The organism is Haloplanus aerogenes (assembly GCF_003856835.1).
Lineage (GTDB): Archaea > Halobacteriota > Halobacteria > Halobacteriales > Haloferacaceae > Haloplanus > Haloplanus aerogenes.
Genome location: NZ_CP034146.1, coordinates 1 through 41138, shown reverse-complemented (window position 1 = coordinate 41138; position 41138 = coordinate 1). Strand labels below are relative to the sequence as shown.

The window sequence follows — 41138 nt, the reverse complement described above, 5'->3', positions numbered from 1 at the left end:
ACCTCCACGTAGTCTATACGATTGTATAAATTTTTCTCGGCAATCGAAACGTCCTGCTCCCACTCTCACGTCTTGAACGGTGCTAAAAGGAGGACTCCAATATTCTATAGGATTAGCTATAGTCTATAGAGCACCAGTGTCTGACGTAGTTTTAAGCCTACAGGCTTCACTATAGGAGATACTATAGGGAAACCACGATGAGCGATACACTGCGCGCCGCCGCGTTCCTCGACAAAGGCGGCACCGGGAAGACGACGACCGTCGCCCACCTCGGCGTCGCCCTCGAGGAGCTGGGCCACGAGGTCCTGCTCGTAGATCTCGCCGGGAAGCAGGGCGATCTCGCGAAGCACTTCGGCGTCTGGGGGGACTACCAGGCGCGGATCGAGGCCGACGAGGCATGGCCGAATATCAGCACTGTCTTCGACGACGCCTGGGGCACGATCGCCGAGAAGCTGGGCGATGACACTCTTGCTGATCTCGTTGTTCCGACTGCTGAGGGACCGGACCTTATCCCGGCCCATCCCGGCCTCGACACCCTCGACGCCGAACTCGGGAATATCGACGATGCCCGCGAGCGCTACAGTCGTCTCGAACAGTTCCTCGACGAGTACGTCGACCCGCTCGGCTATGACGTCGTCTTGGTCGACCTCCCGGGAATGACGAATAACGTCGCCTACAACGGACTGTGGGCCGCCCGTCACGTCATCACGCCCGTCGAGATGGGACCGTTCGAGGCCGAGCAGGCTGATGCCCTCCGTCGCGACCTCGGGAAGATTGCCGACAATTTCGCGGTCGACATCGAGCTCACGCTCGTGCTCCCGAACAAGGTCGATACCCGAACGAATCTCGCCGAGGAGTACCTGGACGCGTTCGAGTCGGAGTATCCGGACGCCATCGCGCCCGACTACGTCCCGTATTCACAGGACATCCGGAACGCTGCGGAACACGGCCAGACTGCGTTTGCGCTCCAGGAGCCGTCGACGACGGCTCGCCGGGCTCGGGAGGCGTATCTCGACGCTGCTGAAACGCTTGTTTCCCGTCTTGGAGGTGATCACGGTGGCTGAAGATGACGACGACCTTGCGGCGCTTCGCGAACAGACGTCCCACGGTGACCGGATCGAAGAAGCGGCTGCCGAAGACGCGAGGCGCGATCTCGTCGAGAACATCCTCGATGAGTTGGAGGCTATCGACGCCGGCGACAAACAGAAGACCATCAGCGTGTGGGATGGACATCTCGCGGCGTTCATTCGTGCACTTGAGGAGAATCCTGATCGCTTGGAGGAGGTCGGCCACGCGCTTCAGCGCCAGCTAGATATCGAGGAGGGCGATGTCGACCGGAGTGAGATCCTTCGCCTTGCACTCCGTCTCGGGTTCCAGGAGGCAGCTCCCAAAGAATTCGAGGCAGTTCGGGAGGCGGCCCGCGAACAGGCGACCAAGGGCCTCTAAGCTATAGCTTTCCCTATAGAGAAACCTGTAGCATCCCCTCGCTATTCCGTATAGCGACATATGATATATTGGGTCGATTGTAATCACCGTGAGCGGTTTGGCGTAGACCTATAGCTATCTCTAATATAATTCCTATAGGAATTAGTATAGCTGCTGTCCGTCCCAACTGCTCCCCTCACGTGGAGTATCGAATGCCTATCATTGAGATCGATGCCAGCGCCAGGCGATGGACAGTGCCCCGACTGCCGTTACTCCGGATACGATGGTTGAGAGGCTGAGAAAGCCAAAAAGATCGGGCGCGATGAACCGGAGTCCGAAGGCGAGGTCTCTGAGGAACGCGTAGTCCATCACGAATAGGAGGGCTGCGTATCCAGCTGCCTGGAGCACTTGGACAGGCCGAATGATATCGAAGTAGGCGAGAATGCTGAGCCCAGCGACGGCTCCGCCGATGGCCATCGTCAGCACTCGCGTTCCATGGACAAAAGCAGCGGCTTTGTTATAACGAAAATCGCCGACAGCCTTCCGGAATAGACTCAGGAGCCTCACGTACAGTCACTCGATTTCAACTGATCGCCCGTCGGTTTTGGGGCTGGATACCATCTTCTACTTGTTCTACTGAAATTTTGATTTGATGATCTGGTCGATATTGCGCCGGCGTTCTCGGAGGTGTTGACCACGGTCGTCGTGTGAGTATCGGCATCCTCGACGAGCGACTCGATATCTGGATCGTCCGGCGAAGCTCTTCGAATTTGATCGAGCGACTTTCTTACGACACGACGGGTCTCTTCGTCGGTGGTTCCCTGGATCAACTCGACTCCGGACGTGACCTCCGACGGCGATCCGTAGTTGTAAGGGTTCTGACCGACGCTTTGCCGAATGCGGTCGTTGGTTTCAACCTGCCCGTCGAAGCTGTTCGCCTGGTGGAGCGTGTGTCCGTGGTCGAACGCATAGACCCGCTTTTCCCCTTCATGGTCGACTGTCCGGAAATGTTCCGCCTTGTCGTCGGTGTTCATTACCCACTCTTCGAACACACAGAGCTGTGGAACTTTGTCGCCGTTCGCGAGCTGGCTGTGGTCGTCGACGGCGATCCCGGTTTCCCCCTCGAGGTGCGGACTCACCAGGCCAAGGCCGTACTCGGGATGCTCGACGGGATACTGCGGGAGGACAGGCAAGTCGAGATGTCGACCGAGATTCGCACAGACGAGGTCGCAGAGAAAGTCGAGGTCGCGCTTGTCGAAGTCGGGGCGAATCCCCTTGAAGAAGAGATCCGTCGTGGTCAGCCGTAGCATCCGGTCGGCCTTGGAGTGGCTGACGCTGTCGGGAGTCGTGGTGTCACGAACAAAACTCGAGTCGAGCAGTTCCTCGAACTCGGTTTTCGGGGCGCTCCAACTGGGGGTATCAGTCGTTTGGGACATAGAGAGTTCTCCGTCAGATCAGGTGGTAGCGGTAGGCTTTGTGGCGGAACACGACCTTGCCGTAATCGTCGCGTTTCGTCACCTCATCGGAACCGACGATCGCGTCGATGGCGTCGTTGAGCCGCTCGCGCTGGGTGTCGCGGTTGCCGCTACGGAGGTAGTGCTCGACGTCCTCGGGATCGATGTCGGCGTCGTCAGCGACTACCTCTCGTACTGTAGCCCCGCGACCGTCGGCGGTCAGCGGCAGTTCGTCCTCGTCGTCTGGGTCGTCATCGTGAATGTGTTCGATGAGGGACTCACGGTCGACGCGTACCGTCTCCTCGACCTCGTCGAAGATGATCTCGTCGCGCCGCTCGCTGATCGGGACGTATTTCGAGCCGGGTGGGAAGTGCCCCACGATCACCGGGATGTCACGGAGGTTGTCGAGGCACGTCCGGAGTTTGTACTCCAGATGAACGTCGCGTTCCTCGAGAAGTTCCGCGATCTCGTCCTCTTTCAGCGCTGTTTCCTCGGTAGTGATACCCTCCTCGTAGAGAGTTCGCGCGACGGTCATTTGGTCGTCGACGCTGGGCTGATCGCCGTTCTCCTCGCGGATGATGCTAAAGTCGTGACTCATTCACAGGAGTGGTCTGAAGGAATGCCTCGAGCCCGGAAGGGACGTAGCTATCGTGTTTGTCGAGGTAAATCAAAGCCTCCTCGACGCTGGATAAGCAGACGTCTGGGCCCTCGTCTACTACACGAACCGGTGCGCCTGGATCGGAGGCCATCCGTTCGATTTCTCGCTTGACCTGCTCAGCCTCGCCAACTGGAAACCAGTCAGCGACTGTTTCGGGTGAGACGGGATCGCCCGCGAAGCAGCGTCGGTAGAGGAGTTTGTGGATGACCTTGGTATGTTTCTGCCGGACGGTCACACGAGACCATACAGCACACGAGTATATAAGTGTGTTGGACAATCCAACAACGATGTCCTCCGCCCAAACGGATATATGCTATCGGAATACAAGGTTGGGTTGTGATGCCTACGGAGATCAAACGAGATGGGCCAGAAAACGACGACGCATACTCCGATGACGCCCCTCTCACCCACGTGTTCGGTGAGTCAGGCAAGGTGAAGATCCTCTCGGCGCTATTGAGCGAGCGCGATCATGATTTAACTATCAGCGACATCCACAAGATCAGTGGAGTGGCCCGGAGTACGGTCTACGAGAACATTGGGGAGCTACAGGAGATGGGTCTCGTCGTCAAGACTAGAGAGAGGGGCGGTAGTCAAATGTACCAGATCAACACCGATAACGAAATCGTCGACCACATTAGTAAGGTCGAGGAATTGGCGTTCGAGAGACTTCTCGAGTTGGAACGGTAACGGGACAGTATCGTCCAAGCCGGGTTGAACTCCGGCTCCTTTTCAGGCTGATTGCGGTATCACGAGCAGAGAAGACTACGATGCCCGTGACAGCACGAGGACTCAAGCTTGGAAGTGACCAATGTCAACGATCTTGATCCAGACTGTATCGCCTTTCTCTAGTTCATATTCTTCCGACCTTACAGACAGTCATATCGTTCGGAAGTGATCGTACTCTCGGAGCGTCGTCTGGAGGGAGGCATGCCGCAGCCGATTCCGGACAAAGTAGATATCGAACTTATCGTCGTCGCGCTCGTGCAGGAGCCGGTAGGCGAGACTGTGGCGGAGGACATGAGGATGGACGTCCTGAGGGTCACCGCGTCCGAAGTCCCCATTCTCGTATTTGTAGGGACGCACATCAGCTTCGACCGCAGCGCGTTTAACGAGATTCCGGACTGACCGGGTCGTGATCTGCTCTTTCTGGCGACTCGGGAATAGATAGGGACTCTCCTTCCATCGATTGTCGAGGTAACTGTTCAGGGAGCGCTGTGTACCTAACGTCCCGTCGACGTCGAGCTCGAGATGGTGGGATCGTGGCCAATCAGAGCGGCCGTTGTGACTCGATTTCTGGATCTCTTTCGGGAGATAGAGTTCCCCCTGGTCACGCAGGTACATCTCGACCGTCAGCTGCGTGAGCTCCTCGTTGCGGAGCCCGGTATCTGCGAGCAACGTGATGATGGCCTCGTTCCGCTGTCGGAGGTACTTGGCCCCGGTGTCGATCGCCACATCGCGCATCGCGTCGACCTGGTCGGGCGTGAGCCAGACATCGGCCTGTTCGTTCGACTGAGTTTCCGAATTCGTCTCGGTGGACATCGGTTTATATACAGTTACCCTCGAGAACCTGTGCCAGCCACTTTGAGTTTCCGACTCCATTAACAAAGTCGGAAACTGATTAGCTATCGCTCAATCTTCGTCTCAATCTACCAGGAAAAGTACGGCGCAGCAGGGGATTTGACACAGCTACCCCAGAAGACTGGACGCTGTCTTTCCAATCGTCACGACTAACCCGATGATGAAGGCGCCGACCACGATGACCGGAAGCAGGTTGATGTAACCGCTTGGATCGATGCCAAGCAGTGCTAGAATCACCGCTCCGAAAACAGCGATGATGACGATCGACGCGAAGATCTCGTATCCGAGTTCATCTCCCATTGTTTACACCTTTATGCGTTGATGAGGTTCATCGCCCGTTCAGACAGTTCGTACTGGTAGGGGTTCCGGATGAACCGGATGTCGTCGTACTCTCGATCCTTCTCGACGGCCGAATCGAAGTCGATGGCGGTCACCGCTGTTCCGAGTTTGTCGATTCGGTCCAAGACGTCTCCAGACCGGAGTTCGTCCTCGACGTCCTCGGGATCGACCTCAAAGGCGTCCGCTAATGTGTCTCGGAGAACTCGAGTGTCGTCCGGTCTTCCACCATCTGCTACGGCTGCTGTATCGTCGCTATCGTCGGATGGATCGTCTGCCTGCATATCCGCAATCACACGTTCGATCTCCTCGACGACGAGTCTCTCCAGGTCTTCGCCGTTGACGATTTCATCGCGACGGTCGTGAATGATGAGTGTCTCCGGTCCCTCAACCCACCGATTGACTAGGTCGAGGTCGTGTAGGTGGCGAAGACACGTACTCACGTTGTGGTCTAGATACCCGTCGAAGAGATCTTCGAGCGCTGAGCGGGTCCTCGATGCGTCGGTGTCCGGCACTAAGCCATCCCGATACATACAGCGGCTGAGCTTGATCACGTCCTCCGTACTGTCCGCATTTGGCGTGCCATCACGGATTTCCTCCGCGAGGTCTGGGATTATCATATGGTCGGGTGTTCTGGTGGTTGGGCTCAGTAGCACCCAAACCCAGGCGTCCATCTACCACCATAAGTGATACATAGACCGGCCCCTGACCTTGGTCTGGGCACTACTAACCAGCCCATTTGGTCGTCCCCTGGCTGGTATCCGGTTCCACTCAACCGAGTCTGCTTGGTCGGCTGCCTCGGTTGGGGGAATCCTCAGCTGGGGGAGCTGGCCTTTCTGAATGCGTAGCTGGGACGAGCCACGCGCGTAGCGTTGTTCAGAGCATCTTACTGCCATATGGGGCCGAGTTTCCCAAAAGCCTTTTGCGGTGATATGAGAACTATTCTGAATACGGAAGGGAATCGCGTACGTTATGTCCAGCTCACGGGGCCCATCACGATCTGTTACACTTGCCCAGGTCCGTGGAGCGATGCGCGGACTCCAAGACGCGAATGAACTCCCAGCCACCCCCCGTGAAATCACTGAGGCTCTAGACAAGGATACGACCCCCACGACGGTCCGCAAACGTCTCAAAGAATTACGAGACCAGGGGGAGGTCACAAAACGGGAGTCCGGTCCAGGCTATGTCTGGGATCTCGCTCCTGAAGAACTCGATGCGGATGCGGATCTTACCAATCAAATTTCCGGAGTACTGCAGTCGGCTGAGTTAGATGATGTTCCGACAGAGCAAGCACGATGGGTCGCTGAAGCATTACCAGTGTCCGATTTCTCTGATGAAAAGAAGACGGAAATCGTTGAGGCAGCTGATCCAGGCTTACTGTCGGATGAGAAGATTGAGGAAATCCTTGAATCAGCAGATCCACAAACCATCTCGGAAAATAAAGTAACACAAATCATCGAATCCGCTGAGATAGATGCCGAAGATTTCCCCGACGAAACTGCAGAGGAGATAGCCCGCGAACGCTTTGGATACATACAATCTTTCTGGGCCGACTCTTATCGGCTCGGAATCCATCTGTTGGCGATTGCAGGCGGGTCAACTGTTTTTGGGTTCATTATGCTCCTCACCGCTTTCCAGCTCGGCCCTTACAATTTCCCGAGCGTCGCTGGTGTCTCGCTGCCAACAGTGGTTATTGAATCTCAAATCGTCGGTGCCATTTTATTCTTAATCGGTCTGCTGTTTTTTGGATTTGGGCTCTTTTATACACTCACTGGGATTCTGGGTCTCAGATATTCCTCCGTCGACGATCCTCGACCCTGGAGCGAGTATATCAGAGGTGCTCTCAAAAAATTCCTAGGTTGAATATACTCCCTATTTTGGCGATTTTGCGGGTATGTGTTTCCAATACCCGATTTCATACTCGGAATTCTCTCCGCTAGTAATGGGGGCAGTTCCGATTATGATCGAGTGTGAGACTTCTCCGCCCCCAGAGAGTACAAGTTCTATGCGGTCCTGTCACTCACTAATGTCGCCCCCCAAGTATCGACGCTCTACAGAACTGTGTGACCGTTCGGACAAGACGAGACATCTTGGCGATCCAGAGGGAGGTCGTACCGATGCTCAGTGACCACATTCCCGGTTGGGAGACCGTTCCTGAGGCGCTTCGCGAACGCGAGCAGTGGGTCTGCTGGCGGGCAGATGACGCTGATGACTCATCGGAGGGGGTTTTCCTCACACCAATCGATCCGGCCACTGGCGAGCGCGCAACCTTTGATGATGAAATGACCTGGGGCAGTTTTGAGGATGCATACACCGCGGCAACGGCTTCCGAGATGGATGTCAACGGACTCGCTTTCTACCCGACTCGTGAGGACCCATTCACTGGCGTCGTACTCGGCAGCTGTCGCGACCCAAAGACGGGCGATCTCGATGACTGGGCCCAGACGGTGATTGAGACGCTTGATTCCTACACCGAAGTTGTATCTGGCGGCCAAAGCATTCGGATTATCGTTGCGGGGCAGCCCCCGAGTTGGACCTCCGGGCCGATCAAAATCTGTGATGCGGAGTTCCATATCCCAATCACAGGCGAGCAGTTGTCGTCGACAGCGGCGACGATTACCGAGCGGACGGCGGCACTCCGGGCCGTCTACAAGGCGTGGAAAGGAGCTACTGATCCAGCCGAGACTGCGGCCACGTTGTCTGCCGTCGATGTTCAGGAATTCGGTGGGTTGCCATCAGAGCCCGGTGTCGACGTTGATTTGAGTGATACCACCGTCATCGAACGGGCACAGTACGGGCCCGCTAGTGACGTCTTCCGGCGCCTGTGGAGCGGCAGTAGTGCAGGGTATGCGAGTCAAACAGAGGCTGACGTCGCGTTCTGTAGCCAACTCGCGTATTGGACCGGTGGCGATGGCGAGCAAATAGAACGGCTGGTTCGACAATCGGATCGATATCGGTCCAGGTGGGTGCGTCTTGTTTCGGAGGATGTGCTGTATGACGAGCGAACTATCGAACAGGCACTTGAGTTGATCGACGATTACTACGACCCCAGAGCCGCGAATTGACAGCCTCGGACTCCAGTAACGTCTTGTACCAGCCAACTCGCAATTGAACTGAATGCGTAACGAGACGTTCTATAAATTCCGCTATCCCCTCGTTTTGGCGCTACTGATCCTGCCTGTCTCTGCGTACTGTTTGAATATGGATCTCTCAGCCGTCGGGACGTCCATCTTCTCCACCTTGGCAGGAATTCAGGCTTCGATTTTCGCGATCGTCTTTTCGGTGGTGATCTTAGGCGTTCAGCTGTCTACCTCACAGTATTCTCCCCGTCTTCCCGACCTCTTCCGTTCGGACACGATTTATCTACGAACAGTCGGGGTATTTGCTGTCTCGATCGGCATCAGCCTCTTAGGATTGTTCGCGTACGGGTATGTAGACGGCTTCTGGATAGAGCTGTGGATGTATTTTTCTGGACTTCTGGCGATTGTCGCGTTTGTTTCGCTCTTCGACTTCGTCGACCGTACTCTAGAACAGAGTACTCCTGAGGGAATTCTAGATCGACTGGAGGACGATCTGACTGCTTCTCAAATTATCGACCAGGCAGAGGCGTCGAGTGATGATCATCGTGAACCGGACCCGTTCCTTGTCGTATTGTCCGTCATTAATTCACAGATCAACGAACGAGATGCTGCCGCCGTCTATCTGGGGTTAGATATCATCAGCCGACGGGTGACCGAACTCTTAGCAGAGTGTTCTGTAGAGATGCTTGAAGAGGACACACCTGTCGGTGACTCACTGGAAGACCTCTGTACGAATCGACTCACCAGCACTGGTGAGACTGCTGTTGCGACGGAATTAGAGGAGGGTGCGACCGAGGTAGTGAGTACCTTGGAGACAATCGGGCAGGCTGGCGTTGACGAATCGCTGGATCGACCTGTTCTCCTCCCTGTGCAAGGACTCTCGGATCTCGTCCTCGATTTGGATTACGACGGTATCGATGAACGAGTGCGGGGAGAGGCGATCGAATCGTCGAAGGATGTGTTACAAAACGCTGCTGAGGCTGGTCTGTGGAAGGGAACGGGTAAGGCGACGCGCTACTTGGGCTGGCAGCTGGCGAACTCGGTTCACGTCCGAGACGAGAATCAAAACTACGATCGAAGGTACACAAGCGCGATCATCAACTACTTCCCCGGGATTTTGCGGGAACTCGTGGACTCGACAGCCGATGCGATTGATGACGACACTACAAACTGGAGTTCTCCCTATCCAGGACTTGCCCACGATTCGTATTCGGAAGCTCGAGCTCTCCAAGCGGTCTATATTTCGGTTGCCGAGCTCACGGGTGCATTTCTCCGCTATGAATTGAAGACAGGTGTGAATTTCCCCGACTGGGGGCATGTCGGTTACGGCTGGGTGAAGGCCGTCTCGGAGCTTTCTGATAGTGAGTTGGACTCATTCAAACAGCTGTGGATTGGTACGACACTCTATCTCGAGTACTTGTCGAACGAAACGCCAGATGGCGTTATGGAGGAGTTTAATCCGATGTTGCGTCGTGAGGTCTCGGACGACGAGATCATCGCCGTTATTGAACAACTCTTAGCAGAGGAGATTGACCCGACTCAGTGGCTGAATTTCAGACAGACGGTTGACCCGGTTGAGATGCCCCAGACAGGGTATCGATACGCATTTGACATCGATACAGATGAGTCATTCGAGGACTGGCTTAGTCATCGGCAGGACGTCTTAGCAGCCGGTATTGGAGGTGGATTTGTCGGTCAATCCGAGTTCGCGGAGATGATCCAGGAGGAAGTCGAATCAGCTGAGCAGGATACAGCCGAGGACGAAGATTCAGGATAAGTCGGTTCACTTCCTCTGTTTCGCTGGTGGCCAGACGCTCATATCGGCGAAGTGGCTCGGAGAGAAATTATATAGAACCAGACAGAACTCGCAAGTAACCTCTGTAAATTTCTCTTCTTCTCAGGCTGAGCGGTTACGCAGGTATTTCAGGTTGATTCTATAGGTTCAGCGTATCGAGCTACCTTTGATTCGATGGCTCTCACCTCCGTAAATCTCCGCGATTATCATGGGGAGTGAGGGTAGGTTACACTGTGAGAGAGGTGTCTAGGTGAGGTATGTCTGATTGGTGAGAGATCTCAGGAGTGGGTGGTGGATGTCGATGTCGTGAGGTGGGCGCGAGCGGCGTCGTCGTAGTGGCGGCCGTACCAGCCGGTGATCGTGTCGATCCGGTCGATGCCGGGACAGTGGTAGTCGGCGTCGGTGTGGCTCTGGTCGAGGTAGCGGTTGCCGACTTGGAGGCTGTAGTTCTCCGGCGTGTCGAACGGCGCGTTCGCGATCTTGCAGTCGACGTCTCCGGCCTCGTGGAGGCGGTTCAGCGTCTCGAAAGCAGTTTCTCGATTCTCGAAGATCCAGAGATGCTGTCGCTCCGGTTGTTCGGCGAAGGTCGCGAACTTTGAACGGGGCATCGCCCGGTCATGGTGGTCAGTCAGCACTTCGGCTTCCCAGGTGGTACCGTCGAGTGCTGTACTCCGAACATCCGGCTGGGCCTGCCCCTGTTCGCCGGGATATTGCTTGACGGAGCGTCCCTGCTGGCGCCAGACTGCGGAGACGACGGCCACGCCGGTACGGTGGAGGAGTGACTCGTCCCAGTCGCCGACGAGGCCGGTGTCGGGCTCGAGCTGGTGCTGTGGGAGCTCGTCGTCATCAAACAGGCCGGCGAAGAGCGTGTCCATCGCGGTTCGCGCGCTCCGGGTCGGTGTCCACCGAACCTTACGCCGGAGGATGTACTGCTCCGTGAGCCACGGCTGTGACTCCTCGCTCTGGCCGTGGCGTCGGTCGTCGACGAGCGTCGGCGACGTCGCGGGGGCTTGCAGGTCGGTGAACGCAGCTTCGTATCGTTGCTCCCACTCCGCGTCGGAACAGCCGACGAGCGTCTGGAGGTCCGGTGGACGGTGCCACCCGATGTGATAGCGCTGGTTGTCTCGCTCCAGCACGGTGCCGTTGTACCACTGCGCGATCGCCCAGAGAATATCGAGCGACGGCGGGGACCAGTCCTCGAGGATGTCGTCAGCTCGCGTTCGAGCTTCTGGCGGTGCGTGAACCATCGACCATCGCCTCTCCTAATCTTTCGAGTGCTGTGGTCTTCAAATTCCGTCCTACTCGTGAGGCGAGCCAGGCCTGTACACCGGTCGTGACTGACATCGAGTCTTCGCTGGTTCCGCCTCTCAGATGGATCGCCGGCGACAAAGCTTCGGAAACAGTGGAGGGGGGTAGATCATTAACCAACAGGCTCTGCTTTCGATTCAGATTGTTGGTTAACCCCTGTGCGTGTCTACTACCGAGTTCGGACTGTGAAGGAGTTTTCTTTCAGGATATCGAGAGGATTGCGTGTAGTACTGTCTCTCTTGTACTGAAACCCCGTCGGGCAATTTTGAGTGGGCTCAACGTCCCGAATTCGCGGGAATCGGGGGTTTCTTTCGATGTGGTCCGGGAGAGCGCGGCCATCCAGCGAGGCATTCTTGACACAGAGTCGTTCGTGGCTCTCATCGGTACTCCCCGAATTTGCTCTGTTTACCCCGTGGTCGAGCAATTTTAGCGAAATAGTGGTGAGGCGGCAGCTCGTCGAGGTATTTTCTATCGACTCAAATCGGCCCGACGGGATTCTTCTGCGATTTGAGTGCGTTATTCCGCCTTGCAAATCGCGGGTTTCGTCCAAAGAAAGGGGCGATATGCAATGTGCGAAGGCCGCCGGCTCTCTCCGGCCGAGGGGCCATCTGTGGAGTCCTGACTTCCAAGATGTATCAGTTTGAGAGAACAGTCTCGTGTACTGAGTCACCGAGGTAATTGTCGTCCTAACGACCTGCTCGGGGTATCGGGATCGGGTCCTCGACAGCGCTGTCTGTGAGTTCGTCTCGTGGGGCCCCGATGTTGATGACGGCGGCGCGCATCCCGTGGGATATGGACTGTCCTGCGTGCGGTGGCCCGGTCTCGCACGAGGTCGGGCCGGACCGACCGCCGTCGACGTCACTGTCCGACGCAGTGCTCGATGCTGCTGAAGACGAGCGGCTCGACGTCGTCCGGACGTGCTGGGACTGTGGGTGGCAGGAGGAGCGCCGGCTCCGCGTGGAGGCAATCGAGACGACCGCCGGCGATGCTGACGCGATCGAGCGACCCCCCCCCTTCTAAAAGAGATTACCGATGAACTCGCAGCCATCGAGGCGCTCGGAACGCTGGAGGACACGCTCGCGGAGGTTCGTCGACAGCGACGGCTGGAGCCAGCGGCGGAAGACACGAACGAGAACGCGACGGAGTGAGTATGATGACCGACGCTGAGCCCCTCTATGACGTTCGTGAGCGCACCGGGAACCCCGAGCATCCATCGGTTGCTGACGTCGTCGACCTTGTTCTCGAGCGATCAGAGAACCCACGGGTGGACCACCAAGACGCCCACCTGGACGAAGCGATGGCGACTGTCGTCGACAGATATGGCTCGGAGACTATTCGGACCGTTATCCATCGGATTCTCGTTGAGGAGTATCCGTTTCGAACTGCTACGGCGGACCTCGACGTCGACAACGTCGACGGCGTCCGAATCGGGACGGCGGCCGGCCAATTCCTTGCAGAGCTGAACGCGCGACAGGACGATTGAGATTGAGTCCTGCCGCAGCGTCCGGGGGATGCTTCTGACAGTGCCGACGGTAGCGTTGGTTGTTAGCTAATCCTATAGTGATTCCTATAGCAACGAATATGGCCATCTACCGCGATATCCCCTGTCTTCGTCCTACAACAGGTATGGGGCATAGGGCCCGAAGGCGATGAGCAGTCCACTCAGAACGTGGGGCCACTCGTTCGACAGCTTCCAATTCTCGATCAGCAGATGCAGGTACCACATACCGACCACGAGCAGGAGGCCGGTCGTCTGGACGACGACGAACGGAAAAGGCTCGACCAGCTGGGGGATGACGACGTCAATTAGGAGGCCAGCGCCGACACCGACGCCGAGAATAATCAGGAGCGCCCGTTCCTTGCTCTGGAGTGTCTGCCGGCTTCGAAACGAGATGTCGCTCGTACTGTAGGCGAAGTGCGTAATCATCCCGGCGGCAACCCCCTTCAGTGCCATCACCAGCAACTGTCGTAGCTGCGTAAATCCGTCAAGCGACGCCAGAAGTTGGTCCAGGGCCCGAACATCGACGAGCGCAACGAGGACGACGATGGAGCCAATCCCGAGCGGCCAGACGTGTTCGGGGTCGATGTACTCACTGTCCGCAGCCCACGACATAATCGCATCATACAGGTCAGACATTCGGGTGCCGATAGCCAGCCCGCAATTGTAAAGCATCATCGTCGAAAGCCCTCGGCCGCTCGACGTCCCGCGACCGCCCCTGCGCGCCTCGTCCCTGCGGTGCTTGCGGGGTCGGGGGACGACCGAGGCGGCCGCGCCCTTTCTGAGTCCGCCAGGTAGCGGCCTGCTTCCTCATCGACGACATCGGCTGTCCGGTGTGTCTCGAACGGCTCGCGCCGCGCGCCGCTGCCGCCCTCCGCGTCGCTCGCGACCGACCATTCCGGGCATGCGGGCGCTCTCCGCACCGCCCGCGCCCGTTCCGGGCTAAAGTGAATGTGCCCTCGACGCCAGCGGGAAAGCGCGGGGGGTTGCGCGGCGTGGCTGCTCACCCCCCGCGCTTTCTCCGCTGGTCGCTCGCTCCGGGCGGGTCGGCGCGCGGCGCTGGTTGAGTCCCTCCGTGCGGGCGCGCTCTCGCTCGCGCCCAGGAGGGCGCTCGCGAAGGCGCGAGCGAGAGCGCGCAGACGGCTCTGTCGGTCGTGACGTCGAGGAAACCCCGTGCTGGAACACGGGGAGTCGGGCGCTGTGGTGAGCGCCTTCAGGTCTGACTAAGACCAATGTTGAGTAACAACGCGAGCGAAAAGACGGTTTCGGACGGACAGAGTACGACCACCGAAGAACGCGGTCACGAGCTGACGGTCGAACACGAGCCGTCGGGGCGATCAACCTGTCCGGAGTGTGAGGGCCAGGTGATCACCGAAGACGAGCAGTCGTTCTGCACGGATTGCGGGCTGATCGTCGCCGACGAGTGGGTCGACCTGAGCCCGACGCTGAACGACTTGGGCCTGGTCGGAGACGCTGACCAGAGCATCGAGACGGTGGACCCGCTGCGGACGGACAAGGGCCTGCACACGAAGATCGGGAGGAACACCGACGGTCGGGGTAATCCCCTGAGCAACGAGCAGTGGGAGAAGATCCAGCGCCTCCGGAAGTGGCACAAGCGGATGCAGTTCGGCGAGAAGCGCAAGCGGACGAAGCGGCTCAACGAGGGGCTGCGGGACGTCGAGATGATCGGCGGCAACCTGAGCTTGCCGGACCACGTCGTCAAGATGGCGGCACAGTTCCTCCGGAGCGCCTCAGAAGCGCGGCTGCCGGGCGGGCGGATGGCCTGGGAGGCACTCGCCGGCGGCGCCGTCCTCCTGGCTGCGCGAGCCTCATCGGTCGACCGGGACGAGATCGATGTCGCGGTCGCGACACACACCAAGGCGCCCCACGAGCGGGTGTGCGCTGCGGCGCGGAAGATACGGTGCGAATGTGGGTTCGAGGCGCCACTCATCAGGCCCAACGCCGTGATGGCGGTCGTCGACGCGCTTGATGACGACGCCATCCCTGGGGCGCGAGCCGTGCGGACGTGGCGGCTGGCCCAACACCTGATGAAACTCGGCGATCAGGTGCCGGTCGGGCCGGGGACGCCACGGTGCACCGTCGCGGCGTCCGCGCTGTACGCGGCGGATCGGCTGCTCTCGCGCAAGCACCTCACCCAAGAGCAGGTCGCCGCGGCGGCGAGCACGATCGTGCCGACGTCCCGAAATCGGATCGCGCGGTACAGTCGGGAGCTCGTCGACGCCTACGAAGCCAAACACGGCACCGACGACCCGGGTGTCGGCCTCGAGGCGGAACGGGACACCCTGCGCTGAGCGGGACACTCCCCCGTTTTATTGGCGACCTCCGCCCGTGGACGCCCCTCCACCCCACCCACCGCTCCGTGCTCGCTCCCTCCGGTCGCTGCGCGCGCAGCCACAACCTCACTAACACCAGAATGTAGTCTCGTTCACGTCGGTGGAGACGGTGTGTGGTTTGTCGCGTCCAAGAGGGCCGGAGTGAGAGACGAATGAACTCTGTTCCATCGTACACGGTCGATAGAGAGACCGCAGCGACCCTCCGAGAATGGTTGTTCGAGAAAGCCGTCGAGAAACACGGCGAGTCCGAGATCTCCGAGCCACTCGCCGAACTGGCGGCCGCCATCGACGGCGTGCTCTACGAGCAGGCAGAAGCCGTCGAACTCGGTGCGTGGGCACAGACGGATCCTCTGGGGCACCGAGACACATCACACGTCGACGGGAGCTCAGTCGAGGAGCCCCGATCAGATGACGCACGCGAGCCAGCCGAGTCTGCTGCTCTCGATATGGGTATCAGCAAGTCAGATCACATCTACGACACGCTTCCCGATTCGGCCGGGCAGCTCAATCACGAGCAGTCCACGACGAACCGGGAGCAACCGCCGACAGCAACGCCTCACGGCAAGACGACACCGGCAGCGAACTCCCGGATACGACGGCAACAGCACCGTCCGTCAGTTCGGTATCATACCGCGTACGAGTGTTCCGTGTGTCGGAACGTTCGTGAGTTAGAAACCTCGCTCCGAGTCTGTGCGTTCGTCGATGAGTGTCCCAGCTGCGGAGCGGTCGCTCGCTTTACTGCAGGCGGGATTCCCACGCCGCTCAGAAAGGACTGATCGCAACGCGTCGGTTACAGATCGCGCGGCTGGACCGTCTTCCGGTCGTTCGCCTCAGCTCGTCGTGCGGCGTCGTCGAGCAGTTCGGCGACTTCGTCGTCCAGCGCCTCGTAGAAGTCTGCGGAGACGTTGTTGTCGTCGAGTGCGTCCTTCACGGCCGATTTGACAATCAGGTCTGCCATACACCCCAGTTCAGCCATCGCTCACATAAACGTAGATATTCTCCCTCGGATTGTCGTCGCTCTTCGGGGATTACGAAGAACAAGAGGCTGAATACGGCCCGTATCTTACCAAACATCAGAGGGGATACTGCGCGGTGGTGTTTGGTAAGGTTTCTCGAAAGTTCGAATGGCTATCCTCGTGAAGACGGTCGTTTACGGCGGGCGAAGATCGCGCCATCGGACATCAACTTCCGTGTTATCCTCCAGCTGGACGCGGTACAGCATCGTATCTCGAACGTCGCCCGTGACCTCGCCGGCGTCGTCTTCCAGGATCGCAGTGATCTCGCCCCGACAGCCGTGAAGCCGGTCATGGTCTGGATCCGTCTCGTCAGGGATATCAATACGAACGGCATCACCAATCTCGAATCGTCGAGTCATCCGCTTTGGTATCTATTCTCTGGTGAGCAGTCAGATAGAGATGTGGATTTTCTGCTACCGTCTCCTCGACGTCGACACTAGCGATGACCGATTGATGCAAATATATCAAGTCACATATGGTAAACAACTCTCTACGAACCCACTACAAGAGTAATTTTTATAGCGTTGCCATTCAATGTGTACAGATACAATGTCATCCAGCGCATCTAACGGCGGCACGCACACGCACCACATCCGATCGAACCTCGACGGTCTCGAGGACCTCTTCACCTTCCTGGTGGCGGTTCCCGAGGCTCTCGAAGACCAAAACGCGCGCATCGAGGGACTCGACGAACGGATCGAGGAAGGCCTCGAAACGGTCGAGGGCCTCGAGCGTGCGTACGAGTCGCTCCTCGCGAACCTCCAGGAGGCAGAGGCGGAACTCGACGAGCAGCAGGCAGAGGTCAAAGCACTCCGAGAGGAGGTCGACGGCCTTCGCGACGACCTCGACGCTCTCCGAGGTCTGTATTCGGACCGTGTTCTCGACAAGGAGGACGCGCACGTCAACGCCCAGAAACGGGACGCCACCGACATCGTCAACGTCGGTGACACCCGGACGGTCGTCGTCGACGACACCGACTACGACGACCCGCGCGACCCGAAGGCGGTCGCCCATATCGAAGGGCTCGTGACATTCGTGCCCGCGCCCGAGAAGGACCTAAGCGAGGGCGACGAGGTCGAGATTCGCATCTCCGACGTCGGCGAGAACCACGCCCAGGCCGTCCGCCTCGAGGGGTAACTGGGCCGCTCAACAGCCGGCACGTGCCGCCGTAGCCGCTGGCTGACCTACGACCACACCAACCATCTATGCCATCACCGGCCACACTCCTCACACCACGTGAGGGACGAACCCAAACCGACATCCTCGGCGAGTTAGCCCGTGCGCAATTCGACGAGGGGGAGCAGCTCCGCCAGCGGGAACTGGTGGACCGACTCCCGCACAGCAAGGGTGCCGTATCGAACAACGTCGGGAAACTCGCCGATACCGGTCTCGTCGTACAAGAGGACCACCGCTACCGCATCGACGAGGTCGCACTGCTGGACCTGTACCGCGAGCACGTCGATATGTACCTTGCCCGCGAGCGCGCAGACGGGCCGTTCGACGACGAACTCGACGCGGTCAACGACCAGCGCACCGAAACCAAGCGACAGCTCCCCGATCTCTTCGCGGAGAACGAGCTGCTGGTTTCGGTGCTCGCCACGGCGTTCATCGACTCGACGGGAGCTAGCCACCTCCGGACGGTCCCCGACGTGTGCCATCATGCCGATGAACTCGTCCAACACGCGGCCGCCCGCATCGTGACGAGCGAGACGTTCAGCGAGGATGCCATTCACAACGCTGACGTCCGGACACTCCTCCGGCTCGCCGTCGTCCTCGATCGGACCCGCAACGGGCTTGCTCGGCTGGCTGCCCGCGAGGATGTCCTCGCGGAGTACATGCCAGGCAACCCGCCCGCACAGATCATGCTAACCGCCCTCAACGAAGATTCCACACAATGAGTTCCGACACCACCCCGACCCTCGACGATCTGGATCGCTACCTGTTCAAGTGCGCCGACATCATCCGCAACACGGTCGACAAGACCGACTACAAGGATTACATCCTGCCGTTGGTCTTCTACAAGACCATCAGTGACACCTACCAGGACAACTACGAGGAGCTCCTCGAGGAGTACGACGACCCCGAGATCGCGAGTGACGAGGCGTTCCACGACTTCGTCGTCCCCGAGGAGTACCGCTGGGAGGAACTGCGCAAGCAGAACGAGCGCGTCGACGAGTTCATCAACGACGCGTTCAGCGCGCTCGAGCGCGAAAACGAACCGACCCTCGACGGCGTCTTCCGTGCGGACTTCCGTCGCGCAGACGCGCTCACTGACACCAAGCTCGCGAACCTCGTCGAGCACCTGAGCACCTACAACCTCAGTACCCACCGCGTCCCGCCGGACCTGCTCGGGGAGGCGTACATGGACCTCGTTCGGCACTTCGCCGACGAAGAAGGTCGCGACGGTGGGGAGTTCTTCACGCCGCCACACATTACCGACCTGATGGTGCGGCTGCTCGGGCCGTACACGGACGGCGCCGAGATCCACGACCCCACGGCCGGCTCGGGCGGGATGCTCGTCCGTGCGGCCCGCTACGCCGCCGAGGATCCCGACAGCGGCGACCCCGACGGGTTCCGACTGACGGGGCAGGAGGTGAACCCCGACATCGCCGCCATCGCTCGGATGAACCTGTTCATCAACGGGTTCAGCGAAGACGGCGAAATCCGACGTGAGGACTCCCTCAGCAGTCCGCAGTTCACCGAGGACGGCCGGCTGGAGACGTTCGACTACGTCCTTGCGAACTTCCCGTTCTCGGCAGACTGGGACAAGGACGGCCTCCGAGACGACAAGTACGGTCGCTTCAGCTGGGCTGAGGACGGCAAGCTCCCGCGAGCCGACCGTGGTGACTACGCGTTCATCATGCACATGATCGCCCAGCTCGACGAAACCGGACGTGCCGCCATCGTCATCCCCCACGGCGTGCTGTTCCGTCGACACGAGTCGAAATTCCGCAAGCCGATGCTCTCGCCCGACGGGGACGGGATTCCCGGCGTCGATCACGAGATCGTTGAGGCCGTCATCGGGCTCCCGTCGAATCTCTTCCAGAACAACTCCATCCCGTCGGCCATCCTCGTGTTGAACAAGGACAAGCCCGTCGAGCGGCAGGGACAGGTGCTGTTCCTCCACGCCGGCGACAACTACGTCGAGCAGTTCTACCGGGAGCTCAGCAACCAGAGCGAGCTCACCGAGCAGGGACTCGATCACATCGTCGAGAACTTCCGATCCTGGGACACCGAGGAGCGGGTGAGCCGCGTCGTCGACGTCGAGGAGATCGCTGCCAACGACTACAACCTCAACATCGCGCTCTACGTCGACACGACCGAGCCACGGGAGGAGATCGACGTCGCCGAGGAGTTGGCGGCGCTTCACGACCTCAGAGCGGAGCGTGACGACCTCGAGGCGCGGATGGACCAGCACATGGAGGTGCTCGGCTATGAGTGATCAGTACGACCTCGAGCAGTTCGCGAGCGCCGACAGCGGCGACGAGCGCCGCTCCGAGGAGGAGGAACCAACGGAATCCAGCCCGGAGGACCACGGGACCGCTCGCTTCCCCTCGCTCCCGACCGACTGGGAGATCAAGCGTCTCGACGAGGTCGCGACGGTGCAGGGTGGGAGTACTCCATCGACGGACAAAGACGAGTACTGGGGCGGCGACATCCCGTGGGCGACGCCGACGGATCTGACGGAGCTGCAGGGCAACACCATCAGTGACACCGAGGACAAGATCACGGAGGCCGGGCTCGAATCCACGTCGACGCACGTGCTGCCGCCGTACTCGGTCCTCCTGACGTCGCGTGCGTCAATCGGGAAGTGTGCGGTCAACACCGTCCCGATGGCGACGAATCAGGGCTTCCAGAGTCTCATCCCCGGGGAAGAGGTGAACACCTGGTACCTCTACTACGTCATCACCGAGATGGCCCCGTACCTGGAGAGTCTTGGGGCGGGGAGCACCTTCTCAGAGATCAGCAAGCGGGAAGTCCAGCGTGTGCAGATTCCCGTGCCGCCGATGGAGGAGCAGCTGCGGATTGCGGGGATCCTCTACGACACAGATCAAGGTATTTTCAACACACAGAGCATGCTCGATGAGCAAGAAGTCATCCGGAAAGGGGTCGTTCGCGAAGTCCTGACCGAAGGAACCCGTGAACACCAAGACTTCAGGGATCCTCTACGACACAGATCAAGGTATTTTCAACACACAGAGCATGCTCGATGAGCAAGAAGTCATCCGGAAAGGGGTCGTTCGCGAAGTCCTGACCGAAGGAACCCGTGAACACCAAGACTTCACCGAAAAGCAGTTTGGATCTATCCCCTCTGATTGGCCGGTTGTTCGGTTAGGAGAGGTTCTAACGGACTCAAGGTATGGAACTGATGAAAAGTCCCACAGCGACGGTGAGGGATATCCCACTTTGAGGATCCCCAACGTCGTTCAACGTCGGATTACAGAAGACGATATAAAATATACAGAGTTGAGCGACTCTGCTGTTGAGAAATTAGCGCTTCAAGAAGGTGATCTCCTCATCGTGCGTACCAACGGTAACCCCGACTACGCAGGGCGCTGTGCCGTATTTGAGGAACGAGACGAGACGTACGTGTTCGCATCGTACCTGATTCGTCTCCGGTTCGATGAGGACCGTGTCCATCCCAAATATGTCCGAGAGTTTCTCAACTCTAGCTTAGGCCGTGTAGAAATGAATGGGTGGATTCGAACCTCTGCAGGCAACTACAACCTGAGTATCGGGGGTATTGAAAAAATAGAGATTCCACTACCACCTTTAGAAGAGCAACGCGAGATCGTCGAGATAGTGGAAACTCTCGATGAAAATCAAGAGAGTACCCGTGAATATAAAAATCGGATTTCGAACCTGAAAGAAGGCATTTCACGGCGCTTGGTCTCAGGAGACGTTCGGATACATAGCGAAGTAGACATCCCTGATGAGGTGCGTGTCGATGTCTAAGTTACCGAGCGAGGCTGGCTACCAACACGATGTCCTCGGGTGGCTCGAGGAACTCGGTTGGGAAGTTTATGGTCTCGACGGTGAGTACGGGGGCTCTCGCTTGGATCGCGAGTACAACCGTACTGACAAGCGGGAAGTCATCTACTGGGACCTCCTGAGCGAGTGGCTCGTCGAGAGTGAGATCAACCCCGAGATCACCGAAGACAACGTCGACGAAGTGCTGAACTCTCTCCAGCGGGATCTCAACCATGACACGCTCGTCACCGGGAACCGAGACTTCCACGAAGTGCTCACGACGGGCAAGAAGTTCACGCTCCGCGCCGAGGGGTTCGTCACCGACCGCGACGAGGACGGCGACGTCGACGTCATCTACGTCGACCTCATCGACTTCGAGAACCTGGAGAACAATCGGTTCGTCGCGGCCGACGAGTTCCAGGTCGACGGGCCGAACGGGCGGATCCGTCCCGACGTGAATCTGTTCGTGAACGGCATCCCCCTCGTGACGATGGAGCTGAAATCCATCGCGGAGGACAACGACTTCTACGACGCGATCCGGGACCTGCGGAACTACGAGGAGAAGCGGTCGCGGCTGTTCGTCCCCGGTCTGTTCAACGTCGCCGCCGACCAAGGCGAGTATCGCTACGCCGCCGTCGGCGCGCCGCAGCGGCTCTATATGCCCTGGCGGAACGCCCCCGAGCAGTACGCCGTCGAGGACAACGAACCGAAGCAGGCCATCCGGGCGATGTGCAACCGCGAGACGTTGCTCAACCTGCTGAAAAACTACGTCTTCCACGAGCGCCAGCCCGGTGGCGACGCCCGGATCATCCCCCGGTACATGCAGTACTACGCCGTCGAGGAGATCTTCGATCTCATCCGGACGACGGACCACAAGCGAGGACTGATCTGGCACACGCAGGGGAGCGGCAAGTCGTTCACGATGCTGTTTGCCGCCCGGAACCTGATCCAAGGGGCGACGCTCGGCGATCGTGCCCCGGTCCTCGACAACCCGCAGGTTCTCGTCGTCGTCGACACGGACGACCTCGAGTCCCAGATGGAAAACCAACTGAACGCGCTGAATTTTGACCGGTTCGACGTCGCCCGGTCGGGTGCGCACCTCCAGCGCCTCCTCGAGGAGGGCCGGAGTACGCTGGTGCTGACGACGATCCAGAAGTTCGGGAACGTCGACAGCGACGTCCAGGGCAACGACGAGACAGTCATCATGTCCGACGAGGCCCACCGCTACATGGAGAAGGACCTCGGGACGAAGCTCAACGCCGCCCTTCCGAACGCGTATCACTTCGGCTTCACCGGCACGCCGGTCCGTGAAGGCGACCGCGATACCTTCCGCAACTACGAGATTCCCGACAGCGAGGACCCCTACCTCCACCGCTACTCGATCAAGGACGGGATCGACGACGGGCTGATCCTTCCCGTCCACTTCGACATCCACGAGATCGAGTGGGATATCGACAGGGCAGCCCTCAACCAGGCGTTCGACGCCGAGTTCGACCATCTGGACCTCGACGAGAAACGCGAACTCATCCAGGAGTACGTCACCCAGACCGAAATCGCTGAACTCCGGTCGCGGGTGTCGGCCGTCACCCGCTCCATCGACGAGCACTACCGCGGCGTGGAGGAGAACGGCTGGAAGGGGATGGTGGTGACGCCGAGCCGGAAAGCAGCAGCGCTGTACGGCGAGGAACTGCTGAAGTACCGGGATCCGGAGGAGGTCGAGGTTCTCTACACGTCGAACGATCCCGGCGCCGGCGACGAGTCCGGCCCCGGTGACAAGAAGCTCATCAGCCAGTTCCACACCACCCCCGAGGAACGGAGCGACATCATTCGTCGGTTCAAAGACCCCGACGAGAACCCGAAACTCGTCGTGGTCTGTGATATGCTGCTGACGGGGTTCGATGCGCCGGCTGTGAAGGCTATGTACCTCGATCGGAACCTGAAAAATCACAAGCTGCTCCAGGCCATCGCCCGGACGAACCGGCCGGCCGAGCAGAAGAACAACGGCCTCATCGTGGACTATCAGGGCGTCTTCCGGAACCTAGACGAGGCCTTCGAGTACGACGACGAGGAAGTCAAGGAGATGGCCGCGCAGCCGCGCGACGAACTCTTCGAGAAACTCGAGCGGAAGATCGACGACCTGCTCGGTCTGTTCGAGGGGATCGAGCGCGACGACAGCCAGGAAACCCTGCTGGAGTGTCTCTCTCGCGTCAGCTCCCATCCCGAGAAACGGGATTTCAAGCAGGGGTTCCGTGAGGTGCGTGATCTCTACGAAACGCTCGAACCCGACCCCGACCTCGAAAAGAAGGGGATCCGCGACGACTACCGGTGGCTCCTGACGATCTACATCGCCTTCCGCCGGAACAACAACCGGGACGAGTCGCCGGAGGACGAATTCCGTGCCCAGACCCAGAAGATCCTCCAGGAGAACGTCGACGTCACCGACATCAAACGCGAGTTCCCGATCTACGAGCTCAACGGCGAGGACCTCGAAGCGATGCTTGACCTCCCCTCGATGGGGGCAAAAGCCAACGCAATCGAGCACGCGACCCAGGCGCATCTCCAGCCGCGTGTCGACAGCAATCCGCAGTACGAGGAGTTCGGAAAGCGGGTCGAGCGGATCATCACCCAGCGACAGAACGGGTCGATCACGGATCCCGAGGCAGTCGAACGACTCACCGAAGTGAGCAACGAGATCCTCGAGTTCGAAGAAGAGCTGTCCGAGCAGGGGCTCAGCGATGCCAGCTATGCCATCTACCTGACGCTGGACGAAGAGTACGGCGACGTCATCGCCGACGAAGAAACGGCCAAAGACGTCGCACAGGACCTCTGGGAAGGCTTCGAAGAGGAGATACAGACCGACTTCGAGGGCTGGGAAACGCGCGACAGCACCCGGAAGGCCATTCGGAAGATGATCATTCAGCGGTTGATCAAGAAGCACGGGCTCAGTTCCCTCGCGAAGGACGACGAGTTCCTTGAGGAGACGATCGGATATCTCATCGAGAATGCGGAGTAACGATGCCTGCTATCCACGTCTTCGACGAAACCATTCAGTACGACGTCATCGAGAGCGACGACGCCACAGAGCCGCGGATCGACGTCGACATCCACGGCGTGCGGATCATTCTTCCTGCAGGATCGGAGATCGAAGCCGAGACCGTCGCCGACGAGAATGCTCAGTGGATCTTGGACAAGTGGCGTGAATACGAGACCCATCGACAGCGCGCCCCAGCGCGGTCGTTCGAAGAGGGTGAGGCATTCCCGTATCTCGGTGACGAGCGCCGGCTCTCGATTGAGACAGCTGATCGAGCTCGAATAACGCCAACGACCTTTGTGCTCCCGGCGACAGCGGTCGACGAACGAGGCATCAAAGACGTTCTCGAGGAGCTGTATCGGCGCGAGGCACGGGAGTACTTCCAAGCTCGTATCGACCACTACGCCGCCGAGATGGATGTCGACCCCGGACGTCTTGAACTCCGAAATCAGCGAACGCGGTGGGCTAGCTGTTCTGTCCAGCGCACACTGAGTTTCAATTGGCGCTTAGTGATGGCTCCACCCGACGTGATCGACTACGTCGTCATTCACGAACTTGCTCATCTTCGCGAGCGGAACCATACCCGTCGCTTCTGGCAGCTGGTTCGACAGTACGACCCGGACTACGAGCAACACGTCGAGTGGCTCAAAGAGAACAGTGTTCGGCTGATTTTCACCGAAGAGGACCTCTAGCCGGGGGATTTAGTCAGATGGTCAATGGCCTCCTGAGCGGTACGCTTACTCATCGTTCCGCCGATGATGATCTTCCCGCTGGAGAAAATGAGAAGCGTCACCTCGAAGGCTGGAGGTTTGTAGATGAGTGCCGGGAACTGTTCCGGTTCGTATTCGGTGTGTTCGAGCCCGAGTTCGATCATTAGCCGTTCCAAATCAATAGACCGGTCCAGATTCTCCATGAAGACGGCCGTTCGTTGTTCGAACGAGTACTCGGGAACCTCTAGGCCGATCTCAGCAAACACCTCCTGAAGTCGGGCCTCCGCTTTCTCCAGAGCCGCTTGATTCTCGGCACCGCGAATCTGGAAGCTTCCACTGCGGTAGAACAGATAGGCAACACCCTCCGGCTCTAAGCGAACCGTGATCATTCCGGAGTCGCTGTAGCTCGGGTTTACATCGTACTCAACTGCCTCCTGTAGAGCGTCGACGAACACATCGAGATCCAGCTCGCGACCGAGCGAGCCCGATCCCATCGTACTAACTATCTCCATCAGTCAGGTTGTCACCTACTTCTCCTACCGACTGCTTATGTATTGTTGAATCACGAGGTAGCCCCTGAGGACAGAAACGGCGCAGCCGTGACTCTTTCTTACCTAACATTAGTCGCTGTCTTGGATACAACTGTTTGGTAAGACAGTCAGTGAAGAGCCGATCCACATCGCATTTCGAGAGGGGCCATTCAGACGACGGCTTGAATCCGCCCTCGGAGATCGTCGACCGCTTCGGAGACGGCCTCCAGATCGGTAAGTCCAGTACAAAGCAACTTTCCGCTCGCGAAGACGAGGATCACGTGGTCCGCTCCACGATACATCAGCGCTGGGAACTGCTCCGGCTCGTACTCGACGGCATCCATCCCCAGCTCGAGGGTAAGCAGTTCCAACGGAATCGGCGAGCCGAGATCGCTCGTCGCCACGATATTACTGATTTCAGCCGCCGGCTCGTACTCGAAGTCCAGCAGCTCACGCATGACCGCATTCACACGGTCGACCATCGTTTCGAAGTGTTCGATGGACCGACAGCCAGCAATCGAACAACGTCCCGTCCGATAGAAGGCGACGTACGTGTCGTCGGGGGCAAAGCGCGTCTGTAACCAGTGGTTGTCGGCCGGTTCGTAGGTGACATCCGTGATTTCGTCTCGCTCTTCGAACGTCTTAGCAAGCGCCGCGAGGTCGAGTTCCTGCTGATAGGTGATCATCCCGACGACGTTGGCGACCTCGAGCTCCGTCACTACCTCGTCGTAGACAGTACCAGGGCAAAAGTCCGACTGGTATCGGCCGAAGCAGAGATTCCTATTTATTATCGTTAGTTGCGTCGAGATCGATTTCCCCTTCTTCAGCCATTTTCTTAATCTCCTCTCGTATTTTTTGGGTCATTTCATCGGCGCCCTGATCCGATGCCTCCGGATTATACGTCGCTTCATCTTTCGGGGGTTCCAATGGTAACTGTGTTCTGAGACGGCTCCACGCGTCGGAAGGAGAATCGCCCTGTATGCGTTGAAGTTGTCCTCTTGCAGAGGGTGGCGACAGGAGTGGAGCTTGTTCGTGCTGTTGGATTAATCGATGTAGTTCAATGAGCTGCTCTCCAACAGAATCAACGTACTCTGAGAGCCGTTGCTCGAATGCTTCTGTATCCACATCAGTTGAATCGACGAGCGTGGTATATTCAGAGGGTTCTGTAAGGAGGTACGTGGCAATGTACAGCTTCATTGCAGTCTCATAGGCATCACCCAAAGGACCGCGAATTCCATCGTGGCGGTGTTTTACAACATTCCGGAAATCCTCCTTCAGATCCTCATCAACCTGGACGCCGATCTGCTTCGTGCTTTCTCCCATTAGGGGGGCCAACAACCCACAACTACAAAAAAGTGGCCATAGTATTAGTTTTAGCCACCCCTAATCTAAACTTCCGACATACTTTTACAACTGGCGTGCTAACGTGTCTCACGAGTATAGTGATGCACGACCAACCCCCACTCAATCAAGCAATCCGTGAACTGGGTGGTGAGAACCCAGGGAGTGCCTTCGACAACGTATTCCTCCTCCGATTCATCGCTGATGCATTCGAATATCAGGACACTAATCCGGAGGACGTCACGGAGACAAAAAGGCTAATCATCGTGGTGGATTACCTCGATGTTGTTCTCGAAGAGTATCGTCCACCCGTCTCACTCGAAGGGTGGAAAGTCGTGGATCTCAGTTACAGAAGTGACGTAATCGACAAAAGTGGGGGCTTCGGAGGACCAGACGCTAATCCACAGACTTTCGAGGAGTCCTGGAGAGAACGTCTTCATACGTTCTTCCACGAGCGAAAAAACGAACTTTCAGATTCAAGGACACAAATTTGTACTAAAAATCAGGCCATACGGCAGATCGCAGATAGTGTTGTGGGTGAACGGGCTCTCGCACCAATGATTGATGATGACGCGCGTGAGCGTATCCATAGGTACGAACGGGAGACGGGGAAGGCAGCTGATGAATTATTGAGTGTGCTGAAATTGGCAGTGTACGCCGGTCCAGTAGCCCCATCCGGAGATATTGAGGTATGGAAGCAGAGAGCCATAGCTCATATGAAATCGGATGCTGATTCTACGTCCATAGCAGAACCTAGCCCGAGCGAGTTCTTTCCCTAAGATAATACGCTATAAACTAAATTTAGTCGCAATCTTTATTACCCTGGCCGTGCCATGTGCTAACACGAAAGAGGTGATCCACCACGGAAGGAAGTCCCCCAGTACCAGGGGAACAGGATGGTCAGATCCGCTTCCCGGCGGCATAGGGACCGCCGGCGCACCAAGTATCGTGCCTCGCTGGCAATGAGGGTTGTCAGCGAGGATGACCGGTCCTTGGGTCGTGTCCTGCTCGGAACGCCCTATCGTTCCGTGTAGTGCAGCGCTTCCACACTAACCGTGCGGAAGGTGACATACTGTACATACTCATACAGTATATACCTTCTGCCGGCCCTGCACCAGGCTCAAGCACACCAAATAGGATAGAACACGAACTTGCACGAACAACTGTATCGTCCGCTAGCCATGTTCAACTTGGTGTTCGCGAAGCTGTTCGCGATCGCAGCGCTGGTCTCCAGATTACATCCGAGCGCAACGCAAGGAATGTTAATTTGGAACAGCCTGCTGATGATCGTGTTCAGCTTCCTGAGCACAATGAGTTGGATGCTCGCGGGGTGGAAAACCGAGACTGACGACTAAACAAAACCCAACGTAGTGCCCTAGGAAGGGCTGAGGTATCGTACGCAAACTACTTTTCCAATTTTTTGGTCGTTCACACCGGAGCAGTCGCATAATTCACCAAGAATCCGATGAAAAAGTAGAGAAACGCAGCACCGATGGCCCCGCCCTTGATGGACTCTTTGACACCCTGTAGTAGCCCCACAGAAGCGATCAGAGCAGCAACTAAGTCAATAGCTATCGCCAGCTGAGATGTCGGAGCAACGGTCATCACGCCGGCATAGAGGAAACGTGAGAGTTTGTTGGCAGTCTCTACAGTATTCGGCGACCCACCGAGTGAGAAATTAATCGTAGAGAGAAACAGGGCAGTAAACAGAAAGAATGCTGCCAAGCCCCCGGTTTCAATAGCTTCCTCTACGTTCATATCATCGATATCCGGCTCCGGAGACGTGAAAGTGCCGTCTAGTCAGAGATCAAGCATCAGCTCCCGGGGCCAGAATTTCCGGATACAGTCGATTGCTGAGCATTATAAAAATCGACGAACAGGTATTTTACGAAGGTCTTGTCGAACTTATTTTTGCGGTTCCAAAAGACAGCAACGCCGACAAGTGCAGCGATAGTAACTCCACCAGTTACGGTAATTGAGGGGAGAAGTGAGTGTCCCAGAGCGCTAAGACCACCTAAAACAGCGAGCACTACGAGCAGAGACCAGGACGCGGCCCACATACTCCGATGGAACGAATAGACTGACTGAAACCGGAGAGCACGCGTATAGGGTGTTGTCTCAAGATAACTCAGTACCATCTTCAGGAGCTTCCCGTAATGTTCGAAATCCGATGGAAGTGTAAACTGCTGTTCACACAGCGTCAAAAACGATTCTTCAACGTATGTGACTGTGATCGGCGCCGTCGCTGGTGTCTCATTTTGAATTGCGGTAAGTGTATCACCGAAGGTCGTGGGTGAATCAGCCCAGCTACCCAGCGCCTGAAGCAGATGGCCGGTCACGTATGCGAGCGTGAGAAATCCCCCGACAACTACCCCACTGGGAAGGCCCTGTATCAGCTCGTCAACCGGGAGTAAAAGAATGAGAGCGCCAATCCAGAGCGCGCCAGGAACGAGATTCGTGATGACATCATAGAATCCCAGCGCTCGGAAGCTTCGCGCAAGAGCCATAGCCTGTTACTACGGACAACCCGATAGCCCATATATCATCTCATATGCACCACTGAAGGAGTATTGTTGAGAGATCCACCCGACCGAAAATCCAGCTATGCCGACGCGAGAATCTGTTGTTCGACAGCAGTCAGATCTGCCCCGGATCCAAAGATCTCTCCCAGGATCTCACCAGCGAGCCACGCTGCGCCGACGAGGACGAGCGCGCTCCCAATAGCCTCTCCCAACGAGGGTTGCTGAGACTGCTGCTCCGACGTTGTCGCTGTGGAGTCCTGAATATCGTCGAATAATCCATTCGAGGTCGTCCTCGTGGTGGGGACAGTAGTCCGTAACTCGGGGCCGTCGCCGATCCCACCATTCTGGGCGGGGTCGAAGGTGGATACCATTAGCTGACATTTGCGGCTAACGCATTATAAACACTTGGCCGAGATTCACGAGTATCGAAGTCGGTCAATCGATTCGTACACGGTACTCTTCGTCGTCGATTCCGAGATAGATAACGCCATCCTGCCGCGTCGTAACAACATTCCGATTTGTTTTCGTTCCTGATCGTCGGGAGACGGTCGCGCCAGTCGCTTGCGCACTGTATTTCTGGCTTGCATTCGTCGACCCGGCTTTCGCATCCGATATCGCGACTAACTCCGGCGTCATATGCTGGAATAATTTCGGTGTATAACTGCTTTCACGGCCGTGGTGAGGGGCGACGAGGACATTCGTATTGCGAAGGTCATCACAGACGGAGGACTGCTCCAGAAGGGTTTCAAGCGCCTCCTGTTCGAGATCGCCCGCAGTGACGAACTTGAACGATCCATATTCAAGCACCGTCAAGATGCTGAGATTGTTCAGGTTCACCGTCTCTCCTCTGCTTAAATCGTCGATAGGTGTCGTTCCGGCCTCTGCTAACGAAAGAATGTGGTGGGTGAATGTCAGACCTCCATTCCAGGAGGGGTCACTCGGGGAGAAGGTTGCTCGTCGATCGTACGTATCAGTGAGTGTTAGATAAGCTTCTGTCACTGACTGGTAGTGTGAGCGGTCGGGGTAGAGATCGTTTTTCCGCCGTCTGATATACTCGTCTGCTTCGTCACGACGGGCAATCACTTCAGGTGAGAAATATGATGAAAACTCGGGGAGATCTTCGATGTGATCTTCATCTGGATGCGTGAGCACTAGATAATCAACCGAGTCGATTCCGTGCTGTGTATGGATGTGGCGACTGGGCGAAAAGCCGTTCGCGTGCTGGCCCAGATCAATGACTGCGTTCCGTTCTGGCCCCTTAACGAAAATCGCATCCCCCCGCTCGACATCCCAAATGTAGATCTCGACAGCAGCCATACTGGTATTAGATTAGCCGCCCGTTTAGGAAGTTCGGGCAGAACTGAAGAGGAACTGCCACCACGAAAGAAACATACGGGGCTGGTGTGTGTTCACATCTAGTGCTCTATAATCACCTCCAGGTTCATTTTTTGAACGTTGACCATGGTGATTGCACCATCGTTCGGCACCCTGGTGATCAACATCGGGACGAGGGGCGAATATCGGTTATCGATATCAACGATTGGCCGGAGCAGAAGGAACACGTCGAGGAAGACGACATCAGCAGTCTGGAGTACTATCGTCAATTTCCGGTGAAAGACGACCAGCAAAGCCGCTTATCTGGGATTCGGCAAAAAAGTCAGATCAGCCCTGAAGAGTACGCTCAAGAGTACCTCAATGATCCAATCGAGTACTATAACGAGAATTTTGACGAGGTGACACACAAGATCTGGCGCTTCATCGCGACTCATCCAGATATGGATCACCTATCGGGGTTGAACCGACTCGATGAAGAAATCGGATTTAGCGTGTTTTGGGACACCGATCACAATCGCGAGCGTGATGGAGATGACTGGTACGAAGTCTACGAGTGGGCAGATTGGGAACTTTACGAGGACATTCGAGAGGGAGACACGAACCACGACAATATCCAGCCGACTCAAGGGCAACAAAAGAAATACTGGAAGCACGACAATATAGAGATCCTCCATCCGTCCCCGGAGTTCGTTCAGGAACTTAATGAGCAGAATGCTGAGCTAGAAGATCCGGAATATAACGACTACAGCTACGTCCTCAAAATCCAGCATGGGACACGCTCAATCCTGCTCCCGGGAGACGCTGAAGAGGACGTATGGGACGAAATCTTAGCGGAGTGGGGGCCTGAAGTTCTCGAAGACGTCCATGTGCTGAAAGCCGCTCATCACGGTCGCAAGGATGGCTTTCACAGAGAGGCAGTAGAGGTAATGGATCCTGCGTACGTGATCGTGAGTGTCGGGAAGAAAGACGATCAAGACGCCTACGACAACTACCGCTCCGCATGTAGTGAGGAGACAGAGATTCTGTCGACCCGCCAATACGGTCGCATCAAGGCGATTTGTACCCGTCCAAACTCGATTATCGTCGACAAGGCAGAACCGGACGGGATTTTCGATCTCCCCGACGATTGAACGTAGTCCAGCAAACTTCAGAAAACACGACTTGAACTATCTTTCTTACCAAACATTCAAGAGGTGTATCGGAACTCGTTTGGTAAGACAATCAAATCGTATCCTCCAGAAGTACTTTCAGCTACAGACAGATTCGATAGAATATGACAGATACACCGACAGAAAACACTCTCACTGTCAACGCCACCCACCATATGCTCGGGGATCTCGAAGAAGAGTTCACCGGGCCCGCAGCCTTCTCACCAACCCGAGAGATGGAGAACATCTTGGGGTACGACACGAATCTGCCGTTGCTCAAATCCGTCGTTTTTCAATACAAACGGCCGTACACCGTCGATTCGGATTCAGACCGCCGGTTTTCTGTAAACCGTGATCAGTGGCGGACACTGACCTCTCTGTACGAGTACAACCAAGCCTTCTTTGTGTTGCCTGAAGTCGTCGACGCGACGAACTTGGAGCATACGCTTTCCCGGTCGGTCTTCATCGACATGTTCGGGCTTCGGAGAAACACATCACTGGTGTACGTCCCGGAGAATGCGTGTACTGCAGGACGGCCAACCGGTATCAGAGCTAAGATCAACAACGGTGGGCGGTACAGTGTCCCGGATGCGCTGGTGTATGACTGGGAGACGCTCAAAGAATCGGTCAACGCCTGTGAGTATGGGCTGCGCTTCACATCGCAAGGGGAGCACACGGACGCGTACAGCACGTTCAAGCGACGAGTGAACCGGCTCGTAAACGGGGATATAGAGTGGCTGTCGGATCGGGTTACATCCGTCGTTGAGCGACAACACACTGGCGAGGTGCGAATTCCTACCGAGCAACCCGATATCGATCAGCAGTCGCTCAATAGTTATCTCTACAGGCTCGACGAAGAGGGGACTGACCTGTCGACGCACGGAATCGGCCGTTCACGACACACAATGCTTGAACGGCCAGAATGAGCTGATACCAACACCTCGGAGAGAAAATCAAGAGGCAGTAATAAGCCGATAGTCGTGAGAGTAGCGTGGCTAAATTAGGGGACTCCGACACGGTTACGGTGGTTTCAAGCACGGTGACTGTCTACGGTTGGCAATAACGAGATAATGTCGAGTGTGATGGAAGAGTGCGATCAGTTCAGGTAATCGATCAGTCCTCGGGGAATACAACACGGGCTGAGCACGTTATTGGGATAGATGAGTCCGGTCGAGTAGTTGGACCAGAACCATTTGCCCTTGCTGTAGTTCGGTGTCCTCGTGAGAATAGTGAACGACTCGCGGAGCTGCTTCTACAGCATAATCTGGCTCCGTGGCAAGCGAAATCCCAGACACTTGTTGAAAATGCGACACCGGCTGAACGAAATCAGCGAGTGCAAGGCTTAATCGAGTCGCTGATCGAGGAATCGATTCCGTGGAGCGTCGCTGTTGGGCGGTCACAAGAGTCGATCCATCATAAGGCAGCGGCAGTCTGTGTTCTCGCAAAAAAGACGATCACATCCGTGGACGAATTCAGCGGTGATTCAATTCTTATCCCGGATGGCGCACCGAGTATGTATGGCGATAGTCAGGCTCATCTCCGAACGCAAGCATCACAGATCTTCGACGGATCGTTTCAATCGACGTTTGGTGGCGTATACGTGACTGGGCTTCCGAAAGCCGATCTCACGTATCCTGAGGTCACAGCGGCTGATTATATCGCCGGCTACGTCCGAAACGTGATCGACGAAGGGACTGAGCAGGTTCATACGCTGCCTGAGGAGGTTGTTCGATTCGATACAAACTGGCGTGAGCCATCGGTGTCTCCCGTCCCATTCTATCGAATCCGCGGCGTCGGGGGTGACTACGGGGCACTTGAACGGACTCGCGTCGCAGCATGGATCAAAGGGCGACATCCGGATAATGACGGGTTTGACGTGAGCTCTCAGTGGGAGAATACAGTACAGATGCTCGAGTCACAACAGCTGCAGAGGTATCTCTTGGAGACGATTGCGCCGTAGGATCGGACGTCATCAGGACGTGGGCCACTACCCCACGTCCCTAACCGGATCAGTCCCGAGGGTTCAACCCAGCGGGCCTGGTCCGCGTCCTCATTCTTCCTTAACAAGCGAACGCCGATAAGCCTTTACCTGCGAATCCCGGCATAGCTTATGCTAGCAATCCGGGGATTGCCAACATAGGCAAGCCGCGAAATCCTGGCGACCACCGGTCCAGGATATCGTGGTGAACACGAGGCTACCAACATATGCCCATGCGACCCGAAATCACGGACCGAGACATGGAGTTGCGAATTAAGGGACACCTCTACGAGATTCAAGAGATCAACGACGAGGTGATCGGGGGACAACAGGGATTACCCATGGCGAAAATGGGGTATCAGACGACGCTTATGAACGTCGCCGAGTGTGCTGACGCCGACGTCGTCGACGAAGTGGCCACCTACATCAAGGAATATATCGACGAGTATGAAGAGCGGCCGCCAAATCGAAAAGTTCGGCGCACCGCCCGAACGAAAGTGACACAAGCCGAGTACCCGGCCAATCAGTACCTGAATTCCGCGTAAGCCGCTGGCTACAGCACTAGGTGAGGAGTAGAGTACGACTCCGGATCAGCGAAAGCGAGAATTTTCGTAGAACGCATCAACTGCTATGGAGGGGCCAGACATCCCTGACACGAGGTCGTTGCTCTCTCGAAAAACTCGGTGGGAATGCGGTTGATCTGGCCTTACCAAACAACATAGTGAACTTCCTCCTAATGTTAGGTAAGAATCCAATCAGCCCATTTCTCGATGGGGATGGCACTATTACCTAGTCCCGCCTCAGACACACCACTGTTACAAGTGAACCACACCACAGTTGCGAGTGAACAGGGTCAAACCGACCACACCATTGTTACAAGTGAACACGAATAATCGACACACATCGGCGACTTCACTTGCAAGAGTGGTGTGTCTAGGCGACGTTGTTCATCGATGCAATTTCTCGAATCGTCTCGATCTCGCTGTCTAACCGCAGAACATCAGACATCGCCTCGATCGCACTCGTGAACGGGACGTCCAGTTCGTAGCTGTAGTAATTTCCTCGAGACCCGCTCCGATTCTCGTAGGCCGACAGAATCCCGAGCATCCGAAGATCCGACAGATGATTATGGACGGATCGCTGAGCGAGTGAGTCAGTTCCGGAGGAATCGCACAGGGTGATGTATTCCTCGTAAATCTCCCGCGTTCGACACGGAGTCTCCTCTTTAGCGGCTTTCGAGATGACGGCTAATAGTGCGAGACGGCCGTGCGTCGTCAGCTCACGCATTCCTTCTTCGACACGTTCCTGTTCAAGACGGGATCGTGCTGCCTCGACGTGGTCACGCTCGATGAGGTCTGCTTCACGGTTTTCCGCGATCTCACCGGCCAATCGAAGGAGGTCGAGCGCCTGACGGGCACTGCCACTATCGCGAGCAGCAAGAGCCGCGCAGAAGTTCAACACACCCTGCTCGACGGCATCCTCTGCGATCGCGATTTCAGCGCGGGATTCCAGAATATTCTCCAGCTCAGGTGCATCATACGGCGGAAACTGGAGTTCTCGTTCACAGAGCGTGTCTTGGACGCGAGGGTCCAGTTGTTCGCGAAATTTGAAATCGTTGCTGATCCCGATGACACCAACCTTGGCCGAGTCGAGGTTGTTGTTCGCCCGAGCTCGCGGAAGTTCGTACAATAATTCGTCTCGGTCACCAATCGAGTCGACCTCGTCCAGGACGATCAGAATCGTCCCGCCGATCGCCTCAAGTTCCTCGTACAGTTTCTTGAAAACAGTCTGCTGGGGATAGCCAGTTGAACTGATTTCACCGCCAGCAGGACGAAGCTTGTTCACGAGTTCGACGGCGACTTGATAGGAGGAGTTCAGCGTCTTGCAATTCAACGAGATGACTGATAGGTTGACGTCGTCATAGTCAGCGACATCATCCTGGAGTCTGTCGAGAAGGTAGTCGGTAACAGCGGTTTTCCCGACACCGGTATTCCCGTAGAGGAAGATGTTGTTCGGTTCCCACCCGTCAACAACGGGCTGGAGAGCGTCCATGTACTCCTCGATCTCCTCATCCCGCTCCTCGATTTGGTCGGGTTGGTAGGATTCTCCAAGAGCGTCTTTGTTGCGGAAGATATTCTGCTTCCGCTCGAATCGACGCATATGACCGCTTTCTCACGTCCTCCATATAAAACCACCCCTACATCTGTTTCAAGTGAAGACCACAGACACACACCACTGTTACAAGTGAAAGACTAGACTAGTAGTAGTGACTAGAGCAACAGTCCACGACTTCAACTAAAGCGTTGACACATCCGTTGGTTGATGTTATCTGAGTTATCGTCCTAGAGATCCTCTTCGTGTTGGTATCGGCGTCTGAATCTATTTCGACTGCTTCTCTCTGCTCCTTCCCTCTCCCCCAAGTTTTTGGCTTCACTTGCAAGAGTGGTGTGTCTCTGTCCTTCTCCCATATCTTCTGATGGCTCAATCGTACCTCGTCCGGTTTCTCCGTTCTGAGATCCTCCTCCGCTCATCGTGGTTAGGTTCGATCGGTCACACACCACCGTTTCAGCAATTTTCTCTGATACTCTCTGTTCCCTGGGAGCGTAGAGCTCTGGAATTACTGGAACGCATCACTATCTCGACTAATAGGTTCGGAAACGGTGGAAGATTGGATGTCGAGCGTTCCAGAGCTACTGAATGTTCGACAATAACCGATACACCGCCTCTCGTTGATGATTACTCCGGAAATGCTGAAGGGCAAATCTCAAATCTTACCAAACATTTATTCTCTATTAGCCCGTATTGTTTGGTAAGACAATGGCCCCTCGACCGCCGGCTCCCGATTCGCTCCCTCAGTATCTCGCCGAGGGCGTCCCGAAGCAAGACGACGCAGACTTACGCGCCCTCCAGGACTGGATCGACGAACTCCTCGAATACCGCCAGGACGTCGCTGTCGAAGATATCGACGCCGGCGAGGGTGAGTCAATCGAAGCCGTCGAGGAATCGAGCGGGGGGACCGTGGTGATCAAGAAGGTCAGCTGTGGCAAGGACAACTGCAAATGCCAATCCGGGGCACTGCATGGCCCCTACAAGTACATCGTCCGTCGACAGGGAGACAGTCTCGACTGGGAGTACAAAGGGCCGGTCTCTGAGTAGCTACACCGCGAGACTTTCTCACAGAAGGTCCTCGACGAGGTCCTCGATCTGCTGTTCGTATTCTGGCACTGTTTCCCACTCGTAGAGCTGGTCGTAGTACTCGAAGATCTCGAAGACGCCGAAGGTCTGCATCCAGCTGTACTGCTCTTTCTCGCGCTCGGGTGGGTAAGTTCGCTTCAGGATATGTGTTTTGTCGATATACGACCGCGATTCGATCAGGAGTCCGTGTTCGATGAGCGCGCCGCCTTGGTCGTGTTCACAGACGCCGAGGATGTGGTGTGAATCGTCGGCGATGAGCTTGAATTTGAGAATCGGGTGGAGAACGAGATCAGTATCGGGGAGGAACTCGTCCATTCGGTAGGCGACGGCGTCGTCGCCCGTATCTCGGTTGATGTGATCCTTGAGCTGGTTCACGCGGTCAACGTCGTCCTCGGAGAAGCTCCCCAAAATGAAAAATCGGTTATCGGCCTCTGCAGCGAGATCCGCCCAGTCGGCTCGGAAGTGATTGAGGCCCTCGTACTCCTCCGGCGTCAACGACCGGTAGTGATGCCGTTGAGCTCGGGCCTCGAGGTCGCTCTCTGAGGAGCCGTCCGGCATTACCATCTGGTTCGCGCGCCCGAATTAAAACCCTTTCGACCACAACGGTTTAGACCAATGTGGTTATCGCCGAAGCATTTATAGCGCCGGCGACTATACGCTAGCGTGAACACAAGCAACACAACCAGCACCGATCGATACCGGTCGGCTACCCTGCCCCAGACCGGTATTTCGTTGCTCCCATCCTCTGTCAGGGAGGGGAGTACGACCTCACAGCGATAGCTACAGCAGGTGCCCAATCGACTGTAGCTGTCCCCAAAACTATGGCCCACAACACGACGCATCGGGATCAGCCCGACACGACCGATGCAAGCGACAGTACGGTTGAGAACCAGCGACAGCGCCTGAACGTCGTTACGCAAGAGACGCGGTTTGTCCTGATTCAGAATATTCTCTCTCATCCGCAGCAGCTCCCCACGCTCAAAGAGCTCGACTACGTGAACCCGAGCAAGAGCAAGAGTACCATCCGCGAACATCTCGAGGTGCTGATCGAGCACGGGATCGTGGCGGAGCGAACGCTTCCGAAGGATCAGCGCAAGCGCGATCTGCCCTGGCGCTTCTACGGCCTCACTGATGTCGGTCGCGACCTATTGGAGGAGATGGGGCTGCTTGGGGCTGAGGGCACGTTGCAGGATATGTACGAGAGGCTGGAAACGACGGATGAAATCGACAAATACGCGCAGGCTCCACGCCCAGGGGATGAGAGTGAGGACGAGGAACTGACCGGCAGCAATGCGCTTGCTGCCTACATCCGGGACCAGAAGGGAGATCTCCCCAGCGTTGATGATCAGATCTCTATTGTGACTGCTTTGTACGAAGAGGAAATCGGACCGGAGTCAGAGGGCTTGACTCGAAACGAGATCGCGGAACGGCTAACATTCGAGCACTCCTTTAGTACCGCCATCAACCATCTTGTTGATCTGGGTGTCCTTGAGGAGTTCCAGCCTCCGGGTCCATCGACGTACGCGATTAGTGAACGGCGAGATCAGATCATCAGTGGGGAAGTAGAGGAGACGGTTCAAGAGGAGATCGAACGTCTCATTGATGATATGGTGGATCGGCTTGATAGCCCGATGCGACCTGGTGACGGGGAGTATGCTGGTGATACTGTAATCCGTGCAGATGGTGGTCGTCGGACTCTTCGATTCATTCTTGCAGAAGAGTTCGATATCCGGCCAGACAAGGTTGAATCCTATCTTCGCGAGGGGAACCAGCTGTCGAAACTGAACAGGGCGGTTGACGCGATTGAGGAGAGCGAAGTGGACAAAGGTGATGACTACGGTCGGGTTATCTTCCGTCATACTCCCTACCGTTATCGGCTCTCCGAGTTTGCGATGTCTCTTGCAGAAGAAGGCCTGAGTTCGTGAAGTATAGCCACTTTCTTCCTACTATATGATATCCTATAGTCAGTCTCTCACCGAAGTTCCAACCACGTCAACAGGGCCTGTTCTTCCAAGATAGCTATTTGTTCTTCTCCTATCTACCTGTACTTGGATTTGTCAACAAGCCTGGCGCGTTTCATATCGTCCCGAGCAATCTCGCCAGCATCATCGCCCGTCACCTGTATTGGAGCCGTCGTACCGGGGCTCACATCTAACATCGACCGCCAGATCTCTGCCGTGATGTCGTGATACTCCATCAGTTGGACGACCTGCGTCAGCTGACGATCGTTGATATCGGGCGGGAGGATAATGCGTTCGATCAGGTCTTCTGGATCGACTTTTAGATTGAAACCCGGATCCGCCTCGAGTTCCATATCGATATCCCCGGTTTCACTCACCTCCAGATCCAGATCGTTGAGCTCCTGTCTCGCTAAGAGGCGCAACTCTTTCTCATCCCCGAAGGCGATACGCTTGTGGAATACTCGGTCGACGCCATTTGCTGCGAACCGCTCGTCACTCCCCTTGTATTCTCTGTAGTTGACTTTCCCGATCAGGACCTTACGATGGGCCCGTTCCATTGCTGAGGAAAGCGTATCCAGGGTTGTCTCGACGGCGACTCCATTTCCATCGTCGATGTAGGCATCCCAGAAGACGGCTGATTCCTCCCCACCGTACCGCCAACAGGACACGAAGGATTGCTTTCGGAGGATTTCGTCTTCTGCCGCGTACATCTGCCGTGAATCATATGGAGGTGACTCGCCTTCGAATTTTGAGTATTCCCACTGATCAAACCGCTGTCGGACCGTTTTATCGGAGACTCGTCCTTCGTAGTCATCGTCGAAATTGTCGAGTCGGCTGAACCAAATCCCGTCCTGTAGCAACGAAACGAACTTCGAGAGATCGAGGTATTTACGAACCAGAATAGGCTCCTCATCGGATCTCTCGGGTAGCTCCGGCGGATCGTCTAAATCCGGGACTGTCGCTGTGTTCTCTATGGTTTGCTTGAGTCGGGAGGCGACGAAATCGCGACGGATTTTCGAACGGATCGCATCAGAGAGGAATTCTCGAACTTCCTCTTCATCGTGGTCCTCTTGGAGAATCTCCCGTAGTGCACTATCGTGTTCACCTGTCGCTTCAACGACTGCATCGAGGTAATCCATATCCCCAATCCTCCTGACCGGCACAAAATAACTGGGCTCCGAATCTCGTCTGCGACTATCTCGTTTCTCTGACCGGCTATAGCAATTCCTATAGGAGATTATAACACCACAAACTACCGTTCGCACATTTCGCGCTGGCTACGAGTGAGACTGGTTTCGTCCCGGTCTAGTCCCTTATTCGAGATCGCGCGGGTCGATATGCTCGATTTCTGGGATCTCGGGGAACAGCGTATCCGTCGAGACGATTGGCTCGTCGAGGGTAGCCGCACTGCCAAGATGCACTCCATCGAAGACGTTCAGTGCGTCGTACTGGGCTCGGAGGTCGGCAGCGGCGTCCAGGGCGTCACTCGTCAGCGGAACCAGCTCGATATTTTGACTAGCGATCTCTTGGTGTGCTCGGACGACGCGGTCACGCTCCCACTCGCCTTCCATCACGTACTGGAGTTCGATGCCCGTCGCGACCGACGTCTTCGGTTCCTCGATCGAGTCGATATCGACGTCACTCGCCAGCCAGTCATCGGCCTTCAGCTCCGCGAGAATGACGTCGAGGTCAAGATACACGCTTTCGATCCAGCCGCTCTTCGACGTCTTTCCGCGCTTTGGTGTCCGCTTGTTCGTGGAGGCGCTCGAGGTACTCTTCGCGAACGACGAGCCGAGCGCCGTATCGGAGCGCTTCCGACCGTGACCCGAAGACGCCGTCCTCGACGAGCCTGTCGAGACGGTCAACGAGTTCCGGCGGGAGGGAGACCGGAACAGACTGTCGGTCACTGCTCAT

Annotated in this window: 46 protein-coding genes and 1 pseudogene; 24 read left to right on the top strand and 23 right to left on the bottom strand. The window is 56.8% G+C overall.

Annotated elements, in window-relative coordinates:
• Positions 1-197: 197 nt before the first annotated feature.
• Both DU502_RS18000 and DU502_RS17995 read left to right on the top strand, forming a co-directional pair.
• Positions 198-1064, top strand: coding sequence for a ParA family protein (locus tag DU502_RS18000; RefSeq protein ID WP_121922118.1), 867 nt, complete (start codon positions 198-200; stop codon positions 1062-1064).
• Positions 1057-1446: a hypothetical protein gene (locus DU502_RS17995; RefSeq protein WP_121922146.1), complete on the top strand. Its 390-nt coding sequence runs from the start codon at positions 1057-1059 to the stop codon at positions 1444-1446. Before DU502_RS18000 ends, DU502_RS17995 begins: the two co-directional genes overlap by 8 nt.
• Before the next feature lie 198 nt (positions 1447-1644).
• Here the strand turns inward: DU502_RS17995 and DU502_RS17990 are convergent, their stop codons facing one another.
• The 4 genes from DU502_RS17990 to DU502_RS17975 form a co-directional block, all read right to left on the bottom strand.
• A complete protein-coding gene (locus tag DU502_RS17990; protein ID WP_124897130.1) occupies positions 1645-1902 on the bottom strand; it encodes a hypothetical protein in 258 nt (85 codons plus the stop codon).
• A gap of 86 nt (positions 1903-1988) precedes the next feature.
• Entirely contained in the window at positions 1989-2861 is an 873-nt protein-coding gene (locus DU502_RS17985; RefSeq protein WP_124897129.1) for a hypothetical protein, read from the bottom strand.
• Positions 2862-2874: 13 nt separating this feature from the next.
• The gene (locus DU502_RS17980; RefSeq protein WP_121922115.1) at positions 2875-3477 is read right to left on the bottom strand and encodes a hypothetical protein; all 603 of its coding nucleotides are present in this window, start codon (positions 3475-3477) and stop codon (positions 2875-2877) included.
• Positions 3461-3772 (bottom strand): hypothetical protein, encoded by a 312-nt coding sequence (locus DU502_RS17975; RefSeq protein WP_124897128.1) that lies wholly within the window; start codon positions 3770-3772, stop codon positions 3461-3463. Before DU502_RS17975 ends, DU502_RS17980 begins: the two co-directional genes overlap by 17 nt.
• Before the next feature lie 104 nt (positions 3773-3876).
• Here DU502_RS17975 and DU502_RS17970 point away from each other — a divergent pair, with 104 nt between their 5' ends.
• Complete coding sequence (locus DU502_RS17970; RefSeq protein WP_121922114.1) at positions 3877-4224, top strand: winged helix-turn-helix domain-containing protein; 348 nt, start codon at positions 3877-3879, stop codon at positions 4222-4224.
• 189 nt (positions 4225-4413) lie between these two features.
• Here the strand turns inward: DU502_RS17970 and DU502_RS17965 are convergent, their stop codons facing one another.
• From DU502_RS17965 to DU502_RS17955, 3 genes are all read right to left on the bottom strand, one after another.
• Complete coding sequence (locus DU502_RS17965) at positions 4414-5076, bottom strand: tyrosine-type recombinase/integrase (protein ID WP_121922113.1); 663 nt, start codon at positions 5074-5076, stop codon at positions 4414-4416.
• Positions 5077-5223: 147 nt separating this feature from the next.
• Entirely contained in the window at positions 5224-5415 is a 192-nt protein-coding gene (locus DU502_RS17960) for a hypothetical protein (protein ID WP_121922112.1), read from the bottom strand.
• Between the two features lie 11 nt (positions 5416-5426).
• Entirely contained in the window at positions 5427-6125 is a 699-nt protein-coding gene (locus DU502_RS17955) for a hypothetical protein (protein ID WP_124897127.1), read from the bottom strand.
• A gap of 355 nt (positions 6126-6480) precedes the next feature.
• Between DU502_RS17955 and DU502_RS17950 the strand changes: the two genes are divergently transcribed.
• The 3 genes from DU502_RS17950 (at position 6481) to DU502_RS17940 (ending at position 10308) form a co-directional block, all read left to right on the top strand.
• Complete coding sequence (locus tag DU502_RS17950) at positions 6481-7314, top strand: hypothetical protein (protein ID WP_121922110.1); 834 nt, start codon at positions 6481-6483, stop codon at positions 7312-7314.
• Positions 7315-7568: 254 nt separating this feature from the next.
• The gene (locus DU502_RS17945) at positions 7569-8516 is read left to right on the top strand and encodes a phage NrS-1 polymerase family protein (RefSeq protein ID WP_124897126.1); all 948 of its coding nucleotides are present in this window, start codon (positions 7569-7571) and stop codon (positions 8514-8516) included.
• Between the two features lie 52 nt (positions 8517-8568).
• Entirely contained in the window at positions 8569-10308 is a 1740-nt protein-coding gene (locus DU502_RS17940) for a DUF2254 family protein (RefSeq protein ID WP_241966879.1), read from the top strand.
• Positions 10309-10604: 296 nt separating this feature from the next.
• Here DU502_RS17940 and DU502_RS17935 read toward each other — a convergent pair whose 3' ends face one another.
• Positions 10605-11573 carry a hypothetical protein gene (locus DU502_RS17935; RefSeq protein ID WP_121922145.1) on the bottom strand — a complete coding sequence of 323 codons (969 nt, stop codon included), beginning with the start codon at positions 11571-11573 and terminating at the stop codon, positions 10605-10607.
• Between the two features lie 820 nt (positions 11574-12393).
• Here DU502_RS17935 and DU502_RS17930 point away from each other — a divergent pair.
• Together DU502_RS17930 and DU502_RS17925 are read left to right on the top strand one after the other, a co-directional pair.
• A pseudogene (locus tag DU502_RS17930) lies at positions 12394-12782 on the top strand (hypothetical protein).
• A 5-nt stretch (positions 12783-12787) separates the two neighbouring features.
• Positions 12788-13117, top strand: a complete 330-nt coding sequence (locus tag DU502_RS17925; RefSeq protein WP_121922149.1) for a hypothetical protein — start codon at positions 12788-12790, stop codon at positions 13115-13117.
• A gap of 132 nt (positions 13118-13249) precedes the next feature.
• Here the strand turns inward: DU502_RS17925 and DU502_RS18815 are convergent, their stop codons facing one another.
• A complete protein-coding gene (locus DU502_RS18815; RefSeq protein WP_243695933.1) occupies positions 13250-13810 on the bottom strand; it encodes a hypothetical protein in 561 nt (186 codons plus the stop codon).
• A 554-nt stretch (positions 13811-14364) separates the two neighbouring features.
• Between DU502_RS18815 and DU502_RS17910 the strand changes: the two genes are divergently transcribed.
• Together DU502_RS17910 and DU502_RS17905 are read left to right on the top strand one after the other, a co-directional pair.
• Positions 14365-15444 carry a transcription initiation factor IIB gene (locus tag DU502_RS17910; protein WP_199722791.1) on the top strand — a complete coding sequence of 360 codons (1080 nt, stop codon included), beginning with the start codon at positions 14365-14367 and terminating at the stop codon, positions 15442-15444.
• Between the two features lie 194 nt (positions 15445-15638).
• Positions 15639-16262 (top strand): hypothetical protein, encoded by a 624-nt coding sequence (locus tag DU502_RS17905; protein ID WP_121922143.1) that lies wholly within the window; start codon positions 15639-15641, stop codon positions 16260-16262.
• Positions 16263-16276: 14 nt separating this feature from the next.
• On the opposite strand, the gene DU502_RS17900 is transcribed toward DU502_RS17905, so the two are convergent.
• A complete protein-coding gene (locus DU502_RS17900) occupies positions 16277-16444 on the bottom strand; it encodes a DUF1931 domain-containing protein (RefSeq protein WP_121922142.1) in 168 nt (55 codons plus the stop codon).
• A 192-nt stretch (positions 16445-16636) separates the two neighbouring features.
• Positions 16637-16861: a hypothetical protein gene (locus DU502_RS18810; protein ID WP_121922141.1), complete on the bottom strand. Its 225-nt coding sequence runs from the start codon at positions 16859-16861 to the stop codon at positions 16637-16639.
• Positions 16862-17051: 190 nt separating this feature from the next.
• Here DU502_RS18810 and DU502_RS17890 point away from each other — a divergent pair, with 190 nt between their 5' ends.
• The 7 genes from DU502_RS17890 to DU502_RS17860 all read left to right on the top strand — a co-directional run bounded on the left by DU502_RS17890 (position 17052) and on the right by DU502_RS17860 (position 25196).
• A complete protein-coding gene (locus tag DU502_RS17890) occupies positions 17052-17639 on the top strand; it encodes a hypothetical protein (RefSeq protein ID WP_121922140.1) in 588 nt (195 codons plus the stop codon).
• A 68-nt stretch (positions 17640-17707) separates the two neighbouring features.
• Positions 17708-18400 (top strand): MarR family transcriptional regulator, encoded by a 693-nt coding sequence (locus DU502_RS17885; RefSeq protein ID WP_121922139.1) that lies wholly within the window; start codon positions 17708-17710, stop codon positions 18398-18400.
• Complete coding sequence (locus DU502_RS17880) at positions 18397-19944, top strand: type I restriction-modification system subunit M (protein ID WP_121922138.1); 1548 nt, start codon at positions 18397-18399, stop codon at positions 19942-19944. Before DU502_RS17885 ends, DU502_RS17880 begins: the two co-directional genes overlap by 4 nt.
• Entirely contained in the window at positions 19937-20716 is a 780-nt protein-coding gene (locus tag DU502_RS17875) for a restriction endonuclease subunit S (protein WP_124897125.1), read from the top strand. Before DU502_RS17880 ends, DU502_RS17875 begins: the two co-directional genes overlap by 8 nt.
• A complete protein-coding gene (locus DU502_RS17870) occupies positions 20706-21458 on the top strand; it encodes a restriction endonuclease subunit S (RefSeq protein WP_166033726.1) in 753 nt (250 codons plus the stop codon). Before DU502_RS17875 ends, DU502_RS17870 begins: the two co-directional genes overlap by 11 nt.
• On the top strand, positions 21451-24486 hold the full coding sequence (locus tag DU502_RS17865) for a type I restriction endonuclease subunit R (RefSeq protein WP_121922136.1): 3036 nt from the start codon (positions 21451-21453) through the stop codon (positions 24484-24486). The genes DU502_RS17870 and DU502_RS17865 overlap by 8 nt, the downstream gene beginning before the upstream one ends.
• A 2-nt stretch (positions 24487-24488) precedes the next feature.
• On the top strand, positions 24489-25196 hold the full coding sequence (locus DU502_RS17860; protein ID WP_121922135.1) for a M48 family metallopeptidase: 708 nt from the start codon (positions 24489-24491) through the stop codon (positions 25194-25196).
• On the opposite strand, the gene DU502_RS17855 is transcribed toward DU502_RS17860, so the two are convergent.
• The 3 genes from DU502_RS17855 to DU502_RS17845 all read right to left on the bottom strand — a co-directional run bounded on the left by DU502_RS17855 (position 25193) and on the right by DU502_RS17845 (position 27067).
• Positions 25193-25726 (bottom strand): TATA-box-binding protein, encoded by a 534-nt coding sequence (locus tag DU502_RS17855; RefSeq protein ID WP_121922134.1) that lies wholly within the window; start codon positions 25724-25726, stop codon positions 25193-25195. The genes DU502_RS17860 and DU502_RS17855 overlap by 4 nt on opposite strands.
• 188 nt (positions 25727-25914) lie before the next feature.
• Positions 25915-26463, bottom strand: coding sequence for a TATA-box-binding protein (locus DU502_RS17850; RefSeq protein ID WP_121922133.1), 549 nt, complete (start codon positions 26461-26463; stop codon positions 25915-25917).
• 61 nt (positions 26464-26524) lie between these two features.
• Complete coding sequence (locus DU502_RS17845) at positions 26525-27067, bottom strand: hypothetical protein (protein WP_121922132.1); 543 nt, start codon at positions 27065-27067, stop codon at positions 26525-26527.
• Between the two features lie 122 nt (positions 27068-27189).
• Here DU502_RS17845 and DU502_RS17840 point away from each other — a divergent pair, with 122 nt between their 5' ends.
• Positions 27190-27864, top strand: coding sequence for a hypothetical protein (locus tag DU502_RS17840; RefSeq protein ID WP_124897123.1), 675 nt, complete (start codon positions 27190-27192; stop codon positions 27862-27864).
• A gap of 649 nt (positions 27865-28513) precedes the next feature.
• Here the strand turns inward: DU502_RS17840 and DU502_RS17835 are convergent.
• The 4 genes from DU502_RS17835 to DU502_RS17820 form a co-directional block, all read right to left on the bottom strand.
• The gene (locus tag DU502_RS17835) at positions 28514-28843 is read right to left on the bottom strand and encodes a hypothetical protein (RefSeq protein WP_121922131.1); all 330 of its coding nucleotides are present in this window, start codon (positions 28841-28843) and stop codon (positions 28514-28516) included.
• A gap of 56 nt (positions 28844-28899) precedes the next feature.
• A complete protein-coding gene (locus DU502_RS17830; RefSeq protein ID WP_124897122.1) occupies positions 28900-29592 on the bottom strand; it encodes a hypothetical protein in 693 nt (230 codons plus the stop codon).
• Between the two features lie 95 nt (positions 29593-29687).
• Positions 29688-29978, bottom strand: coding sequence for a hypothetical protein (locus tag DU502_RS17825; RefSeq protein WP_121922130.1), 291 nt, complete (start codon positions 29976-29978; stop codon positions 29688-29690).
• 64 nt (positions 29979-30042) lie between these two features.
• Positions 30043-30924: a ComEC/Rec2 family competence protein gene (locus tag DU502_RS17820; protein ID WP_121922129.1), complete on the bottom strand. Its 882-nt coding sequence runs from the start codon at positions 30922-30924 to the stop codon at positions 30043-30045.
• A 101-nt stretch (positions 30925-31025) separates the two neighbouring features.
• Here DU502_RS17820 and DU502_RS17815 point away from each other — a divergent pair, with 101 nt between their 5' ends.
• The 4 genes from DU502_RS17815 (at position 31026) to DU502_RS17800 (ending at position 34613) form a co-directional block, all read left to right on the top strand.
• A complete protein-coding gene (locus tag DU502_RS17815) occupies positions 31026-32072 on the top strand; it encodes a ComEC/Rec2 family competence protein (protein ID WP_121922128.1) in 1047 nt (348 codons plus the stop codon).
• 143 nt (positions 32073-32215) lie between these two features.
• On the top strand, positions 32216-33016 hold the full coding sequence (locus DU502_RS17810) for a hypothetical protein (protein ID WP_121922127.1): 801 nt from the start codon (positions 32216-32218) through the stop codon (positions 33014-33016).
• A 407-nt stretch (positions 33017-33423) separates the two neighbouring features.
• Entirely contained in the window at positions 33424-34050 is a 627-nt protein-coding gene (locus tag DU502_RS17805) for a hypothetical protein (protein ID WP_124897121.1), read from the top strand.
• 278 nt (positions 34051-34328) lie between these two features.
• On the top strand, positions 34329-34613 hold the full coding sequence (locus DU502_RS17800; RefSeq protein ID WP_124897120.1) for a hypothetical protein: 285 nt from the start codon (positions 34329-34331) through the stop codon (positions 34611-34613).
• A gap of 388 nt (positions 34614-35001) precedes the next feature.
• Here the strand turns inward: DU502_RS17800 and DU502_RS17795 are convergent, their stop codons facing one another.
• Positions 35002-36228, bottom strand: a complete 1227-nt coding sequence (locus DU502_RS17795; RefSeq protein WP_121922124.1) for an orc1/cdc6 family replication initiation protein — start codon at positions 36226-36228, stop codon at positions 35002-35004.
• A 657-nt stretch (positions 36229-36885) separates the two neighbouring features.
• On the opposite strand from DU502_RS17795, the gene DU502_RS17790 reads away from it, so the two are divergent.
• Entirely contained in the window at positions 36886-37224 is a 339-nt protein-coding gene (locus DU502_RS17790) for a DUF6788 family protein (RefSeq protein ID WP_121922123.1), read from the top strand.
• An 18-nt stretch (positions 37225-37242) separates the two neighbouring features.
• Here DU502_RS17790 and DU502_RS17785 read toward each other — a convergent pair whose 3' ends face one another.
• The gene (locus tag DU502_RS17785) at positions 37243-37821 is read right to left on the bottom strand and encodes a hypothetical protein (RefSeq protein ID WP_121922122.1); all 579 of its coding nucleotides are present in this window, start codon (positions 37819-37821) and stop codon (positions 37243-37245) included.
• A gap of 263 nt (positions 37822-38084) precedes the next feature.
• On the opposite strand from DU502_RS17785, the gene DU502_RS18805 reads away from it, so the two are divergent.
• A complete protein-coding gene (locus DU502_RS18805) occupies positions 38085-39188 on the top strand; it encodes a helix-turn-helix domain-containing protein (RefSeq protein ID WP_199722789.1) in 1104 nt (367 codons plus the stop codon).
• Between the two features lie 113 nt (positions 39189-39301).
• Here DU502_RS18805 and DU502_RS17775 read toward each other — a convergent pair whose 3' ends face one another.
• The 3 genes from DU502_RS17775 to DU502_RS17765 form a co-directional block, all read right to left on the bottom strand.
• Positions 39302-40363 (bottom strand): hypothetical protein, encoded by a 1062-nt coding sequence (locus DU502_RS17775; RefSeq protein ID WP_121922121.1) that lies wholly within the window; start codon positions 40361-40363, stop codon positions 39302-39304.
• A gap of 174 nt (positions 40364-40537) precedes the next feature.
• A complete protein-coding gene (locus DU502_RS17770; RefSeq protein ID WP_121922120.1) occupies positions 40538-40924 on the bottom strand; it encodes a PIN domain-containing protein in 387 nt (128 codons plus the stop codon).
• Positions 40914-41138 (bottom strand): ribbon-helix-helix domain-containing protein, encoded by a 225-nt coding sequence (locus DU502_RS17765; RefSeq protein WP_121922119.1) that lies wholly within the window; start codon positions 41136-41138, stop codon positions 40914-40916. The genes DU502_RS17770 and DU502_RS17765 overlap by 11 nt, the downstream gene beginning before the upstream one ends.

What these genes read in the sequence shown, in the direction of transcription:
- DU502_RS17790 (WP_121922123.1), top strand. Translation starts at nt 36,886, where the DNA reads ATGGCCCCTCGACCGCCGGCTCCCGATTCGCTCCCTCAGTATCTCGCC.
- DU502_RS18000 (WP_121922118.1), top strand. Translation starts at nt 198, where the DNA reads ATGAGCGATACACTGCGCGCCGCCGCGTTCCTCGACAAAGGCGGCACC.
- DU502_RS18815 (WP_243695933.1), bottom strand. Translation starts at nt 13,810, where the DNA reads ATGATGCTTTACAATTGCGGGCTGGCTATCGGCACCCGAATGTCTGAC.
- DU502_RS17840 (WP_124897123.1), top strand. Translation starts at nt 27,190, where the DNA reads ATGCACGACCAACCCCCACTCAATCAAGCAATCCGTGAACTGGGTGGT.
- DU502_RS17950 (WP_121922110.1), top strand. Translation starts at nt 6,481, where the DNA reads ATGCGCGGACTCCAAGACGCGAATGAACTCCCAGCCACCCCCCGTGAA.
- DU502_RS17800 (WP_124897120.1), top strand. Translation starts at nt 34,329, where the DNA reads ATGGAGTTGCGAATTAAGGGACACCTCTACGAGATTCAAGAGATCAAC.
- DU502_RS17910 (WP_199722791.1), top strand. Translation starts at nt 14,365, where the DNA reads ATGTTGAGTAACAACGCGAGCGAAAAGACGGTTTCGGACGGACAGAGT.
- DU502_RS17960 (WP_121922112.1), bottom strand. Translation starts at nt 5,415, where the DNA reads ATGGGAGATGAACTCGGATACGAGATCTTCGCGTCGATCGTCATCATC.
- DU502_RS17845 (WP_121922132.1), bottom strand. Translation starts at nt 27,067, where the DNA reads ATGGGAGAAAGCACGAAGCAGATCGGCGTCCAGGTTGATGAGGATCTG.
- DU502_RS17985 (WP_124897129.1), bottom strand. Translation starts at nt 2,861, where the DNA reads ATGTCCCAAACGACTGATACCCCCAGTTGGAGCGCCCCGAAAACCGAG.
- DU502_RS17860 (WP_121922135.1), top strand. Translation starts at nt 24,489, where the DNA reads ATGCCTGCTATCCACGTCTTCGACGAAACCATTCAGTACGACGTCATC.
- DU502_RS18810 (WP_121922141.1), bottom strand. Translation starts at nt 16,861, where the DNA reads ATGACTCGACGATTCGAGATTGGTGATGCCGTTCGTATTGATATCCCT.
- DU502_RS17765 (WP_121922119.1), bottom strand. Translation starts at nt 41,138, where the DNA reads ATGAGCAGTGACCGACAGTCTGTTCCGGTCTCCCTCCCGCCGGAACTC.
- DU502_RS17900 (WP_121922142.1), bottom strand. Translation starts at nt 16,444, where the DNA reads ATGGCAGACCTGATTGTCAAATCGGCCGTGAAGGACGCACTCGACGAC.
- DU502_RS17890 (WP_121922140.1), top strand. Translation starts at nt 17,052, where the DNA reads ATGTCATCCAGCGCATCTAACGGCGGCACGCACACGCACCACATCCGA.
- DU502_RS17870 (WP_166033726.1), top strand. Translation starts at nt 20,706, where the DNA reads ATGCTCGATGAGCAAGAAGTCATCCGGAAAGGGGTCGTTCGCGAAGTC.
- DU502_RS17945 (WP_124897126.1), top strand. Translation starts at nt 7,569, where the DNA reads ATGCTCAGTGACCACATTCCCGGTTGGGAGACCGTTCCTGAGGCGCTT.
- DU502_RS17865 (WP_121922136.1), top strand. Translation starts at nt 21,451, where the DNA reads ATGTCTAAGTTACCGAGCGAGGCTGGCTACCAACACGATGTCCTCGGG.
- DU502_RS17965 (WP_121922113.1), bottom strand. Translation starts at nt 5,076, where the DNA reads ATGTCCACCGAGACGAATTCGGAAACTCAGTCGAACGAACAGGCCGAT.
- DU502_RS18805 (WP_199722789.1), top strand. Translation starts at nt 38,085, where the DNA reads ATGGCCCACAACACGACGCATCGGGATCAGCCCGACACGACCGATGCA.
- DU502_RS17795 (WP_121922124.1), bottom strand. Translation starts at nt 36,228, where the DNA reads ATGCGTCGATTCGAGCGGAAGCAGAATATCTTCCGCAACAAAGACGCT.
- DU502_RS17905 (WP_121922143.1), top strand. Translation starts at nt 15,639, where the DNA reads ATGAACTCTGTTCCATCGTACACGGTCGATAGAGAGACCGCAGCGACC.
- DU502_RS17785 (WP_121922122.1), bottom strand. Translation starts at nt 37,821, where the DNA reads ATGCCGGACGGCTCCTCAGAGAGCGACCTCGAGGCCCGAGCTCAACGG.
- DU502_RS17825 (WP_121922130.1), bottom strand. Translation starts at nt 29,978, where the DNA reads ATGGTATCCACCTTCGACCCCGCCCAGAATGGTGGGATCGGCGACGGC.
- DU502_RS17935 (WP_121922145.1), bottom strand. Translation starts at nt 11,573, where the DNA reads ATGGTTCACGCACCGCCAGAAGCTCGAACGCGAGCTGACGACATCCTC.
- DU502_RS17970 (WP_121922114.1), top strand. Translation starts at nt 3,877, where the DNA reads ATGCCTACGGAGATCAAACGAGATGGGCCAGAAAACGACGACGCATAC.
- DU502_RS17955 (WP_124897127.1), bottom strand. Translation starts at nt 6,125, where the DNA reads ATGGACGCCTGGGTTTGGGTGCTACTGAGCCCAACCACCAGAACACCC.
- DU502_RS17940 (WP_241966879.1), top strand. Translation starts at nt 8,569, where the DNA reads ATGCGTAACGAGACGTTCTATAAATTCCGCTATCCCCTCGTTTTGGCG.
- DU502_RS17810 (WP_121922127.1), top strand. Translation starts at nt 32,216, where the DNA reads ATGACAGATACACCGACAGAAAACACTCTCACTGTCAACGCCACCCAC.
- DU502_RS17990 (WP_124897130.1), bottom strand. Translation starts at nt 1,902, where the DNA reads ATGGCCATCGGCGGAGCCGTCGCTGGGCTCAGCATTCTCGCCTACTTC.
- DU502_RS17875 (WP_124897125.1), top strand. Translation starts at nt 19,937, where the DNA reads ATGAGTGATCAGTACGACCTCGAGCAGTTCGCGAGCGCCGACAGCGGC.
- DU502_RS17925 (WP_121922149.1), top strand. Translation starts at nt 12,788, where the DNA reads ATGACCGACGCTGAGCCCCTCTATGACGTTCGTGAGCGCACCGGGAAC.
- DU502_RS17820 (WP_121922129.1), bottom strand. Translation starts at nt 30,924, where the DNA reads ATGGCTGCTGTCGAGATCTACATTTGGGATGTCGAGCGGGGGGATGCG.
- DU502_RS17980 (WP_121922115.1), bottom strand. Translation starts at nt 3,477, where the DNA reads ATGAGTCACGACTTTAGCATCATCCGCGAGGAGAACGGCGATCAGCCC.
- DU502_RS17880 (WP_121922138.1), top strand. Translation starts at nt 18,397, where the DNA reads ATGAGTTCCGACACCACCCCGACCCTCGACGATCTGGATCGCTACCTG.
- DU502_RS17835 (WP_121922131.1), bottom strand. Translation starts at nt 28,843, where the DNA reads ATGAACGTAGAGGAAGCTATTGAAACCGGGGGCTTGGCAGCATTCTTT.
- DU502_RS17855 (WP_121922134.1), bottom strand. Translation starts at nt 25,726, where the DNA reads ATGGAGATAGTTAGTACGATGGGATCGGGCTCGCTCGGTCGCGAGCTG.
- DU502_RS17885 (WP_121922139.1), top strand. Translation starts at nt 17,708, where the DNA reads ATGCCATCACCGGCCACACTCCTCACACCACGTGAGGGACGAACCCAA.
- DU502_RS17830 (WP_124897122.1), bottom strand. Translation starts at nt 29,592, where the DNA reads ATGGCTCTTGCGCGAAGCTTCCGAGCGCTGGGATTCTATGATGTCATC.
- DU502_RS17775 (WP_121922121.1), bottom strand. Translation starts at nt 40,363, where the DNA reads ATGGATTACCTCGATGCAGTCGTTGAAGCGACAGGTGAACACGATAGT.